Source organism: Janthinobacterium sp. PSPC1-1 (assembly GCF_049897625.1).
Taxonomy (GTDB): Bacteria; Pseudomonadota; Gammaproteobacteria; order Burkholderiales; family Burkholderiaceae_D; genus Janthinobacterium; species Janthinobacterium tructae.
Genome location: NZ_JAFCWP010000001.1, coordinates 169,704 through 226,847, shown reverse-complemented (window position 1 = coordinate 226,847; position 57,144 = coordinate 169,704). Strand labels below are relative to the sequence as shown.

The following is a 57,144-nucleotide window of genomic DNA, read 5'->3' as shown; positions in this document are numbered from 1 at the left end:
CGGCGCCGCCCGTGCTGATGGTGGCCACCACGTGGAACTGGGACAGCGCCTACATGGCCAGCCATTTCGGCTGGAAAGCCGCCATCGCCGTACTGGTCAACGCCACGGGCGTGAGCATATTGCTGCGTAAATATCTGCACAGCAACACCTCCGATATCAAGCCGAAAGCCGGTGAAGTGGAAGCGCCGAAAGTGCCGCTGGCCGTCAGCCTCGTGCACATGATCGTGCTGGCCGGCGTGGTGGCCCTGGCGCACCATCCCGTGCTGTTCTTCGGCCTGTTCCTGTTCTTCCTCGGCTTCGTGCAGGCGTATGAGCGTTATCAAAGCCCGCTGATCCTCAAGGAAGGCTTGCTGGTCGGCTTCTTCCTGGGCGGCCTGGTGGTGCTGGGCGGCATGCAGCAATGGTGGCTGCAACCCATCGTCTCCAGCCTGGAACCGCTGGCCCTGTTCTTCGGCGCCCTGGGCTTGACGGCGATCACCGACAATGCGGCCCTGACTTACCTCGGTTCGCTGATCGTCGGCATGACGGACGAAGCAAAATACATGCTGGTGGCTGGCGCCGTGGCCGGTGGCGGCCTGACCGTCATCGCCAATGCACCGAATCCGGCCGGCGTATCCCTGCTGCGCCGCGGCTTCAAGGATGAATCGATCGGCGCCGTCGGCCTGCTGGCCGGCGCCCTGCTGCCGACGGCCGTGGCGGCCCTGGCCTTCCTGGCTTTGTAATCACCGCAGTGCGGCGGCCACCCTGGCCGCCGCTTTAATCGCCTTCGTACACGAGGAAGTGCAGCCGGTCATAAAACAGGCTGTAGGCATAGTCGAACGTGCCCACGCTGCGAAACCCCTTGTGCAGATACACCTGCAGCGCTTCGCTCTTTTCCCATACCGTCAAGCTGATGCGCGCGCAGCCCTTGCGGCTAGCCAGGTCGCGGATTTCATGGAACATTTGCCTGAATAAGCCCTGGCCCCGGTATTTCTCGTCGATGGCCAGACTGCTGACGAAACAGTCGTCGGCACGCGCATGCGCGAGCACGAAGGCGTCATACGCATCGTCGAGCGCCTTCATGTCGTCGCGGTAATACGAAACGGCGCCGCAGGCCTGGAACTCGTCCATCGTCGCGGCCGTGAAAAAGCCGATGAAGCGCCCATCCTCGTCATGCAAGCCGTGGATGTGCGCCAGATACGGGTCGATGTTTTGCCGCCGCTGCAGCTCGACGAACTGCAGATTGAGTTTATTTCCAAAAGAACAGTATTCGAGGTAGCTGGTGGCAAACAGCAATTTGGCCATGCGGTTCTTCACCTCGTCGCCCAGCAGTTCACCCGCCACCAGCTTGAGCGGCGCATGCGACAGCAAGCCCGCCTGCGCCTCATCACCTGGCGGGGCGGCATCGCCGATGGCCGGCATGCGGCTGCCGTGGCGGCCCACGGTGGGGCGCCAGAAAGCGCCGGCAGCAATATGCTGTGAACGGTGGGCCAGCAGGTAGCGGCAAAAGACGGCATTCACGCGGTCCAGCTGCGGGTCGTTCGACAGCACCGAGTAATAGTGGAAGTGATCGATGTCCGCCCGCAGCTGGGCCGCATACGCCATGCGCGGCACTTCCTCGATGTCGAACACATCGACGATGTCGGGCAGGCGCAAAGGATCGTCGAGTTGCCAGTCGAGTTCATCGAGCCGCGCCACGCAGCGCGCATACGCGCGCCGTTCCTCGTCGCTCAAGGGGATGTGCATCTCGGTAATGATATCGTCCAGCAAACGCATGCCGCGGATGCCGCCCGCCACCGCTTCGCGCACGCCGTCATGCAGCACGCAATAGCGCTGGTAGAACTCGGCATGGCTGAGCAGGGTCACGCCCAGGTTTTTCTTCCATTCGGCATAGAACTGGCCGAACAGCTGCGCTTCGAATTGCGGGCAGGAACGGGGAATTTCCCCATCGATACCCGCATACGCGAGGTTCACATTGCCCTGGATCACACGCAGCGCGGCGTCGTTCTTCTTGGCAATCAACATGCCCGTTTCATCGAGAAACAGATTCATCCAGCTGACATGCCGGCGCTCTTCGCTGTCATCAGCGTTGCGCTGAAAATAATCGGGCACTTCCGGCTTCATCAGGAAAATCGTCGCCGGATTATGCGGGATCGTATCGACATCCATGTACATGCCGCCGTATTCGCACATGATGAGGATGCGGAAATAATCGGACAAGGTGGCGAAGTAGCGCTGCGCATGCAGGGTATCGAGGATATCGAAGCGGGCCGGTGCAAAGTCCAGCGCCAGCGCGCGCAGCGAGTTGATGTGTAGCGTCGTGCCGCCGATGGCATAGCGGCCTATCGTGTAGCGCCCGGCGCCGCCCGTGGGGCTGAAACGTGCGTCATCGCGCAATTGCTGCGCATCCCACACCCACAGGATGGAGACATACGGCGCGCCGCCGCTGTACCGCACTTCTTCCAGCGCCGCGCCCCACTGCCCAATCGCTTCACAGGCGATGGCCGGCAGCGGCCCGCCCATCCAGATGCGGTGCAGGTAGCGCTCGTCGTCGCCCAGCGCGCGCGTGGGGATGCAGCTCAGCGATGAACAGCTTGCCGCATTGAAATACGTAAAATTGCCGGCGACAAAGCTGCGCAGGGCGGCGATGCCCGCCTGGTGCTCTGCGGCCAGTTGCGCCAAATCAATGCCGGCCGGCCGGACATCGGCCAGGGTGATGTAATCGAGTTTCAGCCGGTGGATGCGGAACTCGTATTCCAGGCTGAAAATCTTTGCTTGATCGTGTTTTGAAGCCAGGTCATCTATTTTCATGGGCGCACCATCTTTCGCAGGAGAGTGTCAATCAACGTCGCAGCAGGTAAAACAAGGGCGGGAACATGCGCAGCGTGGCGCCATCAGTGTCGGGCCAGCCGCACCTCGCTTTGCCGGCGCCCCGCCATGCCCCGCGTAAACAGCAGCAGGCAGATGGCGATGAGCACGATGACGGGGATATTCAGTAGCGCATACGTTTCCAGCGCATAGCCGAAGCGCTGGCACAGCACGTTGTACAGCTGCAGCCAGGCGGACAGATAAATGCAATACAGCAAGCTCATGGCGGCCGTCGTCAATGTCATCGATTCCTTGCTGGCCGTGATTGCGCTGCGGAGCAAGGCGCCGTTGAACAGGCCGAAGCCGATGGAATAGACAAACATGCAGGCCGCAAACACATCGACGTGGTGGCGACCCAGCCCCGCGCCCAGCATGCCGGCGGCCGCGATCAGTCCGCCCAGGCGCAGCAGATGGACGAGGGGGAAATCCTGGCGCAGGCGCTGGATGGCGATGCTGCTGAGGACAAAGCCGGACAGAATCACGCATTGCAGCGCGATATACGTGGCATAGGATGCGCCCATTTCCTGCAGCACGAAGAGGGGCGAAAAACCGATCCAGGCCGTCAGGGGCACGGTGGCCAGCCCGGCCGTGAACATGCCGAACATGAAGCGTTTGTTGCTGAAAATGGCGACATAGCTGCGCACGATGGCGCGGCCATCCAGGCGCGGCTGTGTCGCCGCCGTGCGCGGCATGCTCGTGAACAGGCCCAGCAGGGACAGCAGCGCCAGCAGGCCGGAGAGGAAAAACACGTAGCGCCAGTCCAGCCGGCTGATGATGGCGCTGCCGAGGATGGGGCCGGCCAGGGGCGCGAGGATGGTGGTGCTCGACAGAATGCTGCTGAGCTTGACGGCCGCCATGTCGTCGAACAGTTCATGGATCATGGCATAGCCGATGAAGATGAAGCAGCAGCCCATGCCCTGGATGAAACGCAGGGCGAGAAATTGCTCGATGGAAGTAGCAAACGGCACCGCCAAGGTGGCCAGCAAGAACAAGGTATTACCAGTCAGCACCAGCTTGCGCTTGCCGATGGTGTCGGCCAGGGGCCCCAGGAAAATCTGCAGAGAACTGCCGCCCAGCAGATACAGGCTGAGGGACAGGGGGACGAATTTTGCCTCCGCCTGGAACTCGTCGACGATGCCCAGCATGGCCGGCATGATCATGTCGTTCGACAGATAGATATTCAACTCAAAAACGAGGAAAAACGCAAAAAACCACAGCAATTGCCTGGACTGGATGGACATGGCGCATTCCGTAACGTGGGTGGCTGCCGTCAGTGCGTATCTGCCGTCGGGGCATGGGACGGCGAACACGGATTACACTGAAAACGTGTACCAATTGTATACCAGTTAGGGTTTTTATCGCCTATTTTTGTTATTTTTAAATACCGCAGCAATACCACTTAAAAAATCGAGGGCAGCCCGGCATGCGCTGCCGGGGCTGAGGAGGGCAAGGCCGGCGATGGGGGAAGGGAGACGCGATGCGTACCAGTGCCTGCCGCGCCGTTGCGGCGCGCGGCAGGCTCTTAGCGTCGGCGGTGGCTGGCGAAGAAATCGAGCAGCATCTTGCTGGCGTCGGGCTTGGCCTTGTCGTTGAACGGCAGGCTGGCGTCGCCGCCGCTCCACGCGTGTTCAAGGTGCTCGACCTGCGCCACGCGCAGCAGCACCTCCTGGCCCACCTGATAATCGTGCAGTGCATACGCATGGGCCGGATTGCGCCCGCCCGCCGCGCCGCCCGGCAGGCGCTGCGCCGTCACCAAGGTATCGGCTGGCAGGCGGTTCACGCGCACGCTCTGGCGCACCAGCTGCGTCTGGTTAATGGGCCGCACCACCTTGTCGGCCTGTCCTTGCAGCAAGATGGTGGGCAGGCGGGGAAACGCGGGCTGGCGCGCCAGCACTTCATCGATGGCCGCGTCGGCACGGGCGGCAGCGCCATGCTGCATCACGCCCAGCGCGCCGATCAGGTTATGCCCGGCGCCAAACACGGGCCCCGAATGCAGGCCCAGTGCGGCAAACAGATGGGGATGGTTCAGGGCCACGATATGCGCCATGCCGGCGCCGGCGGAAATGCCGCAGATATAGATGCGCGCGCGATCGATCGCATAGCGGGCCGCCACCTGCTCGATGGCGCCGACGATCAGGCGCACGTCGCCGCCCCCCTCCTGCGTCAGCTTGTCATACCACTTCCAGCAGCGGCGCGCATGCGAACGCAGCGATTGCTGCGGATACAGCACGGCATAGCCCTTGCGTTCGGCCAGGCGGTTCATGCGCGTGCCTTCGGCAAACTGTGTGGCGCTCTGCTCGCAGCCATGCAGCATCACCAGCAACGGCCGGCCCCGGCTGCGCATGGCGACGCTGGGCGCCTTCTCGGGCAGGTACAGGAAATACGGCAGGCGCCGGCCCGGCAACTGCCCCAGCTCCGGCAACGGCGCATAGTGGGCCGCCAGCCACTTGCCCGGCGGGGGCGCCGTTCGCTTGCGCACGCGCGGGGGCGACAGGGGCGTGGCAAACGGCGCCAGTGCAGGCACGGCGTCGCTGGCGGGCCTGGCGCGCGGCGTCGGCCTGGGCTTGGCCACGGTCTTGCTGCGGGGTTTGGGTTTGGCCTTGGGCTTGGCCGGCACGGGCCCGAACAGCACCTTGGCCAGTTTGGTCGCCGTGCGCTGTTGCGCCTTGCCGGCGCGCAATAGCCCGCGCAGCCACTTGGTGGCGGGCTTCACCATGGCGAGCGGCGCGCGTGGCTTGGTGGAGCGTAGCGCCAATTCATCCCTCTGCATCGTTGCATCGTCTGCATGTGCGGCCTCCTCCGTAGAACGCATAGAGTACCGCAATTGACTGACAACACCGTGCGTTTGCACACCGACAAAAGTACCGCAGGCACCATTGAGGCAGATCAAACGTAGCTTGGTGCGTATGCTTAATCTGGATGTTCGATCAGCACTTCATAGGAGAAATACCATGAGCTATCTGGACCGCGACATCCTGGGCATGTACCGCAACAACGACGGCCCGGGGCCGGCCCTGATGGGGGCCGACACCCTGCTCGGCGACGATGTCTACAATCACAGCGACGAGGAACTGGGCGACATCAAGGAAATCATGCTCGACATGCGCACGGGCCAGATCGCCTATGCCGTGCTGTCCTTCGGCGGCATCCTGGGCATGGGCGACAAGCTGTTTGCCGTCCCTTGGGAACGCCTGACCCTGGATCCCGTCAACAAGCGCTTCTTGCTCAACGTGGAAAAAAACCAGCTGAAAGACGCACCCGGTTTCGACAAGAACAACTGGCCCGACATGGGCAGCGATGCGTGGAACCAGCAGATGGAAGCGTTCTATGGCAGCGGCACGCGCTACGGCAGCGGTGTCATGGCGGCGGGCCGCATGCAGTCCAGCAGCGACCTGCGCGGCGGTGCCAGCCTGCAATCGGGCAGCGACGGCAGCATGTCCGGCACCTCCATGAGCGGCAGCCGCGCCGGCACGGGCAGCAGCCAGGGCGACCTGGGCTCGCGTTCCTCGCTCAGCGATGATGAGAGGTAGAACCTAGGTCGGGTAGGTCGGGTAGGTCGGATTAGCGGCGCAGCCGCGTAATCCGACACCACCAGCGGCACGGTTAACACCGCCAAACCGCCAAACCGTTAACCCGGCTGACACCACCAGCGACACCGCACCACCGTCGCGCCAACGATGGCGTCGGATTACGCGTGGCTTCGCCCCGCTAATCCGACCTACCGCTGCATCGACTCCCATACTTTTCGCAAGCGCTTGGCAGAAACAGGCATCGGCGTCCTCAACTCCTGCGCAAACAGTCGGGTAAGTCGGGTAGGTCGGATTAGCGGCGCAGCCGCGTAATCCGACACCACCAGCGGCATGATTAACACCGCAAAACCGCCAAACCGTTAACCCGGCTGACACCACTAACACCGCACCGCCGTCGCGCCAACGATGGCGTCGGATTACGCGTGGCTTCGCCCCGCTCATCCGACCTACCGCTGCATCGATTCCCATACTTTCTGCAAACGCTTGGCAGAAACAGGCATCGGCGTGCGCAATTCCTGCGCAAACAGGGACACGCGCAGCTCTTCCAGCATCCAGCGGAACTCGACCAGTTTCGGGTCCGTGTTCTTGCCGGCCTGGCGGTCCTTGGCTTGGCGCAGGTAGGGTGTGGCCGCCGATTGCCATTCGGCCATCAACTTGGTGTCGCGCGCGGGGTCGGCGCGCAGTTTTTCCAGGCGCACATTGATCGCCTTCAAATAGCGGGGGAAGTGCGCCAGCTGCGTGTACTCGTTTTCCGTCAGGAAGCGTTTATGCACGAGTCCCTGCAGCTGCGACTGGATATCGGCCGCCGCCGCTGCCGGGATATTCTGCAGGCGCTTGGGCAAGCCGTGAAATTCCGTCAGCACTTGCGACAGCAGGCGGGCGATTTCATTGACCAGCAGAACCAGGCGCGACTTGCCTTCCGCCTGGCGCTTGGCGAACGAGGCGGCGTCCAGCGGCAGTGGATCTTGCAGGCAAGCGATGTCGAGCGCCTTGTTGATGATTTGCTCGCGCAACTCTTCCTGCGACCCCAGTGCCATGAATTGCATGCCCATCTGTTGCAGGCCAGGGATGCTTTTCTCGACGTATTTGATCTGCTCCTTCATTTGCAGCGCGAACAAGCGGCGCAAACCGATCTTGTGCGTGCGCGCAGCCACGGTCGGGTCGTCAAACACTTCCAGGTCGCAATGCGTGCCCTTGTCGACCAGCGCGGGGAAGCCGATCAGGGTCAGCTTGCCCTGCACGATTTCGAGCAACTCCGGCAATTCGCCAAAGGTCCAGGCCGTCAAGCCCATGTGCTGCGAGACGGTGGCATTGCTTGGCGCCGGCGCGGCAGCGGCGGACGCGCCCTTGCCTGCTGCCACTGTAGCGCTCTGTGCCTGCAGCCGCGACGCCACTTGCGCGCCCGCCACCTTGGCACCGGGCGTGCCCGTGCCCGACACGCCCGACACTTCGGCCAGTTTCTGGAAACTCTGGCGCGCCTGGCCGCCGAATTCCGCCTGCAGAGTGGCCAGGTTGCGGCCCATGTCCAGCTGGCGGCCATGCTCGTCGATCACCTTGAAATTCATGAAGTGATGGGCAGGCAGGGTTTCCGGCTTGAAGTCCGTCGTCAGCACATTGATGGTAATTTGCGTGCGGATATCGAGGATGATGGCGTCGATCAGGTCACCGCGGCCAAACAGGCCCGCTTCATGCACGCGCTCGCAGAATTTCGCCGCATAATCAGGCAGCGGCACGCAGTGGCGGCGCAGCTTTTGCGGCAAGGATTTCAATAGCAGATGCACCTTTTCCTTCAGCATGCCCGGCACCAGCCATTCGCAGCGCTCGCGCGGCAACTGGTTCAGCGCATACAGCGGCACGCTCAACGTCACGCCATCGCGCACGCTGCCCGGCTCGAAGTGGTACGTTAGGCCCATTTCCAGGCCCGTCACGGACATGGTTTTCGGGAACAAATCCGTCGTCACGCCGGCCGCCTCGTGGCGCATCAGCTCTTCGCGGTTCAAATACAGCAGCTTCGGGTTCTCGCGCGTGGCTTCCTTGTGCCATTTTTCGAAACCGGCGCCATTGCACACGTCCGCCGGCAGCAGCTGGTCGTAGAAGGCGGCGATCAATTCATCGTCGACCAGCACGTCCAGGCGGCGCGATTTATGTTCAAGGTTTTCAATGTCCTTGATCAGCTTGTGGTTGTGCGCAAAAAACGGCGCGCGCGTATCGAAGTCGCCGCCGACGAGGGCGTCGCGAATAAAAATTTCTCGCGCTTCCGGCAAGTTGAAATTACCGTAATTGATGCGGCGCTGGCTGTACACCACCAGGCCATACAAGGTCGCGCGTTCCGAAGCCGTCACTTGCGCCGAACGTTTTTCCCAGCGCGGCTCGCCCCACGATTTCTTCAGCAGGTGCTCGCCGACTTTTTCCAGCCACTCGGGCTGGATCTGCGCCACGCAGCGCGCATACAATCGCGTGGTGTCGACCAGTTCGGCCGCCATGATCCACTTGCCCGGCTTTTTCAGCAGCGAGGAACCGGGCCAGATATGGAACTTGATGCCGCGCGCGCCCAGGTAGCCCGCGCCCGGCTCGTCTTCGCCCTTGAAACCGATATTACCCAGCAAGCCGGTCAACAAGGCCATGTGCAGATTGTCGTAGGTGGCCGGTGCCTCATTCAATCGCCAGCCCTGCTCCTTGACGATGGTCAGCAGCTGCGAGTGCACGTCGCGCCATTCGCGCAAGCGCATCTGCGACAGGAAATTCGTGCGGCAATTGTCCTGCAGCTGGCGGTTGGTTTTCTTGTGCTCGATGGCGGACTCGAACCAGCGCCAGATTTTCAGGTAGCTCAAGAATTCCGACTTCTCATCGGCAAACTTCTTGTGCGCCTCGTCGGCCGCCTGCTGGTGCTCCATCGGGCGGTCGCGCGGATCTTGCACGGACAGGGCCGAGGCGACGATCAGCACTTCCGTCAGACACGCGTTATCGAGCGCGGCCAGGATCATGCGGCCCACGCGCGGGTCCAGCGGCAGCTTGGCCAGCTTGTTGCCCAGCGGCGTGAGCTGGTTGACCTCGTCGACGGCGCCCAGTTCCTGCAGCAGCTGGTAGCCGTCGGCCACCGCGCGCGCCAGCGGCGGCTCGATGAAGGGGAAGGTTTCCACGTCCGTCAGGTGCAGGGATTTCATGCGCAGGATGACGGCGGCCAGAGAAGAGCGCAGGATTTCCGGCTCCGTGAATTTGGGCCGCAGCAGATAATCCTGCTCTTCGTACAAACGGATGCAGACGCCATCGGCCACGCGGCCGCAGCGGCCGGCGCGCTGGTTGGCGGCCGACTGGGCGATCGGTTCGACCTGCAGCTGCTCCACCTTATTGCGGTAGCTATAGCGTTTCACCCGCGCCAGGCCCGCGTCGACCACGTAGCGGATGCCGGGCACGGTCAGCGAGGTTTCCGCCACGTTGGTGGCCAGCACGATGCGGCGCGCATTGCTGGTCTTGAAGACCCTTTCCTGCTCCTCGGCCGACAGGCGCGCGAACAGGGGCAAAATCTCCACGTGTGGCGGATGGTGCTTGCGCAGCGCTTCGGCGCAGTCGCGGATTTCGCGCTCGCCGGGCAAGAACACCAGCACGTCGCCCGAGCCGATGCGGCACAGCTCTTCCACGCCATCGACGACGGCATCCATCAGGTCGCGCTTTTCGCGCGCGGCGGCCGTGCGCTGACCGGGCTTGTCGGCGTTCGCGGCACCCGGCATGGCCACCTGCTCGCGCTCCACGGGACGGTAGCGCACTTCCACCTGGTACAGACGGCCCGACACTTCGATCACGGGCGCGGGTTTTCCCGGCGTGCCGAAATGGCGCGAAAAGCGTTCCGCATCGATGGTGGCCGAGGTAATGATGATTTTCAAATCGGGCCGGCGCGGCAGCAGCTGTTTCAGGTAGCCGAGCAGGAAATCGATGTTCAGGCTGCGTTCATGCGCTTCATCGATGATGATGGTGTCGTAATTTTTCAACAACGGGTCGGTCTGCGTCTCGGCCAACAGGATACCGTCCGTCATCAGCTTGACGGAGGCACCACGGCTCAGGGTATCGGTAAAGCGCACCTTGAAACCCACGGTTTCGCCCAGCGGCGTGCCGAGTTCCTGCGCGATGCGCTTGGCCGTCGAGGAAGCGGCGATACGCCGCGGCTGCGTATGGCCGATCATGCCCTTCTGGCCACGTCCCAGTTCCAGGCAAATCTTCGGCAACTGCGTCGTCTTGCCGGAACCCGTCTCGCCCGAGACGATGATCACCTGGTTGTCCATCAGGGCCTTGGCGATTTCGGCGCGCCGGCCCGAGACGGGCAAGTCTTCCGGATACGTAATCGGTGGCAGCGGATTGCGGAAAGCCTTTTCCGCCTCGCGCGCGGCGCGGGCGGCATCACGGCTTTCGCGGCTTTCCTGCCCCTCGCGCGGCGGGCGTGGTGCGCGCTGCTGCTGCTGCTGCTGCCGCTGTTGTACTTTCGGCTGCTCCGCGCCCGGCGGCTGCGGCCTTTGCTGGCTCACGGGCGGGCGCTGGCGGCCCTGCGCGGGCGTGGCGGCAGGCGTGGCAATATCCGCGCTGGCGGGCACATTTGCAACGGTGGAAGGAGGGGAAGACTTATTGCTGGCTGAAGACATTGTTTTTTTACAGGTATTTTAAGCGCGCACATCGCGCAGCGAATTATAATGCGCTTAATGGAAAACCCTACCCAATTCGTCCAATGGCTGCGCTCCGTCGCGCCCTACATCCACGCCTTTCGCGGCAAGACCTTCGTGGTCGCCTTCCCCGGTGAACTCGTCAGCGCCGGGGCGCTGCAGGTGCTGGCCCATGATTTGTCCCTGCTGCATGCGCTGGACATCAATGTCACCGTCGTCTACGGCTCGCGGCCGCAGGTGGCGGAACAACTGGCCTTGCGCAACGTCGAAGGCCGCTTTCACAACGGCGTGCGCATCACGGACATCGCCGCGCTGGAATGCGCGAAGGAAGCGGCCGGCGAGCTGCGCCTCGATATCGAGGCCGCGTTCAGTCAGGGCTTGCCGAATACGCCCATGTCGCATGCGGCCATCCGTATCATTTCCGGCAACTTCATCACGGCGCGCCCGCTGGGCGTGATCGATGGCGTGGACCTGGAACTGACGGGCATCACGCGCAAGGTCGACGCCGAAACCATCCATTCCATCCTCGGTTCGGACGGCCTGGTGCTGCTGTCGCCGCTGGGCTTCTCGCCGACCGGCGAAGCGTTTAATCTGACCATGGAAGACGTGGCCTGCAGCGCCGCCATCGCCCTGCACGCGGACAAACTGATCTTTATTACCGAAACGCCGATGATGGAAGACGCCACGGGCGTGGAAATCCGCGAACTGTCGTCGCACCAGGCCGAAGCCGTGCTGATGGCGGGTTTCTTGCCGGACGCCACGGCGTTCTACCTGAAACATTGCGTCAAGGCCTGCCACAACGGCGTCGAGCGCTCGCACATCGTGCCGTTCTCGATGGATGGCTCGGCCCTGCTGGAATTGTTTACCCACGATGGCGTGGGCACCATGATCAGCCATGAAAACCTGGAAAGCCTGCGCCAGGCCACCATCGAAGACGTGGGCGGCATCATCAAACTGATCGAGCCACTGGAAGCGGACGGCACTTTGGTGAAGCGGGGCCGCGAGCTGATCGAACGCGAAATCGATTATTTCTCCGTCATCGAGCATGATGGCGTGATCTTCGGCTGCGCCGCCCTGTACCCGTTCCCCGCACAAAAGATGGCGGAAATGGCATGCCTGACGGTCAACCCGGAAGTGCAAGCCCAGGGCGATGGCGAGCGCATCCTGAAACACATGGAAAACCGCGCGCGCGCCGCCGGCCTGAACAAACTCTTCGTGCTGACCACTCGCACCTCGCACTGGTTCAAGAAGCGCGGTTTCGTGCCGGCCACCGTCGACGATTTGCCGAAGGACCGCCAGCATATGTATAACTGGCAGCGCAAATCCCAAGTGCTCATCAAGACACTGTAAAACTGAAAAAGCCCGGCATGCCGGGCTTTTTCTTTACTTACACATCATTACTTGATATTCAACGGCGCAAACGATTTGACCAGGTCATCGAGCGCCTTCAATTGCGCCAGGAATGGTTCCAGCTGGTCCAGCGGCAAAGCGCTGGGGCCGTCGCAGCGGGCGTTGTCCGGGTCAGGATGGGCTTCCAGGAACAGGCCGGCGATGCCGACGGCCAGGCCGGCGCGGGCCAGGTCCGCCACCTGCTGGCGGCGGCCGCCCGAAGCGGCGCCACCGGGGTCGCGCTGCTGCAGCGCGTGCGTGACGTCGAAGATGATCGGCAAGTCGTCACAGGTCTTCTTCATGACGCCAAAACCCAGCATGTCGACCACCAGGTTGTCGTAGCCGAGACAGGTGCCACGGTCGCACAGGATCAATTGATCGTTGCCCGCTTCCTTGAATTTTTCGACGATATTGGCCATCTGGCCAGGGCTCAAAAATTGCGGCTTCTTGATGTTGATGACTTTACCCGTTTTCGCCAAGGCCACGACGAGGTCCGTCTGGCGCGCCAGGAAGGCGGGCAATTGCAGCACGTCGACCACTTCGGCCACCTGCTGCGCCTGCCATGGCTCATGCACGTCGGTGATCACGGGCACGCCGAACGCCGCCTTCACATCCTGGAAGATGCGCATGCCCTCTTCCAGGCCAGGGCCACGGTAGGAGTGGATCGATGAACGGTTGGCCTTGTCGAAACTGGCCTTGAACACATAGGGAATGCCCAGTTTTTGCGTCACGCGCACATATTCTTCGCAGGCGCGCATGGCGAGATCGCGCGATTCGAGCACGTTGATGCCGCCAAACAGGACGAAGCTGCCTGCATTGCTGACGTCGATGCCATGGACTTTCACTGAGGTCATAGGGATTCCATATTGGTTAATTGCTACTACTTGCTTGGACGAGGCGCAGCCAGCGGCTGGCGTGATAAGGCATCTTACTAGCTAGGGCGGCACAGATCAAATTTGATCCAGCGCAAGGGTGCGGCAAACGGCGCGTGGCTGGGCCGCGACGGCCCCGCAAGGGCAGGCGCAAAGTACCTTATAATCACGCTTTATCTCTACACTGATTCAGGAGCACAGATGGCCCGCACGATCCACTGCATCAAACTCAACAAGGAAGCCGAAGGACTGGATTTCCCACCGTACCCGGGCGAACTGGGCAAGAAAATTTACGAATCGGTGTCGAAAGAAGCATGGGCCGCCTGGCTCAAGCACCAGACCATGCTGGTCAATGAAAACCGTTTGAACCTGGCCGATGCGCGCGCCCGCAAATACCTGGCCACGCAGATGGAAAAGCATTTCTTCGGCGATGGTGCCGATGCCGCCATGGGCTACGTGCCACCGACGGAATAAGTTTTATCGCTTGCCCGTGACCACGTCACGGGCAGTTTCACCTGCGTTTCACGCCCTGCCTCGCCGTTTCACGGCACCTCCTCCCCGTTTCGTCGCACACCGCTCGCCGCCCACGCCGCCGGCTGGCACAGTACGTCCATCGACAACCTCACACCAAGGCGGACACCATGTTGCAGCACATCTTCAGCCACACCCCCCTCTACGTCTGGGCCATACTGGGCTTTCTCGTGTACCGGGGCGTGCTGGCCAGCCGCGCACGCGAAGTGAGCTTGCGCAAGCTGTGCATCATTCCCCTGGCCATGCTGGCCCTGTCCCTGAGCGGCGTATACGGCAGCTTCGGCCTGGCTGGCAGCGCGCCATTCGCCTGGGGCGCCGGCGCCCTGGCCGGTGCGGCGCTGGCCTGGACGCTGGTCGATCCGCGCAAGATCGTGGCCATTCCCCAACGGGGCAGCGTGCAGCGTCCCGGCAGCTGGCTGCCGTTGATCCTGATGATGAGTATTTTTTGCATGAAATATGCGGTCGCCGTGACCCTGGCCATCGCGCCCGCTTATGCCCATGCGACCGGCTTCAGCGTGCCCGTCTGCCTCGCCTACGGTGGCTTCAGCGGCATCTTCCTCGGGGGCTTGCTGCGCACCGTGGCCGTGTACCGGGCGGTGCAAACGGAAGGCTGGGGTCAGACCCGGCGGGGGAATGCGCCCCAGTGAGGCGCATTCCGATCACGCAGTGTCTGACCCCGGATTTCTGCTGCGTATCAGTACGCCAAAGTCCGCACGCCTTCCGGCATGCCCAGCAGGCAAACATTCGCGCCGCGCACGGCAAACAGGCCGACGGCGATGACGCCAACGATCTGGTTGATCTGCTGTTCCAGCGCCACCGGATCGGCGATCTGCAAGCCCAGCACGTCGATGATTTCGCCACCGTTGTCGGTAATGAAGGCTTCGGTGCTGCCCGCTTTCAGGCGCAAGCGGGGTGTGCCGCCCAGCGCGGCCAGCTGGCGCGAGACGGCGGCGCGGGCCATCGGCACCACTTCCACCGGCAGCGGGAAGGCGCCCAAAGTGCCCACCAGCTTGGAGCCGTCGGCGATACAGACGAATTGTTTCGCTACGGAAGCAACAATCTTTTCACGCGTCAATGCCGCGCCGCCGCCCTTGATCATGGCGCCGCTGGCCGTGATTTCATCGGCGCCGTCGATGTAGACGGCGATCGACTCGACGTCGTTGAGGTCAAAGACGGCAATGCCATGGCCTGCCAGGCGCGCGGCCGTCGCTTCGGACGACGCGACCGTGCCTTTGATGCGGTGCTTGATCTTGGCCAGTTCATCGATGAAAAAATTGGCGGTAGAACCGGTGCCGACACCGATGATTTCACCGTCGACCACATAATCAATGGCGGCGCGGGCTACGGCTTGCTTCAATTCGTCTTGGGTCATGACATTCAGGCTAAAGTGGGGAATGGCGCTATTTTAACGGATTGCCAGCCCGGCTTGCCGGCCATGATGATCGACCATACCATGAGATACAACAGCTAAGCGGGAAAAACTTGCCATAGGGCAATTCCCCATTCAATTACTCTCTATGGCCTTTAAAATATGCGAAAATGGAATGATCGACCGATATGACGTTTCAGGAATAGCACATGAATCACAGTAAACAGGTACTTGTTGTCGATGACAGCCGGGTTTCACGTTTGATGTCGCATCAGTTCATCCTCAGCAAACATGCCGACTGGCAAGTGATTGAGGCGGCGACGGGTGAAGAAGCCCTGGAAAAAGTCAAGACAGTCAACCCTGTCCTGATATTACTGGATGTCAACATGCCCGGCATGGGCGGCGTGGCGGCGGCGGAACAGTTGCGCGTGCTGTGTCCCCAAACGCACATCATTCTCGTCACGGCGAATGTGCAAAACGCCATCCGCAACCGCGCCAGCGAGCTCGGCGTCGGCTTCATGGAAAAACCGATCACGGAAACCCGCATCCATCAGCTGATCGAATCACTGGGACTGTGAGCATGATCAATCTCTCCGAACTCGAAAACGACGCCCTGGTAGAGATATTCAACATCGGGGTGGGCCATGCGGCCGCTTCGATGAGCGAAATCGTCAATGAAGAAGTGACCATGTCGGTGCCGTCGATCACGTTCCTGAACCGTGCAGACGCGGCCGCCCTGCTGGGCAGCAAGAAGGATGGCGAACGCATCTGTGGCGTCAGCCAGCATTACGATGGCGCCTTCGCCACCGAAGCCATCCTGATGTTCCCGGAAGACAAGAGCCTGGAAATCGTGCGCCTGATGGTGGGCGATGCCATGCCGCTGCAGGAACTGACGGAGATGGAACAGGAGGCGATGAGCGAAATCGGCAACATCATCCTGAACTCCTGCGTGGGCACCCTGGCCAACCTGTTCGACAGCGAACTGCATGGTTCGCTACCCCTGTACCACGTGGGCACCAGCGCGGAAATCCTGTCCTCGTTCGGCGGCCGCGATGACGAAGCCGTCGTGCTGATGCTGCATATCGACTTCGTGCTGTCCAAACACCAGATCCACGGCTATGTCGCCTTCGTGCTCGACCTGTCCGCCTTGCACGACCTGAAACAGCAGGTCAGCCACTATCTGGCCAAGGTCCTGGGACAGGCGTGACGATCATGCCGGATGCCTTACACCGACTCGCCCTGCTCGAAAGCATACTCGGTGCCGTCAACCTGGGCGCCATCGTGCTCGACGAGCAGCACCGCATCGTGCTGTGGAACCACTGGATGGCACGTCACTCGGCATGCCGGGCCGACGCCGTGCTGGGGCAGGACTTCTTCGCCGTCTATCCGGAACTGCGGCACAAGCGCATCGATTCGGCCATCACCCAGGCCCTGCGCGACAATTTCCAGTCGCTATTGTCGCAAACGCTGCACAAGGCGCCGTTTGCCCTGTACACGCATGGCGCGGCCGCTGGTGCGGCGGAAGGCCAGGAACGCATGCAGCAGGCGATCGCCGTCACGCCGATCAATCTGCCCGCTTCGCCGCGCCACTGCCTGATCCAGATCAATGATGTCACCATCGCCGTGGGCCGCGAAAAGCTGCTGCGCGAACAGACCATGGTTCTGCGCTCGCAAACGTTTTCCGACGGCTTGACGGGCATCGCCAACCGCCGCCACTTCGACGTGGCGATCGAGAAGGAAATGCGGCGCGCCATGCGCACGGGCAGCCCCCTGTCGCTGCTGATGATCGACATCGACCATTTCAAGGATTACAACGACCATTACGGGCACCAGCAGGGCGACGACTGCCTGATCCGCGTGGCAGCCGAACTGGCCGCCATGCTGCAGCGCCCCACCGACCTGCTGGCGCGCTATGGCGGCGAGGAATTTGCCGCCATCTTGCCCGACACGGACGCCGCGCAGGCGCTGCGCATGGCCGAGGCGCTCCGCGAACGGGTGGCCGAGCTGCGCATTGCGCATGCCAAGACGGGCAATGAGGTCAAGCACATCACGGTCAGCATCGGCATCGCCACGCAGCACCCGCAGCAGCAACTGGCCATCTCCGCCCTGATCGGCGCCGCCGACCGCGCCCTGTACCTGGCCAAGGGCGCCGGGCGCAACCGTGTGATGGTGCAGCCATTGTAGGAAATGCAACGCCCGGCAAAGGATTCCAGTAGACATCCTTACGGCGTGTGCGTAGACTCGTAACTGATTGCAGCAACAACAACAAGAATTTGTCTGTGGTATCTATCCATGCGCATGGCCTGCCCATGCGGGACACGGCCAGGAGCGCTTGTGAATCTCGATCCTTCCTTCAAATCCGGCTTGCCGGGTGCTGGCATGGATACGACCATGGTGAATGGCATGCGTCTGCTGCTGTCGAGCGCTACCTTGCTGACCCTGTTCATCGACCCCGAAAGCGCCGGCAGGCTGAGCAAGATCACCTGGCTGATTTTTTCCGCGTATACCCTGCACAGCCTGCTGCTGTATGTGCTGGCCATCCTGGGCATGAGTTTGCCGGAAGATATTCTGCTCTACTGGCTGGACGTGGCCTGGTATGCACTGATCGTATTCTCCAGCAGCAACCACAACAACCTGTTTTTCCTGTTTTTCTTCTTTGCCATCCTGACCTCATCGTTCCAGCGCGGCTTCGAGGAAGGCGCGCGCATCACCCTGGCTTCGGCCGGCCTGTTCGCCGCCACCGCCCTGTTCGGCGAAACGGATGCGGAACTGTCGCGCCTGCTGCTGCGCGCCACCTTCCTGCTGGCGCTCGGCTACATGATCGCCTACTGGGGCGGCTCGGCCATCACGCAGCGCAGCCACCTGGCGCTGCTGCGCGATGTCAGCCAGCTGTCCAATCCGCGCTTCGGCGTCGACCAGACCATTAGCTCGGTGCTGGAAAAAACCCGCAGTTATTTTAACGGCCGCAGTTGCCTGCTGGTCATGCAGGACAAGGGCACACGCGTCTGGTCGCTGCGCAGCGTACTGCATACGGCAACGGGCGTCGTGCACACCAGCTCGCTCCTCAGCGACGACGCGGCCAGTCCCCTGCTCGCTTTCGCGCACGATAAAATCGCGCTGTACAACCAGCCCGTCAGCCCCTGGCTGCCGTGGACAGGCGGCGCGCGCATGCTCGATCCCCACAGCGGGCGCTGGCCGCGGCATGACGACGCGGCAGGCGCCCGCCTGGCCGAACTGCTCGAAGCGCACGCCTTCATCAGCGCGCCACTGCCCTTGCGCAATGGCAAGGGCCGCATCTTTATCGTCTGCGCCACCAGCATGAGCAGGACCGATGCCCTTTTCCTCAGCCATATCGGCGCGCAGGCGTTTCCCGTCATTGAAAACATCGATCTGCTCGACCGCCTGGCATCGCAGGCGGCCTCGCGCGAGCGCGAAAAGATTGCGCGCGACCTGCATGACACGGCCGTGCAGCCGTATATCGGCTTGCGCCACGGCCTGGCCGCCCTGCGCAATGAAGCCACGCCGGGCAATCCGCTGCTGCCCGAACTGGAAAAACTGATCATCATGTCGGGCCAGGTGATCACCGACCTGCGCAGCTATGCGCGCACCTTCAAGAATGGCCAGGTGCAAAGCGAGCCGGAACTGCTGGTGGCGCTACGGCGTCAGGCGGCACAAATTCACGAATTCTATGGCATCGACATCACCCTGCATATCGAAGGCGACCTGCATATCAACGACCGCCTGGCGGCCGAGGTGTTCCAGATCGTCAACGAGGGCATGAGCAATATTCGCAAGCATACATCGGCGCGCCACGGGGCCGTCAAGCTGACCTGCGTACAGGGCGCGCTGCACATCAGCATCGAGAATGAATGCGCGGTCGCGCACGTGCCCGATTTCCTGCCCGACTCGCTGGCCGAGCGCGCCGCTGCCCTCGGTGGCAGCGCCCGCGTCACCCACAGCCGCCTGGGCCACACTTCCGTGCAGATCGAGATCCCGATATGACCGACATGAATGAACGCCAGCACCTGCCCGACGTCCACACCCACACCAGCATCCGCGTCATGCTGGTCGACGACCACAAGACCATGCTGTGGGGCCTGGAACGGCTGATCGGCGGCGAACACTCGGGCATGCGCGTGGTCGCCACGGCGTCCGACAGCGCAGCAGCGCTGGCACAGGCGCTGGCGCTGGAACCCGATGTCATCGTGCTGGACCTGGACCTGGGCGGCGTCAGTTCGCTGGCCATCCTGCCGGCGCTGGTACGGCAAGGCAACACACGCATACTGGTGCTAACAGCCAGCCACGACCAGGCCACGCTGGACCAGGCCATCCTCAAAGGCGCGCGCGGGATCATCAGCAAGGATGCGCCGGCCGAGATGGTGCTCAAGGCCATCGAAAAGGTCTACCACGGCGAACTGTGGCTGGAGCAAGCCATGCTGGGGCGCATGATGACCCAGCTGACGCAGCCGGGCGGCGCATCGGCGCACGCCATCGCCGTGGCCAGCCTGACCTTGAAGGAAAGAAAGATCATCGCCGCGCTGGTGCACGGCAGCGGCACGCCAGCCAAGCTGCTGGCGGACCAGCTGTTCATCTCGGAACACACTTTGCGCAACCACCTGACGTCGATCTACCGCAAGCTGGGCGTGTACAACCGCCTGGAACTGTACGCCTACGCCAGCAAGCATCAACTGGGCGAATTGCCGCCCGCCAGCTGATTCCCGTTTCCGCAGCCGCCCCCCCTCACAGGGCGCCCGCTTTGCCAGCGTAGCGCCAGGCATGCGTTCGGCCTGCGCCTGCGCGTGCCAAGCCCAGCCATGACAATTGTCCCGAAAAAATCGAGCATATCCTCCCGGCCGGAAAGGGAGGTTCTTCTGATGTAGATCAAGCTGCCCACTTCTATATTGGTGTTACCGGAGTGCAAATCACACGCCACGGTCCACCACGATACGGAGCACGGCATGCGCCTAGCCAAGTTTCTTCCTGCATCACTATCCGCCTATTTGCAGGGCAAGGAAAAGGCCGCCTTCTACCGCTATGCCCTGGTCGCCGCACTGCTGGCCGTGATCTGCATCATCGGGCTGCTGGCACTGGGAGTAAGCCCGTAAGGCAGCGTTTCGCGGAAATACCCCTGCAAGACAGCAATGCCGTTTCATCCACCGTAGTTCCTCAACCACCAGGAGTTGTCATGAACCTCATCAAAAACTTTATCCGCGAAGAAGATGGCGTGACCGCCATTGAATATGGCCTGATCGCCGCCTTGATCGCTGTCGTGATCATTGTTGCCGTCAAGCTCATCGGCACGAACCTGAACATCATCTTCAACAAGGTCGCTACTGCCCTGGTTCCCGCCGCGTAACAGACCACAAGCCGGGCTGGCCCTGTGCGGCCCGGCTGTTGGCAATTGTCCAGTTTCCGAGGTACGCCATGAAACGCCTGTTCTCCTGCCTGCATGAAGATTCAGCCGTCACCGCGATCGAATACGCGCTGCTGGCCAGCCTGCTGGCATTGGCAGTGGTGGCCAGCATCAGCCTGGTCGGCGACCAGGTGCTGCTCATGTACGGCCATATCAAGGACCAGATCATCCTGGCGCTATCATGAACGCCCTCAGCCACCGCCCCCTATGCCTGATCGTACTTGGCTATGCCGCCGCGGTCACATTACTCCTTGGCAGCCTCTCCACGCTGCGCGACAGCGTGCCGATACTTTCGGGCTTTCTCCTCATTTCGCTGCTGTCCGCCGTGTTTGCGCTATGTGGCTACAGCCTGTATGTGATGCTCATGCTGCGCCCAGATCGCCTGTGCCATTACCTGTATCACGTGCTGCGCCGCTACCTGAGCAGGGAACGCCTGCTGCAGGCGCTGCCCGTGTTGCTGCTCATTCCCATCTTTGCCGCCAGCTTCACGGCCTTCAAGGCGGCCATTCCCCGCTTGCATCCCTACACCTGGGACAGCCGCCTGTCCGCCTGGGATATCGCCCTGCACGGCGGCAGCGCGCCATGGGCATGGCTGCAACCGCTGCTGGGCTATCCATGGATGACGGGCCTGCTGAACGTCAGCTACCACCTGTGGTTCTTCCTGTTCTATGCCACGATCTACTGGCTGGCGCAAGACATGCGCCGCCCGCTGCTGCGCATGCAGTTCCTGCTCAGTTTTGTCCTCTCCTGGATCATCCTGGGCAGCATCGCGGCCATGCTGTTTTCCTCCGTCGGCCCCTGCTACTACGGCCACTTGCACGACAGCGACCCCTACGCCCCACTGATGGCCTATCTGCACGAAGCCAACCATCACTTCCCCATCTGGGCCTTGTCGGTGCAAGACACGCTGTGGCAAGACTACCAGAGCAGGGGCGCTTCGAGCGAACTTGGCATCTCGGCCATGCCCAGCATGCATGTCGCCACCGCCGTGCTGATGGCCTTGCTGGGCTGGCGCGTCAGCCGCACCGCCGGCCTCGCCCTCAGCGTTTTCGCCATGCTGATCATGCTCGGTTCCGTGCACCTGGGCTGGCACTACGCGCTCGACGGCTATGCCGGTGCGGCCGGCGCGGCACTGGTCTGGCATGCGGTGGGCCGCATGCTGCGTACCGGCGGCGTCTCCGTCAGCACGCTGGGCGCTGCGGCGCCATGCATGAGCAAGGGAGGACTACTGTCATGAGTTCCGCCCTGACCTCGCTGCTGTGCCTGGCCTTGCTGGCCGGCCTGTTGGGTGCTGCCCTGTGGCATGACCTGCGCACGCGGCGCATCCCGAATCGTTTGGTGCTGTGGGGTACGGTGGGCGGCGTGCTCCTGAACAGCATGCTGCCGGCCGGCGCCGGCCTGTTCCAGCAGCCGTTTGGCGGCCTGGGACTGCTGCAGTCGCTGGCCGGCGCCGCTGCCGGACTGGCACTGCTGCTGCCCATGTATTTACTGCGCGCCCTGGGTGCCGGCGACGTCAAGCTGATGGCCATGTGCGGCGCCTTCCTGGGGCCGCTTGCCGTGCTCGAAGCGGTGCTGCTGACCTTGCTCGCTGGCGGCGTGCTGGCCATCGCCGCCGCCCTGCTGGGACGCCGTTTGCGCCAGGTGCTGAAAAACGCCTATCACATGCTGCTCGGCACGCTGCTGCAAAGTCTCGCAGGCGGCCCCGCTACCGTGGCCGAGCCGCCTGCCGTCACCGGCAAGCTGGCTTACGCGTTTGCCATCACCAGCGGCACGGGCCTGCAAATTTTCCTGACGTACAACCACCTGTGGAGCTTGCGCTGAACAGCGCAAATCCATGACCGCATCCAGAACGGGACGCCATCATGAACGCCATCAGCACCCTGCGCCACTCGCGGCACGCCAGCCTGCTCGGCAACGCCTTCATGGCGGGCATCTGGGCCGTGTTTGCCTATGCCCACGTGCTCGCTTACCTTCACACCAGTGACTGGAGCTATTTGCTGTTCTGCATGACGGAAACCGTCTCGGCCCTGTTTTTCCTGATCCGCACGGCACCGGACAGCGTCTCGACCGACATGCGCGACTGGCTGCTGGCCATCGGCGCCACCTTCGCGCCTTTCTTCTTCAGTCCTTCCGACATGGCGATCTGGGCCGATGCACGCTACCTGCTGCTGCCGGGCAGCGCCTTGCTGCTCACGGGCCTGCTGTCACTGAACCGCAGCTTCGGCCTGGTGGCTGCCCAGCGCACCATCAAGACCCGCGGCGTCTATCGCGTGATACGCCACCCGCTGTACGCCAGCTACCTGATTTCCCTGAGCGGCTACGTGCTGGCCAATACCTCGACAGCGAATCTTCTCATCTACGTCGCGATGATGTCGCTGCTACTGGCGCGCCTGCTGCGCGAAGAGCGCTTCCTGGCTGCCGACGTGCGCTATCGCGCCTACATGCGCCAGGTGAAATACCGCTTGCTGCCTTTCATTTTCTGATCGCCAGCCCAGATCGACACGCAACAAGGAGCCATCATGCCCGATACCTATCCAGAAGAACCCGCCAACGGCAGCATCACGCCGGCAGCGATGCGCGCGCCGCGCAATGTGGCCGAGACCGGCCTGCCCTTTTTGTTCCTGGTGGAACTGCTGGTGAAAGTCATGTTCCTGCGCGGCCAGATCAGCTTGCCGGCCCTGTCGGCGCACGTGAAGCTGGGCGCCAGCGTGCTCGAACCGCTGCTGACCTTCATGCGCGCCGAAAAACTGTGCGAGGTACAGCGCACCGGCTACAGCGGCACCGACGCCGACCAGCAGTATCATCTGGGCGACCAGGGACGCCTGCGCGCCGCCGACTATTTGCGGCGCAATGCCTACAGCGGCCCCGCACCGGTCACGCTGGCCGACTACAGCGCGCAGGTGCTGGCGCAAAGCGTGGCTCGCATGCAAGTCACGCGCGAAACCGTACTACAGCAGTTTCACACCGTGGTGGCCAGCGCTGCCGTACTCGACCAGCTGGGCGCGGCCATGAACTCGGGCCGGGCGCTGCTGCTGCACGGTCCCGCCGGCAGCGGCAAGACCTACCTGGCCGAGCGCCTGCATGGCTTGCTCAGCGGCACCATCGCCCTGCCGCATGCGGTGATGGTCGATGGCGAGGTGCTGCCCTTCCTCGACCCCATGCTGCACACGCTGGCCAGCGACGCCGCGCCGCCGGCCGACCCGCGCTGGGTGCGTGCCCTGCGCCCCACCGTGCTGACCGGCGGCGAACTGACGCTCGACATGCTGGACCTGCAATTCGACCAGGGCGCCCGCCTGTACCAGGCGCCGCTGCACCTGAAAGCCAACAACGGCATCTTCATCATCGACGACCTGGGCCGCCAGCGCTGCTCGCCCGTGGAACTGATGAACCGCTGGATCGTGCCGATGTCGCGCCGCGTCGATTACCTGTCGCTGCACACGGGTTACAAGTTTCCCGTGCCCTTCGACGTCATCGTGGTGTTTTCCTCGAACCTGGCGCCGCAGCAGCTGGCCGACGACTCCTTCCTGCGCCGCATCGGCTACAAGATCCACATCGGCGAACTGACCGGCTACCACTACGAAACCGTGTTCCGCCACACCTGCGAACAATTTGGCATGGCCTTCAACCACGCCAGCTACCACTACCTGCTGCAACTGCATGGCCAGCATGCGCGGCCGCTGCTGGCCTGCTATCCACGCGACATCCTGTCCCAATTGTGCGACGTGGCGTGCTACGAGGGCCGTCCGGCACGCCTGGAAGCCGATGCGCTGCACTGGGCCTGGAACAACTATTTCGGCGCCGCCGACGGCTCCGCCGGCATACAGAACGGATCGGCTTCGGTCCTGCATAAAGGAGTATCAAAATGAGAAACGCACGCGCTCTGACGATGATGGCCTTCGCGGTCATCCTGGCGTTCGTGGCGGTCATCGTGGCCGCGCGCTGGATCAATGCCCAGGCTTCGGGCAATACCAACAAGGTAGCCGTTGCGCTACTCGACATCAGCCTGGGCGCGCGCATCTCGCCTGAAATGGTGCGCATGGTCGACTGGCCCGCCAACGCGCTGCCGCCGGGCGCCTTCAACGATCCGAAACTGCTCGACGCGCGCGTCACGCGCACCAGCATCCAGCACGGCGAACCGATCATGGAGAGCAAGCTGGCGCCCCCCGGCACCCAGGGCGGCCTGTCGGCCGTGGTCGGCGAAGGCAAGCGCGCCATGACCGTGCGCGTCAATGACGTGGTAGGCGTGGCCGGCTTTGCCCTGCCCGGCAACTATGTCGACATTCTCGTCAACACCCAGGACGAGCTGACCAAGAATGCCAGCGGGCGCGACCCCAGCATTTCGAAGATCGTCCTCGAACGCATCCTCGTGCTGGCGATCGCACAGGAATCGAGCCGCGACGACACCAAGCCCAAGGTGGTCAATGCCGTGACCCTGGAATTGACGCCGGACCAGGCGGAAAAGCTCGACCTGGCGCGCAGCGTCGGCACGCTCTCGCTGGTGCTGCGCAACCAGATCGAAGACAAGCCCGTCAACACTGAAGGCGCCACCAAGACCAGCCTGCTCGACACCAAGGTCGCCGCCCAGGTACCGGCGCCAGCACCACGCCCTGTCGTGCGCCACCGCGTGGTGCAAGGACCGGTCGGGCCACAAGTCGATGTCATCAAGGGGCTGGAACGCAGTTCCCAACAATTCTGAACAACGCGGATTCCTACCCGATCCGCACCACGAGGAGCATGCCATGAGCACCATGAGCAAACTGAGCACAGCAAACGGGAGCCGCATCCTGCGCATGGCCCTCGCCATCGCCGCCATCGGCGCCCTGATTCCGGCCGCCTATGGCGAAGTGGCCGCCCCGGCGCCACCAGCGGCCTCGCCCGGCCTGTCGCCGACGCCGCCGGGCGCCAAGCCGCAGATGGCTGGCGCCTCTGCCACAGCCACTGCCGCAGCCATCTCGCCACCGCCAAAAGTGGTGCACCGCGCACCACGCACCAAGGCCATCGCGCCGCAAGCCATGCCGGACACGGCCGGCAGCCACACCGACGTCAGCCGGAGCATGGCCCTGGCCGAAGGCAAGTCGACCTTGATGCACCTGCCGTTTCCCGTCGCCCGCGTTTCGGTGGGAGATCCGCGCATCGCCGATGTGATCCTGCTCAATACCACCGATGTCTATCTGCTGGGAAAATCCGTCGGCACCACCAACCTGATCATCTGGAACCGCAGCAACGAGGCCAGCATCATCGACCTGTCCGTCAGTATCGACAGCAGCTTGCTGCAGGCGCGCCTGAGCGCATTGCTGCCGAACGAGAAAGACTTGCATGTGACGGTCGCGGGCGACACGCTGATCCTGTCGGGCATGGTCAGCGATACCGTCAAGGCCGACCAGGCGATGTCGCTGGCGAACGCGTATGCCCAACGCGGTTCGCGTCCTGCCACCGGCACGGCTGCGGCGGCGGGCGCCGGCGCAGCGCCAGCGCCCGCCGCTGGAGGCCCCGCCGACCCCTCGGGCGGACCAGCTCCCTCGCCACGCGTGATCAACCTGATGTCCATCGCCGCACCGCAGCAAGTGATGCTGGAAGTCAAAGTGGCGGAGGTATCGAAAACCCTGGTCGACCAGCTGGGCGCCAGCCTGGGCATCAACAAGACCATCGGCAGCTGGTCGTATTCGCTGCTGTCCAGCCTGTTGAGCAATAATCCCAGCGGCTTGAGCGGCGCCAGCAAGAACAACTTCTTCAATCTCGACGCGCAAAAACGCGATGGCCTGATCAAGGTGCTGGCCGAACCGAACATCATGGCCATCAGCGGCCAGGAAGCCAGTTTCCTGGCCGGCGGCAAGATTTTCATTCCCGTCAGCCAGACCAATAACGGCGGCACGCCCACGATCACGCTGGAAGAAAAAGAGTTTGGCGTGGCCGTCAAATTTACCCCCACCGTGCTCGAAGGGGGGCGCATCAACCTGAAAGTGTCGCCAGAAGTATCCGACCTGAACAAGGAAGGCATCGGCATCACCGCTACGGGCATCTCGACGACCGCCATTCTGCCATCGTTTACCACGCGGCGCGCCACCACCACGGTGCAACTGTTCGACGGCCAGAGCTTCGCCATCGGCGGCTTGATCAAGAACAATGTCACCAGCAATATCAAGGCCTTGCCGGGCCTGGGTGAAGTGCCCGTACTGGGCGCGCTGTTCCGCAGCACGGATTTCCAGACCGACCGCTCGGAACTGGTCTTTATCATCACGCCGCACCTGGTCAAGCCATTGCCGGCCGACTACAAGCTGCCTACCGACGAGTACATACCGCCGACGCGCGGCGACGTCTTCCTGCAGGGAAAAATGGAAGGCCGGGCGCCCGCACCGCAGCCGCAGCCGATGCTGCAGCCGGCACCGATGCCCATGCCAGCGCCGCTGCCAGCACCCGCTTCCATGCCGCCCCAGGCAGCCATGCCGGCCCCCGTGCCGCCCGCCATGCCGACGCCGCCCAGCGACGATTTGCCGCAATACCGCGCCGTGCCCAAGGCCGATGCGGCCACGCCGTCAGCCAGCATCATCGATGATCTCAAATAGGAGCGCCCCATGAAAACCTTTTCCTTCACACGCACCCTGCCCCGCTGCCTGTTGTGCGCAGCGGCATCGCTGGCTGGCTGTGCCGCCACGACCACTCCTGTGCTCGACAGCCATTTCGGCGAGGCGGTGACCCTGCTCAAGCAACAGCAGATCCTGTATCCCGCTGCGGCCAGCAATACCAATCCCGTGCTGGGCCTCGATGGCAGGAGCGCCATCAGCGGCTACAAGCTGTATCAGAAGTCGTTCAGCGCGCCCGAACCGCTGCCCGACGTACTGACGATCGGCGTCAGCAAACGCTGACACTGCCGCCCCGCCCTTTGATCCCATCCACAGCCGGAGCCCGCCGTGAAAATCTTCATTATCTCCAGTAACGAACAACAACTGGCCGGGATGGCGGCGCTGCTGCGCAAGCGCCATGCCGGCGACGATATCGACAGCGCCGTCGGCAGCCTGGAGCGGCTTGCCGGCACGGCCGAAATGGCGGCGCCCGACGTGCTGCTGCTGGCACAACCCGTCATCGACGATGCCGACCTGGCGCGCATCGAGCGCCTGGCCAGCCGCCAGCAGGGCATGGCCATCATCCTGCAATGCGAGCACCAGGGCAGCGACTTCCTGCTGAAAGCCATGCGCGCCGGCGTGCGCGAAGTGCTGCCGCAAGCCGACAGCAGCGCGGCCCTGAATGCGGCGCTGCAGCGTCTCGAGGACAAGAGCGCGCGGCACGTGCAGCGCAATGGCAAGGTGATCGCCTTTGCCTCGTGCAAGGGCGGCAGCGGCGCCACTTTCATCGCCGCCAACCTGGCCTATGCCCTGTCGCTGGACAATCAGCGTGTGGCACTGTTCGACCTGAACCTGCAGTTCGGCGATGCGGCGCTGTTTGTCTCTGACCAGAAGCCGACAGCGACCCTGTCGCACGTGGCGCAGCAAATCCACCGCCTCGACGCGTCCTTCCTGGCCGCCAGCATGGTGCAGGTGACGCCGAATTTCAGCATCCTGGCCGCGCCCGAAGATCCGGCCCATTCCAGCGACGTGAAACCGGAACACATCGACCAGCTGCTGCACCTGGCGCGCAGCGAGTACGATTTCATCGTGCTGGACCTGGGCCGCGGCCTCGATGCCATCAGCGTGCGCGCGCTGGACCATGCCGACATGATCTGTCCCGTCATGCAGGCAACGCTGCCCTATATCCGCGACGGCAAGCGCCTGCTGCAGGCGTTCCAGTCACTGGAGTATCCGGCAAGCAAGATTCACCTGATCCTGAACCGCTACGCAGGCGACGATGAAATCCGCCTGCGCGACCTGGAGGCGGCGTATGGCCAGCGCATCTTCCATACCATCGCGAATCACTACGCGGCAGCGGCCGCTTCGGTCAACCAGGGCGTGCCGGTGTTGAAGCTGGCGCCGGGCAGCCCGCTGTCCAAGTCGCTGCAGGAGTGTGCCAGCAAGCTGTCGGGCGGGCGCGCGCCCGTCCCGGCAGGCCTGTTTTCGCGCCTGTTCCAGCGTAGCCGGCCCATTCACCTTCGAGGGGAAACAGCATGAGTACCGATATCAATGGCGGCCATCCCAGCCTGCGTGAACGCCTCGGCAGCGCCGCCGCGCCGAATGGCTACGCGCCGTTCGGCGCAACCCGCGCTGGCAGCGCCGACAATCCCGCCTACCATGAACTCAAGCAGCATGTGCACCAGGCCCTGCTCGACAGGATCGACCTGGAGGGCATGCAGCGCCTGTCGCAGGAGCAGATACGCGAGGATCTGAAAACCCTCGTCGGACGCCTGCTCGATGAAGACAATGTCGTCATCAACGACATCGAGCGGCGCACGCTGGTGCGCGACATCCAGGATGAAGTGCTGGGCTTCGGCCCGCTCGAACCGCTGCTGGCCGATCCGGAAATTTCCGACATACTCGTCAATACCTACCGCCAGGTGTATGTCGAGCGGCATGGCCAATTGGAACTTAGCAATATTCGCTTCACCGACGATGCCCACCTGCTGAAAATCATCGACAAGATCGTCTCGCGCGTGGGCCGGCGCATCGACGAATCGAGCCCCATGGTCGATGCGCGCCTGCCCGATGGCTCGCGCGTCAACGCCATCATCCCGCCGCTGGCCATCGATGGCCCGGTGATGTCGATACGGCGCTTCTCGGCCCAGCCGCTGCGCCTGGCCGACCTGGTGGAACGGCACAGCCTGACGACGGAAATGGCGCAGATACTGCAAGGCCTGGGCAAGGCCAAGGTCAATATTCTGATCTCGGGCGGCACTGGCAGCGGCAAGACCACCATGCTCAACGCGATTTCCGGCTTCATCAGCACGAGCGAGCGCATCGTCACCATCGAAGATGCGGCCGAACTGCAGATGCAGCAACCGCACGTGGTACGCCTGGAAACGCGGCCGGCCAATATCGAGGGCAAGGGCGAGGTGACGCAGCGCGCGCTGGTGCGCAATGCGCTGCGCATGCGGCCCGACCGCATCATCCTTGGCGAGGTGCGCGGCGCCGAAGCGCTCGACATGCTGCAGGCGATGAACACGGGCCACGAAGGCTCGATGGCCACCATTCACGCCAATACCCCGCGCGACGCGCTGACGCGGCTGGAAAACATGATCAGCATGGCTGCCTCGATGTTGCCGGGCAAGGCCATGCGCCAGCAGATCAGCGCCGCCATCGGCGTGGTGGTGCAGGTGGCGCGCCTGACCGATGGCAAGCGCAAGGTGGTGGCGATCCAGGAGATCACCGGCATGGAAGGCGAGATCATCACCATGCAGGAAATTTTCACCTTTCGCCAGACCGGCATTGCCCAGGACGGCACCGTCAGCGGACACTTCCAGGCCAGCGGCGTGCGGCCGCAGTTCCTCGACCGCCTGCGCGCCTTCGGCGTCGTCGTGCCGGAAAGCCTGTTCGATCCCAGCCGCCAATACCACTAAGGAGAAGGGCCATGGACTATAGCTATTACGTCTTCGGCGCGCTGATCTTCCTCGCCGTGGTGCTGTTCATTACGGGCCTGTATCACAGCTGGAACAATGCGCGCGGCCCCGAATCGGAGCGGGTGGCGCATCGGCTGCGGGTGCTGTCGGCCGGCGCCCACGCGGGCGAGCAAAACACCACCATGATCAAGCAACGCCTGCTCAGTGAAACGCCGGCACTGCAGAAATTGCTGCTGGAGGTGCCGCGCGTGCATGCCCTGGACCGCCTGCTGGAGCAGTCGGGCCTGAAATGGAGCGTGGCCCAGTGGGCCATGCTGGTGCTGCTGACCTTCCTCGTCGCCCTGGTAGCCATCAGCTTCATCAACCTGCCCTGGCTGCTGCGCCTGCTCGTGGCGGCCGCCTGCGCCCTGCTGCCCCTGTACTACATCGAGCGGGCCAAGGCGCGCCGTTTGCTGCGCATCGGCATGCAGCTGCCCGACGCACTCGACCTGATGAGCCGCGCACTGCGCGCCGGCCATGCCTTTCCCACGGCACTGAAAATGGTCGGCGATGAAATGACCGCGCCGCTGGCCGAGGAATTTCGCATCGCCTTCGACGAAGTCAATTTCGGCATCGCCATGCCGGATGCCCTGATGAACCTGGCCACCCGCGTGCCCAGCACCGACATGCGTTATTTTGTCATTGCCGTACTGATACAGCGCGAGACAGGCGGCAACCTGGCAGAACTGCTTGAGAGCATCAGCCACATTATCCGCGACCGCATGAAACTGCTGGGCCAGGTGCGCGTGCTGTCGGCCGAGGCGCGCCTGTCGGCCTGGATATTGTCGCTGCTGCCATTCGCTGCGGCGGCCGTGATCCACCTGAGCAATCCGACTTTCCTGGCCGTGCTGTACGACGATCCCGGTGGACAAAAAATGCTGGCCTGTGCTGCGATGCTGATGCTGGTCGGCATCCTCATCATGCGCAAGATCATCCACATCCGGGTGTAGTGTCGAGGGAGAAAACATCATGACTACCGTACAAATAGGATTTCTGGGCTTGCTCTTCATCGCCGTCTTCGCCGGCGCCATGTTCGTGCTGCTATTAGCCATACCCGACCCGCTACGCCAGCGCCTCGACAGTGTGGGTACCAGCGAAGCAGGCGGTGCGCGCCAATGGCTGGCGCACTTCGTCAAGTTCAGCGGACCGCTGGCCCGCCTGTCCTTGCCGGAAGACGGCTGGGAAACGTCCAGGATACGCCTGCGCTTCATGCATGCGGGCCTGCGCCATCCGTCGGCGCCCCTGCTGTACTTCGGCGCCAAGACGGGCCTGGCCATCGGCCTGCCCGTGCTGCTGTTCCTCGGGCTGAGCCTGGCCGGGGTACATGACGACGGCATCAATTTGCTGCTGTGCCTGCTGTTGGCGGCCGGTCTCGGCTACTACCTGCCCAATCTCTGGCTGAACCGGCGCATCCGCTTGCGCCAGCGCGAGATCTTTGAAGCGTTTCCCGATGCACTCGACCTGATGACCGTCTGCGTGGAGGCGGGCCTGGCCATGGATGCGGCACTGGCGCGGGTAGCGGCCGAGATCAACCTGAAAAGCGGGGTGCTGGCCGAGGAATTGCATTTGCTGACGCTGGAACTACGCGCCGGCAATTCCAAGGAGCGCGCCTTGCGCAACCTGGGCCTGCGCACGGGCGTCGAGGATGTCGACGCCCTGGTGTCCATGCTGATCCAGGCCGAACGCTTCGGCACCAGCATCGCCTCCTCGCTGCGCGTGCAGTCCGATCAACTGCGCACCAAACGGCGCCAGCTGGCCGAAGAGCAAGCCGCGAAAATCGCCCTGAAGCTGCTGTTTCCCCTGATCTTCTTCATTTTCCCCTCGCTGCTGGTGGTACTAATGGGGCCAGCGTTCCTGCAAATCTACCGCATCCTGCTGCCAGGCATGGCTGGCGGCAATTAAGACGAGCGTTCCCTACGCCTCCCGGCAGCAGCCACTGCCGGGAGCAATGCCTTCCCCCGCCAGCAACGCGTCCCTCCCTGCCCTTTCTCGCAGCCTGCCCCTGCCGCAGCACCGCATGCCTGTCCAGCGCTGCGCTGGCGAGCCCAAACAACATGTCCGGCTTGGCAGTACGGCGCCAACGACGCACGTATGCGTCGCAGGCGCGTGCTTGATGCGGTGAAGGCGCCTGCCGCGATGAACCAAAAAAAAGGCCGGACTGCGTGTCCGGCCCTGTTGCCTGCCTGGCGAGCAACTACATGCTGATGCGCAAGATGGCCGAGGCGAGCTTCTCGAAGCACGGTTTGAGCTCGGTGGCATTGGCCGCGTGGCAATAGATGCCCACCGGCTGCGTCGGCGTGGCGCAACGCGATGGCGCATCGGTCGTGTTGGCCATGCACTTGAGGATACTCTCGCCCGTGTCGCCAGCGACGGGGCCATTGACGGTGGTCAACTGCGTTCCCAGGCCCAGCGTAAATACATACATGCCTTCCGAGCGTGCCTTGGCGGCCATCGCTTCGAGCAGGTTGCGCGAAGCATTGTTGACATTGACCCAGGTCTTGGCATTGGTACTGGTATCGTTGGTCACGGGCCGCAGCGTGGTGCCAGGATAAATGGCGAACTCCTGGTCAGCCAGATTGTGCGCGTTGTACCATTTTGGCAAGGCGGCAGCATCCAGGTTTTTGACGATATCGGTTCCCTGGTAGCACTTTCCCGCAGCCGTCGAACTCTGCATGTTGATCAGCCACAAGCCAGCCGGCGTGCCGGTGGCAGCATCGTTCGTGATCAGCGAGCCGGGCGTGGTGCAATCAGCAGGTTTTTTGAAGGTAAAAACGGAAGAAAAGGTATTCGGCGTGCCGTCGGAAAAAAACACGATGACGCGCAGGCTGGAACGCTGGGCCAGGGGAATGCTGTTGAGCTGGTTGCGCCCATTCCACATGCCTTCGGCGGAATTGGTCAAGCCGTCAAAAACGTATTTGCCGATGTGGGTATTCATGCCCTTGCCGTCCGCCGAGCCGGTCGGCGCATCCGTATCGTTCAGGGCGAAGCCGCGTGTGCTGGTACGTATTGTATTGTCGAGTACCGCGCCATACGAAAAATGAATCAGGGCCATTCGATCGAGGTCCTTGTTAAATTTGGTCAGGAACAATTTCGCACTGCTGATCACGGTCGGCCCCACGGACGCCATCGAACCCGAGGTATCCATCACAAACGCCAGGTCCAGGTCCTTGCGGATGGTTTGCGCCGCCGCGCTGACATTGAGAAAATTGAAGCCCAACACCCGCATCAGGGTCACCGGCACCGATGCCGTGGCCGACGCGTCGACTGTGACCTTGCCCGCGTCAAACGTGATGGTCGGATCGGGAAAGCTGGGCGTGGCACCCAGATAGCCGGTGGGAAAATTGGCGGCAAAGAATTTCCGCGCGGCAGCCTGCGCGCTGGCCCGTTGCGCGGCCTCGCCCACGCCCTGTGTGACGGAACGGGCAGCGGCGATGCTGGCGGCATCGACGGCAGAGTTGAGCTTGGAGCGGACAATGAAACCCAGGCCCGAATCGATGGCCAGGCCCACGGCGCCTATCAGCACGACAAGCGACAATGCCACGACAATCAGAACCTGTCCCTTGGCCTGTTTTCCAGGCGTGTTACGTTTTTTCATGATGCCCTCCAGGTACCGGATGATGGCGTCCGGATGTCAGAAGATGGTTTTGGCGTACAGATTGCCGCTCAGCTGCGGCGTTTTGGCGCCGAAGCCCAGGTTCATGCCTGCAAACAGAATGGTCGAGCGGTACAGCGTTTCCACGACATAAATCACTTCGCCGTCAGCGAGCTGGTTGCTCATGGCGTCATTGATGGCCGAGCCGGCGCTGGGGATGTTGCTGCACTTGCCGCTGCCATCGGTGGCCCAGCTGTTGCAAGTCCATACCCGGCTCGGCTGCTGCGCCCCCTTCGTCCAGCGGTAGTGTTCCAGTATGACGTTCGACTTGCCAGGGCCATTGCCCATGATCTTGCTGATGTACATGCTGCCATTGGTGGCCATGTCCAGCGGCGGCGTCGTCATGGCCAGCGCCGTCATGATGGTCTGGGGGTCTTGCGAGGAGCGCGATGCCAGGTTGGCGCCTTCGCGGCTCAGATTGGTCAGGATCATGTCGCCTTGCACGATGCGCGCCAGGTCGAACACGGGGACGGCCAGCATCAGCAAGAATGGCAGTACGAGAGCGAATTCCACGGCGGCCACACCCTTCTGGCGCCGGATTGGCAGTTTGCGCGCGTTCATCAGAAGGCCTCGTTGCGCATGGTGGCAGCCACGCTGAATGTGTATTGGCTGCGCGAGCCGGCACTGGTCTGGTGGCCGGGGTTGAGCAGCGCCATCAAGCGCCAGGCGGGCGTGACGACAGGCCAGGTGCAGTTCACCTGCAAGACGACGATGTCGCCAGCGGCGCCAAACATATTGTTGTTGTAAGCCGATGGCGTTTGCGACACGCCATTGACGACGATGACGGGACTGACCATGCCATACAGTCCCAGCGAACTATCCTTGATTCTTTGCAATACCGCTTCGTAACGCTGCTTGTTCGCCGTGGCGGGGTCGAGGTTGCTTTGTCCCGTGATGGAATAGCGCGCCCCTTCGCGCACCGCGTATTGCATTGTCAAGTTGACCCAGAACATGACCCCCAGTTCCATGATCATGGCGATGAGGAAAAAGAGGAGTGGGGCGATCATGGCAAACTCCACCAAGGCCGCGCCGCGCGGCATTTTTTTCAGGCACAACTTTCCCCTACAGCTGTTTCTAGTCTGCATGATTTACTCGCTTGGACAGGTTGCTCTCGGTCTCGCGCCGAAGTTGCAATAAAGTCAAATAAATTGTTCTTTGTATAATTTAATTTAGGTAATACTGAGACGAAAGTCAAGGTCTGAATGCGGGTAAATCAGGTGCGCTCGAAAATGAGCAGGGGAGATAAAATTAGCGCGGCAGCAGGCGGCGGTCGGCAGGGTTGAGCAGGAAGCCTTGCAGGATCTCCTGCAGTTGCGGCAGTTGCGCCACGTAGGCGGGAATGCCCAGCTGGCGCGCGCCGAAGTAGTGGGCGATGATGTCGCCCTGCTGCTCCATGTTGAAGTCGGACAGGACGCCGCCGGCCTGCGCATCGTAGCGGTAGGCACGCTGCCCAATGTAGCCACCGCGCAGCGCCAGCAGCACGCCATGCAGCAGCACGCTGTAGCCGAGCTGGTACTGCCACACGTGCACCATCTCGTGGATGAAGAACAGCTTGCCGCCATTGCCTTCGCGGGAAAAATCGTCGCGGTACTGGGCCGGCATGAAGTGCAGGCTGCCGCGCGGCGTCATCGCCGTGTTCTGGTCCTGCAAGCCGAATGGTAAAAACGAGCCGCGCACGACGCGCACACGCGCGTAGTCGATGGCGCCCTGGAAGACGCTGCGGGCCATGGCGGTTTCGCCGATGGTGAGGGGGCGGCGCAAGACTCGCATAAGAAGAAGAGAAGAAAGCGCGGCAGGCATAAAAGCCTGCCGCGCCGGTGCCGCTTACGCCGACCGTAAACCGCTGGCAGCTTTCGCGATTTCCGTGATGCGGTCCCAGTTGCCGGCCGCGATCGCGTCTTTCGGCGTCAGCCACGAGCCGCCTACGCAGGCGACGTTTTTCAGCGCCAAGAACTGCGACGCCGTCTCTTGCGAGATGCCGCCCGTCGGGCAGAAGGTGATGTCCGGCAGCGGGCCGTAGATGGCGTTGAGCATGCCGATGCCGCCCGCCGGCACGGCCGGGAACAGTTTCAGCTGCTGGAAGCCGTTTTCACGTGCCGCCATCACTTCGCCGGGCGTCATCACGCCTGGCAGCAGCGGCAGGCCGCTGCTTTTCGCCGCCGCCACCAGGGCCGACGTCAGGCCTGGCGAGACGCCGAAGACGGCGCCCGCATCGCGCGCCTGGACGAATTCCTCGGGACGCGTGAGCGTGCCGACGCCGACGATGGCGCCCGGTACTTCCGACATGGCGCGGATCGCTTCGAGGCCGTGCTTGGTGCGCAGGGTCACTTCCAGCACGCGGATGCCGCCCGCCACCAGCGCGCGCGCCAGCGGTACGGCGTGTTCAGGATCGTCGATCGCAATCACGGGGATCACGCTCGAAGTGCGCATAATTTCCAGTAGTGTCATGGTCATCTCTTATTTCCTAGCCAAAAAGTCTTCATCGGAACCCGGTACGGTATCACCGACATTGTCGGCGTCGTGCAAGGCGACGGTGGTGGGAATCGGCGACGGCAGGCCGAAGGTGGTAGCACCCTCTTCCGCCGCGCTGACGGTGGAACGGAACATGGAAAACAGCTCGCGGCCCATGCCGACGTGGTTCGGCGACAGGTCGGTCGTGACCAGCGAACGCGCATGCCAGACGTCGGCCGGCACCAGCGCCTCAAGGACGCCGGTAAACGCGTCGAGGCGGATGATGTCGCCGTCGCGCACCAGGCCCAGAGGGCCACCGGCGAGGATTTCAGGCGAGACATGGATGGCGGCCGGCACCTTGCCCGACGCGCCCGACATGCGGCCATCGGTGACCAGCGCCACGTGGCGGCCAGCATCCTGCAGGTTGGCCAGTGCGGGCGTCAGCGCATGCAGTTCCGGCATGCCATTGGCGCGCGGGCCCTGGAAGCGCAGCACGGCGACGAAGTCGCGGTCCAGGGTGCCAGCCTTGTAGGCGTTCATGAACTCTTCCTGCGAATTGAACACCAGGGCAGGCGCTTCGACCGTGCGGTGCTGCGGCTTGACGGCCGAGACCTTCATCACGGCGCGGCCCAGGTTGCCTGCGACGAGGACCATGCCGCCGTCCGGCGCGAACGGGTTCGACGCGGGGCGCAGCACGTTTTCATCGGCGCTGGCGGCCGGTGCGTCTTTCCAGAAGACCTTGCCGTCTTCGCCGAGGAAGGGCTCCATGCAGTGCGCGCGCAAGCCGTGGCCCAGGATGGTGTTGACGTCTTCGTGCAGCAAGCCCGCATCCAGCAGTTCGCGGATCAGGTAACCGGTGCCGCCAGCCGCGTGGAAATGGTTCACGTCGGCGTCGCCGTTCGGGTAGATGCGCGTGAGCATCGGCACGATGGCCGACAGTTCATTGAAATCGTTCCAGTCGATGACGATGCCGGCCGCCTTGGCGATCGCCACCAGGTGCAAGGTGTGGTTGGTCGAGCCGCCCGTGGCCAGCAAGCCCACGACGGCGTTGACGATACATTTCTCGTCGACGATATGGCCGACTGGCAAGTAGCTGGCGCTTTGCGCCGTGATGACAGCGGCGCGCTGGGCGGCGGCGGCGGTCAGTGCATCGCGCAACGGGGTGTTCGGCGTGATGAAGGCGGCGCCCGGCAAGTGCAGGCCCATCACTTCCATCAGCATCTGGTTGCTGTTCGCGGTACCGTAGAAGGTACAGGTGCCGGCGCCATGGTAGGCTTTCGATTCGCCTTCGAGCAAGTCTTCGCGCGTGGCCTTGCCTTGTGCATACAGCTGGCGCACCTTGGCTTTTTCCTGGTTCGACAGGCCCGACGTCATCGGACCGGCCGGCACGAAGACGGCCGGCAAGTGGCCGAAGTGCAGCGCGCCGATCAGCAGGCCCGGCACGATCTTGTCGCACACGCCCAGGTACAGGGCCGCATCGAACATATTGTGCGACAGCGCCACGGCCGTCGACATGGCGATGGTGTCGCGCGAGAACAGCGACAGTTCCATGCCCGGCTGGCCTTGCGTCACGCCATCGCACATGGCGGGCACGCCGCCAGCGAACTGGGCCACGGCGCCCACTTCGCGCACGGCTTGCTTGATAATCTGCGGGAAGCCTTCGAAGGGCTGGTGCGCCGACAGCATGTCGTTGTACGAGGAAACGATGGCCACGGACGGCTTCTTGTATTCTTTCAGCGACAATTTGTCGTTGACGGGAAAGGCGGCAAAGCCGTGCGCCAGGTTGGTGCACGACAGGGCGCCGCGCTGCACGCCCTGAATGCGGGCCGCATCCAGATGCGCCAGGTAGGCGCCGCGCGATGGCCGGCTGCGCGCGATGATGCGCGCTGTTACGGATTCGACTACTGGATGCAGCGCCATATGGATTTCCTTAAAAATGAGTATTTCGTGAAATTTTACTACAAAACGCTGAAGAAGAAGCACTCTTGCATGGGCCAACAACAGAAATAAGCCACAAATTGCGGCATGTCAAAGCCAAACCAGGCAATATCGCGTATCCGTAGCTGCCAACATATCTCTTATATGTGGCTGCTGCAATCGCTAAAAAAAGCACAACAAAACCGGCTTCACGTCACAAACTGTAGTGAAATTACGTTTTTGTGATGTATTATTCTCATACCAACGCCGGATCCGCTGTTCGCCACGACGAACGCACCGCGCTCCTTTCAACCGAGACAAGCACCCAAGCCGACCGCCATGCGCCAGCCAGCACCTACTCCTGCCATCACCGCCACCGCCAGTTTCCAGTCCCTGCAAGCGCACAGCGCCAGCCTGCGCGAAGTACATCTGCGCCAGCTGTTCGCTCTCGACCCCGCGCGTTTCTCGACGATGACGGTCGATGCGGCCGGCTTGCTGCTCGATTACTCGAAGAACCGTGTCGACGCCACCGCCATGGCGCTGCTGATGGACCTGGCCCGCGAGCGCGGCGTCGAAGCGCAGCGCGAAGCCATGTTTACAGGCGAGAAAATCAATCTTACCGAACATCGGGCCGTTCTGCATACCGCCTTGCGCGCGCCACGCGGCACCGCGCTGGTGGTCGATGGCCAGGATATCGATGCCGATGTGCAAGATGTGCTGCAACGCGTCAAGGCGTTTACGGACAAGGTACGCAATGGCAGCTGGCTCGGCCACACGGGCAAGCCGATTTGCGACATCGTCAACATCGGTATCGGCGGCTCGGACCTGGGCCCGAAGATGGCTTGCCTGGCGCTGCGCTCGTATGCCAACCCGGGCCTGGAAATGCACTTTGTGTCCAACGTCGACGGGCACGACATGGAAGCAACCCTGTCCAAGGTCGATCCGGAAACGACCTTGTTCATCGTGGCCTCGAAAACTTTTGTTACCGCTGAAACCATGCTCAACGCCAATACGGCGCGTGCCTGGTTCCTGCTCGAAGGCGAAGAAAAGGACCTGGCCCAACATTTTGTGGCCGTCTCGACCAACACGCAAGCCATCGTCGACTTCGGCATTTCGCCGGACAACATGTTCCCGTTCTGGGACTGGGTCGGTGGCCGCTATTCCGTCTGGTCGTCGATCGGCCTGGCCGTGGCGCTGTCCGTGGGCTTTGAATACTTCAGCGACTTCCTCGCTGGCGCGCATGCGATGGACCAGCACTTCCGCCAAGCCCCGCTGGAACAGAACATGCCCGTGGTGCTGGCCATGGTGGGCTTCTGGAACCGCCAGTTCCTCGATTGCGGCTCCGTCTCCATCGCGCCCTACCACCAAGACCTGAGCCGCTTTGCCGCCTATCTGCAACAACTGGACATGGAAAGCAACGGCAAGCGCGTCACCAAGGATGGCGTGCCCGTCGACGTGCCGACCGGCCCCGTCATCTGGGGCGATTGCGGCACAAATGCGCAGCACGCGTATTTCCAGCTGCTGCACCAGGGCACAGATATCACACCCATCGACTTCATCGCCGCCCTGCGCGCCACGCACGATTTACCCGGCCACCACGACGCCCTGCTGGCCAACTGCTTCGCCCAGTCGGAAGCCTTCATGACGGGCAAGACGGGCGAGGAAGTGCGTCTTGATTTGCAGGCGCAAGGCTTGCCGGAAAGCGAAATCGAGGCGCTGGTGCCGCACAAGACCTTCCCCGGCAACCGCCCCAGCAACACCATTTTGATGGACCAGCTGACCCCGACCACCCTGGGCGCCCTGATCGCGCTGTACGAACACAAGACCTTCGTGCAAGGCGTCTTGTGGAACGTCAACAGTTTCGACCAGTGGGGCGTGGAACTGGGCAAGGTGCTGGCCAAGAAAATCCAGGCCGAACTGACGGGCGAAGCCCGTCCCGACCACCACGACAGCTCGACCAATGGCTTGATTGCCTTGGCGAAAGCCGCCAAGGCGGCGTACTAACTTAATTGAGGTTTATGAATATTTACGAAATCAAAGTAGTGAGCGACAAGCCCATGCAAGTGGGCGAATGCCCGCTATGGCATGGCAAGGAAGCGGCCCTGTACTGGGTCGACATCGATGGCCGCGCCGTGCACCGTTTGCACCCGGCCAGCGGCAAGCATGATCAGTGGAGCATGCCGACGGAACCGTCGGCGCTGGCCATCAATGCGGGCGGCGGCCTGATCGTGGCCTTGCGCAGCGGCTTTGCCCACCTCGACACGAAGACGGGCAGCCTGGCGGAAATCGCCGCGGCACCGTTCGACATGGCCACCACGCGCTTCAACGACGGCAAGGTCGACCCTGCCGGCCGCTTCTGGGTCGGCACGATTTTCGAGCCGCGCAGCGCCGATGCGGCGGAAATGTTCGTGCTGGAAAAGGGACAAGTGCGCAAGGTCTGGTCCGGCGGCATGACCGTGTCGAACGGCCTGGGTTTCAGCCCGGACGGGCGCACCATGTACCACGCCGATACCACCACGCACCGCATCGACCGCTTTGATTTCGACGCAACCACGGGAGCCATTTCCGCGCCGCAACCATTCCAGCGCTTTTCCACGGACAAAAAAGCGGCGGACTACGGCGGACGCCCGGACGGCGCGGCCGTCGACAGCGAAGGCAATTACTGGTCGGCCATGTTTGAAGGCGGCAAGATTTTACGCTTCGCCCCCGATGGCCATTTGCTCGGTGAAATTACCGTGCCCGTGCGCTGCCCCACCATGCTGACGTTTGGCGGCCCCGACCTGCGCACCTTGTACATCACCAGCGCCAGCCACAACCGTTCCGCCGCCGAACTCGCCGACTACCCGCTAACGGGCCACGTGCTGTCCGTGCGCGTGGATGTGGCGGGCCAGCCGGAAACGCCGTACCAGGCGTAACACGGCCAGGCATAAAAAAGCGCCGGCACCCGCGAGGGTCCGGCGCTTTTTTAACGCTCACGTAGGTCGGATTAGCGGGGCAAGGCCCCGCGTAATCCGACAACAGTGTTGGCCATGGTGGCGTCGGATTACCGTGCCAGCACTTTGCGGATGGTGTCAGCCAGTTCCGCTGCCACAAACTTGGCCACATAACCATCGGCGCCCACGCCCTTGACGTGGTCTTCGTTGGTCGAGCCCGTCAGCGACGAATGGATCACCACGGGGATGTTGGCGAAGCGGCCATCGTTCTTGATGTTGCGCGTCAGGGTAAAACCATCCATTTCCGGCATTTCCAGGTCGGTCAGCACCAGCGCGACCTTGTCTTTCGCCGTCTTGCCTTCGGTCGCCGCCTGGGCCGAGATCGCCTGCAGGCGTTCCCACGCTTCCTTGCCCGTCTTGGTCATGATGAAGGGCACGCCCATCGCTTCGAGGCCCTTCTCGATCAGCGAGCGGGCCAGCGAGGAATCGTCGGCCGCGAGGATCACGGCGCCGGCAGGCAAGCGCACTTGCGGGCCGATGCTGTTCTGGTCCACATCCGGGTCGCCCGACGGCAGCACGTTGCGCAGGATTTGCTCCACGTCCAGCACTTGCGCCAGGCGCGTCTTGTCCGTATCGCCATCGAGGCGCGCGATGCTGGTGACGAGGCCGCCACCGACGCTCGATTCGGCCGACAGCACCTGGTTCCATTCCAGACGCACGATTTCATCGACCTCTTCCACGGCAAACGCCTGCGTCGAACGGGCGAATTCCGTCACCATCAGGATCTTCAAGCCGCTGCTCTTGCAACCGACCGCCATCGGCAAGTCGATCACGGGCACAATCTGGCCACGGATATTGACCACGCCCAGCATGTGGGGGTGCGACCCGGCCACCGCCGTAATGGCTGGCATTTCCATGATTTCACGGACTTTGAACACATTGATGCCGAACAGTTCGCGGCTGGTCGAGTGATCACTGGTGCCCAGCTTGAACAGGAACAGTTCGAATTTGTTATTGCCTGTCAGGCTGGTGCGTTCATCGACATCTTGCTGCATTGAATTCATTGTGTCCCCTTAAGCCGTCTTGTAAAGTTAAGTCTGACTACCCGTGATGCTGCGGACAGTGCGTACTGCACGTCGCACGGACCTCGGATGGCGGGTTCGGGGCATGGCCGGCGCTAACGGTGCAGTGTAGTACAACCAATAGTTGCTATCGATTTCAGCTTGAATTATACGGTTTTTTACTTTCTTCAAAGCTACTTTACGCTGCTAACGGCGATCCTGACAGCATTTCTTGATTTGCTTGTTGCTACAGCGCAAATGATGACGGAGGGAACCGAAAATTTCCCTGGCAACCATGGTTGCTTTGAAAAGCCCATTGCCAAGCGTGACGGCGCACCAGCGCCAGCGAACGGCATATAATGGCCCTGCCAGCGCCGCCAGCAAGCATACCGGGCAAAATGGCGACGCCAGTGAATGGAATGTAGTAAAATTTCTTGCAATTGCCTGTTCTACGTAGTAAATTTACACCACAGAATGATAGTAGCGACAGACTGGCACTTCCGGTCGGCCTCCTCCCCGCTCCGGCTCTTTTACTTTTGCGACGACACTCACTTATGGCACTTACCGATTTTGACCTGGTCCTGTTTGGCGGCAGCGGCGATTTAGCAATGCGCAAGTTGCTGCCTGCAATGTATGCGCGCGACGTCGCGAACGATTTGCCGCCGACGGCGCGCATCATCTGTGTGGGCCGCCAGGACAGCGGCCAGGATGCCTTCCTGAAGATGGTAGAGACCAACTCGCGTCCCCACATCAAGGCCAGCACCCTGAATGCCGCCACCTGGAGCAAATTCTGCGCGCGCATCGTGTATGTGTCGCTCAACGCCAGCGATGCAACAACGTACGCGCCGCTGGTCGAAGCGCTGCGCGGCGATGCCGAGCTGACCCGCGTGTACTACCTGGCGACGCCGCCGCACTTGTTTGCCTTGATCTGCGACAACCTGGAAGACAACGGCCTGGTCACGCCGAATTCGCGCGTGGTGCTGGAAAAGCCGCTGGGCCGCGACCTGGCCAGCGCCAAACAGATCAATGCCGAAGTGGGCAAGGTCTTCCAGGAATCGCAAATCTACCGTATCGACCATTACCTGGGCAAGGAAACCGTGCAGAACTTGCTGGCCCTGCGCTTCGGCAATATCCTGTTCGAACCGCTGTGGCGCCGCGAATGGATTTCCGACGTACAGATCACCATCGCGGAAAAGCTGGGCGTGGGCAACCGCATGGGTTACTACGACACCTCGGGCGCGCTGCGCGACATGCTGCAAAACCACTTGCTGCAACTGCTGTGCATCGTCGCCATGGAACCGCCGACCTCGATCGCGCCGGACGCCGTGCGTGATGAAAAGCTGCAAGTGTTGCGCTCGCTGAAAAAATTCACGCCCACCACGCTGGCGCAAAACATCGTGCGCGGCCAGTACCGCGCCGGCCACGTCGATGGCGCCACCGTGCCGAGCTACCGCGACGAGCCGGATGCACCGGAACATTCGCGCACCGAAACCTTCGTCGCGCTGAAGGCGGAAATCGACACCTGGCGCTGGGCCGGCGTGCCGTTCTACCTGCGCACGGGCAAGCGCATGGCCGACAGCCTGGCCGAAATCGTCGTGCGCTTCAAGCAGATCCCGCACTCGATCTTCAACCAGCCCACCTCCAGCTTCCAGCCGAATTGCCTGGTCATCCGTTTGCAGCCGGACGAAGGCTTGCGCATGAACCTGATGGCGAAAACCCCGGGCGACGGCATGCGATTGAAACCGGCGGAACTGGAACTCGATTTCCGCGAATCGTTCAAGACGCCGCGCATGGACGCCTACGAGCGATTGCTGCTCGACGTGCTGCGCGGCCAGCTGACCCTGTTCATGCGCGGCGACGAACTGGAAGCGGCCTGGGAATGGGTCGAGCCGATACTCGACAACTGGGAACAGAACGACAGCGCGCCGATTCCCTACACGGCTGGCACCTGGGGCCCGGCCGCGGCCAGCGCCCTGATCGGCCGCGATGGCTTGCAGTGGCGTGAAGAAGCCTTACCTGAGGATTAACAGGCAAGACAAGGGCCTGCCCGCAGATGGGCAGGCCTTTTACCTATTATCCCCACACTCCTGAACACCTACCAGAAGACTACCCTGATGCTGCTTGATTCCATCCGCACCCAGCTCGATTCGCTCTCCAAGTCGGAGAAGAAGGTCGCGCTGGCCGTGCTTGACCAGCCGAACCAGACGGTCAGCCAGAACATCACGGCGCTGGCGAAAAGCGCGCAGGTGTCGGAACCGACCGTGGTGCGCTTTTGCCGCACCCTGGGCTATGACGGCTGGCATGAATTCAAGCTGAAACTGGCGCAGGGCCTGGCCCTGGCCATGCCGGGCGCGAACGAGCAGCCGGCGCAGGACGACCTGGCGGCCGACCTGGTCAACAAGATTTGCAGCCGCTCGATCAACACCCTGCTTGACCTGCGCAACAACCTGAACCCGGAAGCGATCCAGCGCGCGCTCGACATCCTGTCGCGCGCCAGCAAGATCGAATTCTATGGCCAGGGCACGTCCGGCATCGTGGCGGCCGATGCGCAGCACAAGTTCTTCCGCTCGGGCGTGCCGACGGTGGCCTACAGCGATCCGAACATCCACAGCATCGCGGCAGCCCTGCTGCGCGGCGGCGACTGCCTGGTGGCCATCTCGCAGCGAGGCAACAGTCCCGCCCTGGTGCGCTCCGTAAAACTGGCGCGCCGCGGCGGCGCCGACGTCATCGTGCTGGCCCCATCGGGCACGCCGCTGGCCGACCTGGCGACGGTGCTGATCCCGATCGACCTAATCTTCAACACCGACCCCTACACCCCGATTTCCGCGCGCCTGGCTTACCTGGTGGTGATCGACGTGCTGGCCGTGGGCCTGGCCCTGCAGCGTGGGCCTGAGTTCCGCAAGAAGATGCAGAATGCACAGAAGGCCTTGCAGGAATTCGACATGCAGTTCGATTCTTTTATTGGCTAGGCAGCAGAAATCCGGGGTCAGACCCGCCGGGTCTGACCCCAGCTCTCGATTTTGGCTTCCTGCCACTGCATTTCTTCCGCACCAAAAGGACTGAACCGCGCCCCGGATTATGTACAATAGTCCGGCAAGCCCATTCACTCTTTCCCGTGCAGCCATGAACCAACTCGAACAACTGAAGCAATTTACTACCGTGGTGGCCGACACCGGCGACTTCCAATCGATCCAGGCCTACACGCCGCGCGACGCGACGACGAATCCGTCGCTGATCCTGAAGGCCGTGCAGAAGGATGAATACAAGCCGCTGCTGGAAAAGGCCGTGCGCGACCATCCGCACGCCTCCAACGCCGAAATCATCGACCGCCTGCTGATCGCGTTTGGCGAGGAAATCCTGCAAATCATCCCCGGCCGCGTCTCGACCGAAGTCGATGCGCGCCTGTCGTTCGACACGGATGGCACGGTGGCCAAGGGCCGCGACCTGATCGCCCTGTATTCGAACGCCGGCATTCCACGCGAGCGCGTGCTGATCAAGATCGCCTCCACCTGGGAAGGCATCCGCGCCGCCGCCATCCTGGAAAAGGAAGGCATCCGCTGCAACATGACCCTGCTGTTCTCGCTGGCGCAGGCCATCGCCTGCGCCGAAGCGGGCGCGCAGCTGATTTCGCCCTTCGTCGGCCGCATCTACGACTGGTACAAGAAATCGACGGGCATCGATTACATGGGCGCGGAAGACCCGGGCGTGCAGTCGGTCCGGCGCATCTACAATTACTACCGCAAGTTCGGCTACAAGACCGAGGTGATGGGTGCGAGCTTCCGCAACACCTCGCAAATCCTCGAACTGGCCGGCTGCGACCTGCTCACCATCAGCCCCGACCTGCTGCAAAAGCTGGCCGACAGCGATGCACCCGTGGAGCGCAAGCTGAGCGCCGAAGCGGCGCCATCGACCAACATCGTGCACATGTCGCTCAACGAAGAAGCCTTCCGTTTCATGATGAATGAAGACGCGATGGCGACGGAGAAGCTGGCCGAAGGCATCCGCGCCTTCTGCGTCGATTCCGGCAAGCTGAAACAGATGATCGCGGCGCTGCGTTAATCGCCTATGCCCCCCAAAAAGCGGCGTCCGTGCACTGCACGGCGCCGCTTTTTTTTCGTCTCGCCCTCGCCCGCCTTCGTGAAAGCGAGCGCCAGGCGGGCGATCTGCAGCACGGGCGTGGCTGCAACAGTGAGCAAAAACAAGCCATTTTTTTCGTTTACCTGTTGGTCACTTATCAGTGCATACTATGTCGCACAGGCAATTAAATCCCCTCTGCGACAGGAGTTACGACCATGCACGCTCTCTCCCACCTTCGTATCGGCACCCGCCTGGCCGCAGGCTTCGCGCTGGTGCTGCTGCTGTCCGTGATTTCCACTTCGTACGCGCTGTACAGTGCCCGCGTGAATGCCGAAGCGACCCGGGAAATGATGGAAAAACCGCTGGCCAAGGAACGTCTGGTATCAGACTGGTATGTGCTGATTTACTCGGCCATCGCGCGCACCTCGATGATTGCCCGGAGCACGGATGAAACCCTGTCGGGCGTGTTTGCCGAGACCATCGCCGACAGCACCAAACAGGGCGGCGAGCTGCTGAAGAAAATCGAACCCCTGCTCGTCAGTGAGGAAGAAAAGGCCATCTTCAAGGCCTCCATCGCGGAACGCGTCAAATACCAGGATGCCAAGACCCAGGTGATGAACGCGCGCAAGGGCGGCAACGCGGCCCTGGCGGAAAGTACATACCGCGACAGCTTCGCGCCCGCCGCCACCAAATACCAGAACAACGTCAAGGCCCTGCTGGCGCAGCAGCGCCAGGCCATCGACGCGACGGCGCACGCGATCGAGGCAGCCAATGGGCGCAGCTTCACCCTGCTATTGCTGCTGTGCGCGCTGGTGGTAACCCTGGGCAGCATCTGCGCCTGGCTGATCACGCGCTCGATCACCGCGCCCCTGCAGGCGGCCGTGAAGGTGGCCGAGACGGTCGCTGCGGGCGACTTGCGCACGCATTTCGGCACGGCGGCCAGCGATGAAATCGGCGACCTGATGCGCGCGCTGCACGGCATGAACGAGGCACTGCGCAAGGTGGTGTCGGAAGTGCAGACGGGTACCAACGCGATTGCCACGGCATCGGGCGAAATCGCCGCCGGCAACCAGGATCTGTCGGCGCGCACGGAGCAGCAAGCCAGTTCGCTGGAAGAGACGGCGTCGTCGATGGAAGAATTGACCAGCACCGTGAAGCAGAATGCGGACAATGCGCGCCAGGCCAACCAGATGGCGGTCGCCGCGTCCAGCGTGGCCGAACGGGGCGGCAGCATCGTCAGCCAGGTGGTCGACACCATGGGTGCCATCGACACGGCGTCGACGAAAATCGTCGATATCATCGGCGTCATCGACGGCATCGCCTTCCAGACGAATATCCTGGCCCTGAACGCGGCCGTCGAAGCGGCGCGCGCCGGCGAACAGGGGCGCGGCTTTGCCGTCGTGGCCACGGAAGTGCGCAGCCTGGCGCAGCGCTCGGCGGCAGCGGCGCGCGAAATCAAGACCCTGATCGGCGACTCGGTGGAACAGGTCAACAACGGCACGCGGCTGGTGCAGCAGGCCGGCAGCACCATGAGCGAAGTGGTCGACAGCGTGCGCAGGGTCACCGACATCATGGCCGAGATCACCGCCGCCAGCGCCGAACAAAGCATGGGCATCGACCAGGTCAACCAGGCCATCGCGCAGATGGACCAGGTAACGCAGCAAAATGCGGCCCTGGTGGAGGAAGCCGCGGCGGCGGCCGAGAGCATGCAGGATCAGGCGGCGCGCCTGGCGCAGGTGGCGGCCGGCTTCCAGCTCGAACACGTGACACCGGCAGTGGCGCCGGTACGCGCCGCGCGGCCGGCCAGGACCGCCACCGCCGCCACGCCGCGGCTGGCAACGCAGCGCCAGTCCCAGGCGACGGCCAGCAAGCCGGCCGCACCCAGGGCTGCCGGTGCTGCGGCGCGCAAAACGCCATCGCACGTCGCCGGCGAGCAGGACTGGGAAGAGTTTTAAGCCTGCGGTGTTAAACCCTGCCTCAAGCGCCGTGCAGGCGGCAAGGCGCTTGAAACTATTTGACAGCGGCGCCAGGCGCGCCGATACTGGTTTCAGGTGGGACTGGCGCGCCACCGCGACATGAGACAGCCGGCGCCTCCAGGGAGAGACCATGCGTCCCTATCTTGTTTGCACCGCTTGCGTCGTGCGCCTGCTTGCCGTCCTCCTCTGCGCCACGCTGGCCGCCTGCGCCGCCGCACCGCCCGCCAGCTTGCCGCCCATCTTCAACGATAACGATTTTGCGCCGGCCCGCGCCGTCGATACCGGCCAGGTCTTCGCCCTCAGCGACGCCATGCGCCTATATGTGCAGACGCAAGTGCGGCACGCGGCGCGCAACGGCAATCCCCGCGTGGCGCTGTACGAAGCGCTGTACGACAAATCCAGGCTGAAGCTCGAGTACGATGCGGCCATGACCCGCAATGCGCGCGAAACGTTTGAGGCGCGCAGCGGCAACTGCCTGTCGCTGGTGATCATGACGGCAGCGCTGGCGCATGAATTGGGCTTGCAGGTGCGCTACCAGGAGGTACTGGGCGAAGCAAGCTGGAGCCGCAGCGGCGACATGTACTTTGTCGCCGGCCACGTCAACCTGGTGCTGGGCCAGCGCCTGGGCGAGAGCCCGAATAACTACGACACCAAGGGCATGATGGTGATCGACTTCCTGCCGTCCGGCGACGTGGCGGGCTACCGCACGCGCGAAATCAGTGAAGCGACCGTGCTGGCCATGTACCTGAACAACCGCGCCGCCGAAACCATGAGCGAGGGCCAGCTGGACCAGGCGTACTGGTGGGCCAGGGCGGCCCTCCTGCAGGATCCCTCGTTCAGCGGCGCCTACAACACTCTGGGCGTGATCCAGTTCCGCCATGGCGACCTGGCGCAAGCGCGGCGCACGCTGGCCCATGCGCTGATGCGCGCGCCGGACAATACGCTGCTGCTGTCGAACCTGGCGCAAGTTCTGGAAGCGTCCGGCCTGCCCGATGAAGCGCTGCCGCTGCGCCGGCGCCTGCTGGCGCTGCAGCCGCAGCCGCCCTTCCACTACTTCAACCTGGGCAAGGCGGCCATGCAGCAAAACGATTACGTCCAGGCGATCCGCCTGTTTTCACGCGAAATCGCGCGCGACCCGTACTACCACGAATTCCACTTCTGGCTGGCGCAGGCGTATGCCCGCCTGGGCCAACTCGCGCAGGCGGACCGGCAGCTGGAACTGGCGATGGACAACAGCACCACGCGCAGCGAGCACGGGCTGTATGCGGCCAAGCTGCAGCGCCTGCGCGCCACCACCGCGCATTAATCTTCCAGGAACATCTGCTGCAGGTCATTCAGGAAGCACAATCCCAGCTCCGTCGGGCGGATGACCTGGTGGTCGCGGTACAGCAAGCCTTTCGCTTCGGCCGCATTCAGCGGCTGCTCGATGGCGTTGAGGGCCAGGCCCGTGCGTTCGGCGAACAGGTTCGGCGAAAAACCCTGCGTCAGGCGCAGGGTATTGAGCATGAATTCAAAACCCATCTCCTCGCGCGCCAGCTCGCGCTCTTCCTGCACCGGCACGCCGGCCAGTACCGCGTCCATGTAGGCGCGCGGCTGCTTGTAGCGGGCCTGGCGCAGCACGCGATGCGGGAACGAAATCTTCGAGTGGGCGCCCGCGCCGATGCCCAGGTAGTCGCCGAATTCCCAGTAATTGCGGTTGTGTTTAGCCTGGCGGCCCGGCTGCGCATACGCCGACACTTCGTAGCGGCCATAACCGGCCTGCGCCGCACGCGCGGCCACCATGTCGGCGATGTCGGCGCTCTCGTCGTCGTCCGGCAGCACCGGAGGATACTTGGCGAACAGGGTGTTCGGTTCCAGCGTCAGGTGGTACAGCGACAAATGCGGCGGCGCGAACGACAGCGCCGTTTCCAGGTCCTGCTGCGCCTCGGCCAGGGTTTGCGTGGGCAGCGCGTACATCAGGTCGAGATTGAAATTGTCGAAATTGGCGTGCGCGATGTCCACCGCGCGGCGCGCCTCGTTGTCGTCATGGATGCGCCCCAGCGCCTGCAAATGGCGGCCATTGAAGCTCTGGATGCCGATCGACAGGCGGTTGATGCCGCTGGCCCGGTAAGACTTGAATTTTTCCGCTTCGAAGGTGCCCGGATTGGCTTCCATGGTGATTTCGCAATCGGGTTCCAGTGGCAGCAGGGTGCGCACGTCCGACATCAGCCGGTCCAGCCCCGCCGCCGACATCAGGCTGGGCGTGCCGCCACCGATGAAAATGGTGTGGATCTTGCGGCCCCAGATCAGCGGCAGCGCCATTTCCAGGTCCAGCCGCAGGGCCGCCAGGTACTCCGCTTCCGGCAAGTCACCGCGCACCTCGTGCGAATTGAAATCGCAATACGGGCATTTTTTCACGCACCACGGGAAATGGATGTACAGCGACAGCGGCGGCAGGGCCGTCAGGTTCAGCGCGCCCGGCTGCAGGTACTTCAGGGCCGCTCCGGCCGCGCCGGAAATGCCTTCCTGCGGCGCGGGCGAGGCTCCGGGCCTGGCTGCCGACTTGGCAACGGCGCCCACCAGTTTGATCGGAATCATCGCAGGGTCCGCAGCTTGTCGACCAGCGCGCGCAGGGCCTGGCCACGGTGCGACAGCGCGTTCTTTTCATCGGACGTCAGTTCGGCCGCGCACTTGCCCAGCGCGGGAATGAAGAAATGCGGATCGTAGCCAAAGCCGCCGTTGCCGCGCGCAATGGCGATCATTTCACCATTCCAGCGGCCGTCGGCGATCACCGGTTGCGGGTCGTCCGCATGGCGCACGTACACCAGCACGCAGTAGTAATACGCGGACTTGTCGGCATGCGCCTCCAGGTCGGCGATCAGCTTGGCGCTGTTGGCGGCATCCGATTTCGGCTCGCCCGCATAGCGGGCCGAGTACACGCCCGGCGCGCCGCCGAGCGCATTGACGCACACGCCGGAATCGTCGGCCAGCGCCGGCAAGCCCGTCAGGCGCGACGCGTGGCGCGCCTTTTGCAGGGCGTTTTCAACGAAGGTGTGGAATGGTTCGTCGCTTTCCGGCACGGCATACTCGCCCTGGGCGTGGACGGAAAAACCGATGGTCGAGAGCAGCTCGTTGAATTCCTTGAGCTTGCCGGCGTTGTTGGAGGCGAGGATGAGGCGTTGGGTCATGTCAGTAGTCCGGTTGAAGTGCCGACATTGTAAACCCTTTGCGCTCCCCTCACCGCGCCCCGCCGCCGCGCTCAACGGCGGCGAGTGTGGGCTTTTTGCCCGGCGCGGCGGGCAACGACATGTAAATCTATGTAAAGATTACATGCCGAGAGATTGCTTTTGCAGGGCGATCAGGTCGGCGATGCCGCCCTGCGCCAGGTCCAGCAAGCGGTTCATGCCGGCGCGGTCGAACGCGGCGCCTTCGGCCGTGCCCTGCACTTCGATGAAGTGGCCCGCTTCCGTCATCACGACGTTCATGTCCGTGTCGCAGCCCGAGTCTTCCACATAGTCCAGGTCCAGCACCGGCATGCCCTGGTAGACGCCCACCGAGATGGCGGCGACAAAGCTTTTCACGGGGATGGCGGCAATCGCGCCGCGCGCCTGCAACTGGGAAAACGCGTCATACGCGGCCACCATGGCGCCCGTGATCGAGGCCGTGCGCGTGCCGCCATCGGCCTGGATGACGTCGCAATCGAGGTGCAAGGTGCGTTCGCCGAACGCCTGCAGATCAAAGGCGGCGCGCAGCGAGCGGCCGATCAGGCGCTGGATTTCCTGCGTACGGCCGGACTGCTTGCCGCGCGCCGCTTCGCGGTCCATGCGCGTGTGCGTCGAGCGCGGCAGCATGCCGTACTCGGCCGTCATCCAACCCTGGCCCTTGCCCTTCAGGAAACCCGGCACCTTGTCTTCGATGCTGGCAGTGCAGATGACCTTGGTATCGCCACACTCGATCAGCACCGAGCCTTCGGCATGCTTGGTGTACTGGCGGGTGATGCGGATGGCGCGCAGCGCGTCGACGGCGCGGCCGCTCGGGCGGGATTCAAATGTCATGGGGTGTCCTGTGTGATTGGGGTTGCGGCCGCGATTTTACCACCGCGGCGCCATGACACGGCGCAGGGCGGGTCCGCGCACAAGATCCCTACAATCCTGCCCCGCCAAACACAATTTTCTTTACAATGCCGTAAAACGCACACTATCCAGCAATTTTCAGGCCATCGAGCACTTCGGTCCTGTTTTGCAGCGCGGGCGGTATTGCCTGCGCTGGCTGATTAAGTGTATAAGTGACTGTATATAAGACCAAATCGGGGAATCCTTTGAGCATTTCAAGCATGACAGGCTACGCGGTTGCCACCAGCGAAGGTGCTGCAGGCACACTGACAATTGAAATCAAGAGCGTCAACTCGCGCTTTCTCGACCTGCAATTCCGTATCAACGACGATCTGCGGGCGCTGGAGCCTGACTTGCGCGCCGCCGTCATGTCCGCCATCACGCGCGGCAAAGTCGAGGTACGCCTGAGCTTTGGCCGCAAGGCCGCCACCGCCGGCACGCAGGCGCTGAACCTGCCCCTGCTGGCCGAACTGGCGCGCCTGCAAAACGAAGTGGGCCAGCATTTTGTCTCCGCCCCCGTCATGACGGTGGCCGAACTGCTGCGCTGGCCGGGCATCATCGAAGAAGCGCAAGTGGGACAAGAGTCCTTGCAGGCGGACGTGGGCGCGCTGACCAAACGCACGGTGGCGGCCTTCGTCGACAGCCGCAAGCGCGAAGGCGCGGCGCTCGAAGCGGTGCTGGTGTCGCGCATCGAAGCGATGGAAGCCATCGTCAAGCGCATCACGCCCTTGATTCCGCAGGTGGTGGCGGCCTTCCAGCAAAAGGCCATCGAGCGCATGCAGGATGCGCTGGGCCTGGCCAGCCAGGGCTCGAATTCAGCCCTGTCGCGCCAGGACGCCATGGAGCGCATCCGCCAGGAAGTCATTTTGTACGGCATCCGCATCGATGTGTCGGAAGAACTGGCGCGCCTGTCGGCCCACCTGGGCGAAACGCGCCACATCCTCACCAAGGGCGGGCAAGTGGGCAAGCGCCTCGACTTCATGATGCAGGAACTCAATCGCGAAGCCAATACGCTGGGCGCCAAGGCTTCCGTCAAGGAACTGGCCGACGCCTCGATGGACTTGAAGCTGCTGATCGAGCAGATGCGCGAACAGGTGCAGAACCTGGAGTAAGGGCCAGCCTTGCCAGGCACTATCCATGCTGGCCTCGTTGGGACTGGCTCACAGCCTTGCCTCTTGGTAAAATACCGGATTGGGCGCCGCTTGCGCGAGCATCGGCGCCAACAACACGATTATTGAAAGATCCGCATGAGCCACCCTACCGCCTTCTCCGGCAGCCTGTTCGTGGTCGCCGCGCCATCGGGCGCCGGCAAATCGACACTGGTCAATGCATTGCTGGCGCAAGAGCCCGGCATCAAATTGTCGATTTCGACCACCACGCGCGCACCCCGTCCGGGCGAGCAGCACGGCCGCGAATACTACTTCACGACGGCGGAAGACTTTGTCGCGCGCGCCGACCAGGGCGAGTTCCTGGAATGGGCGGAAGTGCATGGCAATTACTATGGCACTTCGCGCATCATGGTGGAACAGCAAATGCTGGCCGGCACCGACATCCTGCTGGAAATCGACTGGCAAGGCGCGCGCCAGGTGCGCAAGCAATTCCCCCGCGCAGCCGGTATTTTCATCCTGCCGCCATCGATCGATGCGCTCGAAGAGCGCCTGAACAAGCGCGGCCAGGACGAGCAGCACGTGATCACGCGCCGCCTGCTGGCGGCCGGCGGCGAAATCGCACACGCTCCCGAGTTCGAGTATGTTATTATCAATGAAGAGTTTACGGTCGCTTTGTCCGAACTGAGCGCGATCGTGAGAGCGGCCCGTTGCCGGTTTGCGCAACAAGCGGCCCGCAACGCATCGCTATTCGCCCAGCTTGGCCTGCACGCAGAGTAATTCGTCTGCACGCCAGTTCACACAGCGCCACGCACCACGCATAAAATTTAGGAGTTACTATGGCCCGTATCACAATCGAAGATTGCCTGAAGCAGATCCCTAACCGTTTCCAGCTGACCCTGGCTGCAACCTACCGCGCACGTCAGTTGTTGCAAGGCCACACCCCAAAGGTGGAAGCCAAGGACAAGCCTACCGTTGTCGCACTGCGTGAAATCGCTGCCGGTAAAGTCGGCATCGAAATGCTGAAAAAAGTCCCGATGTAATTGGGAAGCCGCGTGCCGGAACAGTGCTGACCCCTGGTTCTACCGTATCCTTTATTCACACTGTAAAGCAACGCGACGTTTTATGAGTCCGACTCCAGCCGACACGACTTCTGCAGCACTGCCGCCCCTGGCCCCGCGCCAGGCGGCAAAATTACAAGGCGCTTCCGCGTCCGGCGCTGGTACGTCCACCGGGACCACCTCCGCCACACCGCCAGCACCCGCCTTGGGCGTGGCCTCCGTTAGCCACCTGGCCGACAAGCTGGCCGAATACCTGTCCCCCGCCGACCTGAAAAAAGTCAAGGAAGCCTACCGCTTCTCCGACGAAATGCACCTGGGCCAGATGCGCCGCTCGGGCGAGCCGTATATCTCGCATCCGATCGCCGTCGCCGAAATCTGCGCCGACTGGAAACTCGACGCGCAAGCCATCATGGCCGCCCTGCTGCATGACGTCATGGAAGACCAGGACGTCAAGAAGGAAGAATTGATCGAGCGCTTCGGTGCGCCCGTAGCGCACCTGGTCGATGGCCTGTCGAAGCTGGAAAAGATCGAATTCCAGAGCCAGATCGAAGCGCAGGCGGAAAACTTCCGCAAAATGCTGCTGGCCATGGCGTCCGACGTGCGCGTGATCCTGATCAAACTGGCCGACCGCCTGCACAATATGCGCACGCTCGATTTCATGACGGCGGCAAAAAAACGCCGCATCGCCAGCGAGACCATGGAAGTGTACGTGCCGATCGCGCACCGCCTCGGCCTGAACAATATTTACCACGAGTTGCAGGACCTGTCTTTCTCGCACCTGTATCCGATGCGCTACCGCACCCTGGCGAAAGCCGTCAAGGCGGCGCGCGGCAACCGGCGCGAAGTGGTCAACAAGATCATGGAAGCGGTGAAAAGCACCTTGTCCATGGCCGAACTCGAGGCCGACGTCACGGGCCGCGAAAAGACCCTGTACGACATCTATAAAAAGATGCGCAGCAAGCATTTGTCGTTTTCGCAAGTGCTGGACGTGTACGGCTTCCGCGTGGTGGTGGGCAGTTTTGCCGACTGTTACGTGACCCTGGGCACCCTGCACAGCCTGTACAAGCCGATGCCGGGCAAGTTCAAGGATTACATCGCGATCCGCAAGCTGAACGGCTACCAGTCGCTGCACACGACCGTCATCGGCCCCTACGGCACCCCCGTCGAATTCCAGATCCGCACGCAGGAAATGCACCGCACGGCCGAATCGGGCGTGGCGGCGCACTGGCTGTACAAGAGCGGCGAATCGAACCCGTCCGACCTGCAGCAGCGCACGCACGCGTGGCTGCAATCGCTGCTCGACATCCAGCAGCAGACGGGCGACTCGGCCGAATTCCTCGAACACGTCAAGGTCGACCTGTTCCCCGATTCCGTCTACGTGTTTACGCCGAAATCGAAGATCATCGCCCTGCCGCGCGGCGCCACGGCCATCGACTTCGCCTATTCGATCCATACGGGTATCGGCGACCAGACCGTGGCCGTGAAAATCAACAACGAAACCTCGCCGCTGCGCACCGAGCTGCACAATGGCGACATCGTCGAGATCATCACCGATTCCTCGTCGCGCCCCAGCCCCACCTGGCTGTCGTTCGTGCGCACCGGCAAGGCCCGTTCGGCCATCCGCCACCATTTGCGCACGATCAACCTGCCCGAATCGATCGCCCTGGGCCAGCAATTGCTGTCGCAGGCACTGCACACCCTGAACATCGACGCCGACCTGCCGGCGCCCTTGGTCGAACGCCTGCTCAACGAATCGAGCGCCAATTCCATGGACGAGCTGTACGCGGACATCGGCATCGGCAAGCGCATGGCTACTCTGGTGGCACGCCACATTTTTGGCCTGATCGGCGGCGAAGCGGCCAGCATGCCGGTGGAGCACAACAGCGGCAACGAACTCGACCCCGTCACCATCTGCGGCAGCGAAGGCGTCTCGGTGCAGCTGGCGCCATGCTGTTTGCCGATTCCGGGCGACCAGATCATCGGCCAGCTGCGCCGCGACCAGGGTTTGCTCGTGCACACGAGCGACTGCTCGCAAGCGAAGCGCCAGCGCGCCAAGGAACCGGACCGCTGGATCGCCGTGCGCTGGGGCACCGAACTGAACCGCCGCTTCGACTGCCGCATCAAGGTACTGATCAACAGCGAACGGGGCATCCTGGCCAGAGTCGCCGCCGAAATCGGCGAGTCCGACGCCAACATCATCTATGTGGGCATGGATGAAGACAAGGACAACGTCCTCGACCAACTGCGCTTCACCGTGCAAGTGAAAGACCGCGTCCACCTGGCCGCCCTGCTGCGTAATGTGCGCAGGGTCGCAGGCGTCAACCGCATCCTGCGCGAGCGTAATTAGACCCCAAGGCAAATACTGGGGTCGGACCCGCCGGGGGAATACGTCCCAGTGGGACGTATTCCGATCGCGGAGCGACCGACCCCGGATCCCCGCTGCGGACTACCGGCGCATTTCCGCGACTCGCCGTAAAAACGCCTGATCGCCTACCGCAAATTCAGCATCGGCAGCGTCCCGCAGCTCACCGATGCAGCATGCGGTCAATTCTTCGTTAAACAGGGATTGATACGTCTTTGTCCGTTCAGACGCGTCACGTCCAAGCATCAAATACAAGGAATGCGGAGACAGCAGATCATCTTGTACGCCCTGCGCATTGCTCCGATAGCTGGACCAACAATATTGCCCAGGTAATGCC

General features: G+C 62.8%; 52 protein-coding genes and 1 pseudogene (1 of these 53 cut by a window edge). 36 read left to right on the top strand and 17 right to left on the bottom strand.

Features of this window, described 5'->3' with window-relative positions; translation table 11 throughout:
* Positions 1-722: the 3' portion of a putative Na+/H+ antiporter gene (locus ACP7EG_RS01080; RefSeq protein WP_426086072.1), read on the top strand. The gene continues 544 nt to the left of window position 1, outside the view; 722 of the gene's 1,266 nt are visible here — the last part of the coding sequence; its start codon lies beyond the left edge, outside the window; the stop codon is at positions 720-722.
* A gap of 34 nt (positions 723-756) precedes the next feature.
* Here ACP7EG_RS01080 and ACP7EG_RS01075 read toward each other — a convergent pair whose 3' ends face one another.
* From ACP7EG_RS01075 to ACP7EG_RS01065, 3 genes are all read right to left on the bottom strand, one after another.
* The gene (locus ACP7EG_RS01075; protein ID WP_426086071.1) at positions 757-2,790 is read right to left on the bottom strand and encodes a GNAT family N-acetyltransferase; all 2,034 of its coding nucleotides are present in this window, start codon (positions 2,788-2,790) and stop codon (positions 757-759) included.
* Between the two features lie 83 nt (positions 2,791-2,873).
* On the bottom strand, positions 2,874-4,088 hold the full coding sequence (locus tag ACP7EG_RS01070; RefSeq protein ID WP_426086070.1) for an MFS transporter: 1,215 nt from the start codon (positions 4,086-4,088) through the stop codon (positions 2,874-2,876).
* 281 nt (positions 4,089-4,369) lie between these two features.
* A complete protein-coding gene (locus tag ACP7EG_RS01065; protein WP_426086069.1) occupies positions 4,370-5,617 on the bottom strand; it encodes an extracellular catalytic domain type 1 short-chain-length polyhydroxyalkanoate depolymerase in 1,248 nt (415 codons plus the stop codon).
* A 181-nt stretch (positions 5,618-5,798) separates the two neighbouring features.
* On the opposite strand from ACP7EG_RS01065, the gene ACP7EG_RS01060 reads away from it, so the two are divergent.
* Complete coding sequence (locus tag ACP7EG_RS01060) at positions 5,799-6,377, top strand: PRC-barrel domain-containing protein (protein ID WP_426086068.1); 579 nt, start codon at positions 5,799-5,801, stop codon at positions 6,375-6,377.
* Positions 6,378-6,565: 188 nt separating this feature from the next.
* Here ACP7EG_RS01060 and ACP7EG_RS01055 read toward each other — a convergent pair.
* Positions 6,566-6,646 (bottom strand): annotated as a pseudogene (locus tag ACP7EG_RS01055) (DUF3418 domain-containing protein); the annotation flags it as partial.
* Positions 6,647-6,823: 177 nt separating this feature from the next.
* A complete protein-coding gene (gene hrpA / locus ACP7EG_RS01050; protein ID WP_426086067.1) occupies positions 6,824-11,008 on the bottom strand; it encodes an ATP-dependent RNA helicase HrpA in 4,185 nt (1,394 codons plus the stop codon).
* Between the two features lie 57 nt (positions 11,009-11,065).
* Here hrpA and argA point away from each other — a divergent pair, with 57 nt between their 5' ends.
* The gene (argA, locus tag ACP7EG_RS01045) at positions 11,066-12,376 is read left to right on the top strand and encodes an amino-acid N-acetyltransferase (RefSeq protein ID WP_046685875.1); all 1,311 of its coding nucleotides are present in this window, start codon (positions 11,066-11,068) and stop codon (positions 12,374-12,376) included.
* Positions 12,377-12,423: 47 nt separating this feature from the next.
* On the opposite strand, the gene kdsA is transcribed toward argA, so the two are convergent.
* Complete coding sequence (gene kdsA, locus ACP7EG_RS01040) at positions 12,424-13,269, bottom strand: 3-deoxy-8-phosphooctulonate synthase (protein WP_096237364.1); 846 nt, start codon at positions 13,267-13,269, stop codon at positions 12,424-12,426.
* Between the two features lie 219 nt (positions 13,270-13,488).
* Between kdsA and ACP7EG_RS01035 the strand changes: the two genes are divergently transcribed.
* Together ACP7EG_RS01035 and ACP7EG_RS01030 are read left to right on the top strand one after the other, a co-directional pair.
* On the top strand, positions 13,489-13,761 hold the full coding sequence (locus ACP7EG_RS01035) for an oxidative damage protection protein (protein ID WP_034750797.1): 273 nt from the start codon (positions 13,489-13,491) through the stop codon (positions 13,759-13,761).
* Between the two features lie 41 nt (positions 13,762-13,802).
* Entirely contained in the window at positions 13,803-14,465 is a 663-nt protein-coding gene (locus tag ACP7EG_RS01030) for a DUF6622 family protein (protein WP_426087115.1), read from the top strand.
* 47 nt (positions 14,466-14,512) lie between these two features.
* On the opposite strand, the gene rpiA is transcribed toward ACP7EG_RS01030, so the two are convergent.
* Positions 14,513-15,190, bottom strand: a complete 678-nt coding sequence (gene rpiA / locus ACP7EG_RS01025) for a ribose-5-phosphate isomerase RpiA (protein ID WP_096237366.1) — start codon at positions 15,188-15,190, stop codon at positions 14,513-14,515.
* Between the two features lie 206 nt (positions 15,191-15,396).
* Between rpiA and ACP7EG_RS01020 the strand changes: the two genes are divergently transcribed.
* The 19 genes from ACP7EG_RS01020 to ACP7EG_RS00930 all read left to right on the top strand — a co-directional run bounded on the left by ACP7EG_RS01020 (position 15,397) and on the right by ACP7EG_RS00930 (position 32,022).
* Positions 15,397-15,765, top strand: a complete 369-nt coding sequence (locus tag ACP7EG_RS01020; protein WP_219136057.1) for a response regulator — start codon at positions 15,397-15,399, stop codon at positions 15,763-15,765.
* Between the two features lie 2 nt (positions 15,766-15,767).
* Positions 15,768-16,394, top strand: coding sequence for a chemotaxis protein CheC (locus tag ACP7EG_RS01015; RefSeq protein ID WP_099762691.1), 627 nt, complete (start codon positions 15,768-15,770; stop codon positions 16,392-16,394).
* A 5-nt stretch (positions 16,395-16,399) separates the two neighbouring features.
* Positions 16,400-17,371, top strand: a complete 972-nt coding sequence (locus ACP7EG_RS01010) for a diguanylate cyclase (RefSeq protein ID WP_426086066.1) — start codon at positions 16,400-16,402, stop codon at positions 17,369-17,371.
* A 150-nt stretch (positions 17,372-17,521) separates the two neighbouring features.
* Positions 17,522-19,189: a sensor histidine kinase gene (locus ACP7EG_RS01005; RefSeq protein ID WP_426086065.1), complete on the top strand. Its 1,668-nt coding sequence runs from the start codon at positions 17,522-17,524 to the stop codon at positions 19,187-19,189.
* On the top strand, positions 19,186-19,902 hold the full coding sequence (locus ACP7EG_RS01000) for a response regulator (RefSeq protein WP_426086064.1): 717 nt from the start codon (positions 19,186-19,188) through the stop codon (positions 19,900-19,902). The genes ACP7EG_RS01005 and ACP7EG_RS01000 overlap by 4 nt, the downstream gene beginning before the upstream one ends.
* A gap of 243 nt (positions 19,903-20,145) precedes the next feature.
* Complete coding sequence (locus ACP7EG_RS00995; RefSeq protein ID WP_157751248.1) at positions 20,146-20,292, top strand: hypothetical protein; 147 nt, start codon at positions 20,146-20,148, stop codon at positions 20,290-20,292.
* 80 nt (positions 20,293-20,372) lie between these two features.
* Positions 20,373-20,543 (top strand): Flp family type IVb pilin, encoded by a 171-nt coding sequence (locus ACP7EG_RS00990; protein ID WP_096237373.1) that lies wholly within the window; start codon positions 20,373-20,375, stop codon positions 20,541-20,543.
* Positions 20,544-20,611: 68 nt separating this feature from the next.
* Positions 20,612-20,785 carry a Flp family type IVb pilin gene (locus ACP7EG_RS00985; protein ID WP_426086063.1) on the top strand — a complete coding sequence of 58 codons (174 nt, stop codon included), beginning with the start codon at positions 20,612-20,614 and terminating at the stop codon, positions 20,783-20,785.
* Positions 20,782-21,837: a phosphatase PAP2 family protein gene (locus ACP7EG_RS00980; RefSeq protein WP_426086062.1), complete on the top strand. Its 1,056-nt coding sequence runs from the start codon at positions 20,782-20,784 to the stop codon at positions 21,835-21,837. Before ACP7EG_RS00985 ends, ACP7EG_RS00980 begins: the two co-directional genes overlap by 4 nt.
* The gene (locus tag ACP7EG_RS00975; protein WP_426086061.1) at positions 21,834-22,421 is read left to right on the top strand and encodes an A24 family peptidase; all 588 of its coding nucleotides are present in this window, start codon (positions 21,834-21,836) and stop codon (positions 22,419-22,421) included. The genes ACP7EG_RS00980 and ACP7EG_RS00975 overlap by 4 nt, the downstream gene beginning before the upstream one ends.
* Before the next feature lie 41 nt (positions 22,422-22,462).
* The gene (locus tag ACP7EG_RS00970) at positions 22,463-23,083 is read left to right on the top strand and encodes a methyltransferase (RefSeq protein ID WP_426086060.1); all 621 of its coding nucleotides are present in this window, start codon (positions 22,463-22,465) and stop codon (positions 23,081-23,083) included.
* 36 nt (positions 23,084-23,119) lie between these two features.
* Complete coding sequence (locus tag ACP7EG_RS00965; RefSeq protein WP_426086058.1) at positions 23,120-24,466, top strand: ATP-binding protein; 1,347 nt, start codon at positions 23,120-23,122, stop codon at positions 24,464-24,466.
* Complete coding sequence (cpaB, locus tag ACP7EG_RS00960; protein WP_426086057.1) at positions 24,463-25,296, top strand: Flp pilus assembly protein CpaB; 834 nt, start codon at positions 24,463-24,465, stop codon at positions 25,294-25,296. Before ACP7EG_RS00965 ends, cpaB begins: the two co-directional genes overlap by 4 nt.
* Before the next feature lie 43 nt (positions 25,297-25,339).
* Positions 25,340-27,163, top strand: a complete 1,824-nt coding sequence (locus tag ACP7EG_RS00955; RefSeq protein ID WP_426086056.1) for a type II and III secretion system protein family protein — start codon at positions 25,340-25,342, stop codon at positions 27,161-27,163.
* Positions 27,164-27,172: 9 nt separating this feature from the next.
* Entirely contained in the window at positions 27,173-27,463 is a 291-nt protein-coding gene (locus ACP7EG_RS00950) for a pilus assembly protein (protein ID WP_426086055.1), read from the top strand.
* A 45-nt stretch (positions 27,464-27,508) separates the two neighbouring features.
* A complete protein-coding gene (locus ACP7EG_RS00945) occupies positions 27,509-28,699 on the top strand; it encodes an AAA family ATPase (protein WP_426086054.1) in 1,191 nt (396 codons plus the stop codon).
* Positions 28,696-30,081: a CpaF family protein gene (locus tag ACP7EG_RS00940; protein WP_426086053.1), complete on the top strand. Its 1,386-nt coding sequence runs from the start codon at positions 28,696-28,698 to the stop codon at positions 30,079-30,081. The genes ACP7EG_RS00945 and ACP7EG_RS00940 overlap by 4 nt, the downstream gene beginning before the upstream one ends.
* Before the next feature lie 11 nt (positions 30,082-30,092).
* Complete coding sequence (locus ACP7EG_RS00935) at positions 30,093-31,070, top strand: type II secretion system F family protein (RefSeq protein WP_426086052.1); 978 nt, start codon at positions 30,093-30,095, stop codon at positions 31,068-31,070.
* A gap of 19 nt (positions 31,071-31,089) precedes the next feature.
* Positions 31,090-32,022: a type II secretion system F family protein gene (locus ACP7EG_RS00930; RefSeq protein WP_426086051.1), complete on the top strand. Its 933-nt coding sequence runs from the start codon at positions 31,090-31,092 to the stop codon at positions 32,020-32,022.
* 292 nt (positions 32,023-32,314) lie between these two features.
* Here ACP7EG_RS00930 and ACP7EG_RS00925 read toward each other — a convergent pair whose 3' ends face one another.
* The 6 genes from ACP7EG_RS00925 to edd all read right to left on the bottom strand — a co-directional run bounded on the left by ACP7EG_RS00925 (position 32,315) and on the right by edd (position 38,143).
* Positions 32,315-33,715: a vWA domain-containing protein gene (locus ACP7EG_RS00925; protein ID WP_426086050.1), complete on the bottom strand. Its 1,401-nt coding sequence runs from the start codon at positions 33,713-33,715 to the stop codon at positions 32,315-32,317.
* A 36-nt stretch (positions 33,716-33,751) separates the two neighbouring features.
* On the bottom strand, positions 33,752-34,333 hold the full coding sequence (locus ACP7EG_RS00920; protein ID WP_426086049.1) for a TadE/TadG family type IV pilus assembly protein: 582 nt from the start codon (positions 34,331-34,333) through the stop codon (positions 33,752-33,754).
* Complete coding sequence (locus ACP7EG_RS00915; protein WP_426086048.1) at positions 34,333-34,779, bottom strand: TadE/TadG family type IV pilus assembly protein; 447 nt, start codon at positions 34,777-34,779, stop codon at positions 34,333-34,335. Before ACP7EG_RS00915 ends, ACP7EG_RS00920 begins: the two co-directional genes overlap by 1 nt.
* A gap of 241 nt (positions 34,780-35,020) precedes the next feature.
* On the bottom strand, positions 35,021-35,533 hold the full coding sequence (locus tag ACP7EG_RS00910) for a Rhs element Vgr protein (protein ID WP_426086047.1): 513 nt from the start codon (positions 35,531-35,533) through the stop codon (positions 35,021-35,023).
* A gap of 63 nt (positions 35,534-35,596) precedes the next feature.
* A complete protein-coding gene (locus ACP7EG_RS00905; RefSeq protein ID WP_426086045.1) occupies positions 35,597-36,226 on the bottom strand; it encodes a bifunctional 4-hydroxy-2-oxoglutarate aldolase/2-dehydro-3-deoxy-phosphogluconate aldolase in 630 nt (209 codons plus the stop codon).
* Positions 36,227-36,229: 3 nt separating this feature from the next.
* Positions 36,230-38,143 (bottom strand): phosphogluconate dehydratase, encoded by a 1,914-nt coding sequence (gene edd, locus ACP7EG_RS00900; protein ID WP_426086044.1) that lies wholly within the window; start codon positions 38,141-38,143, stop codon positions 36,230-36,232.
* A gap of 336 nt (positions 38,144-38,479) precedes the next feature.
* On the opposite strand from edd, the gene pgi reads away from it, so the two are divergent.
* Together pgi and ACP7EG_RS00890 are read left to right on the top strand one after the other, a co-directional pair.
* Positions 38,480-40,144, top strand: coding sequence for a glucose-6-phosphate isomerase (pgi, locus tag ACP7EG_RS00895; RefSeq protein WP_426086043.1), 1,665 nt, complete (start codon positions 38,480-38,482; stop codon positions 40,142-40,144).
* Positions 40,145-40,158: 14 nt separating this feature from the next.
* A complete protein-coding gene (locus ACP7EG_RS00890; RefSeq protein ID WP_426086042.1) occupies positions 40,159-41,055 on the top strand; it encodes an SMP-30/gluconolactonase/LRE family protein in 897 nt (298 codons plus the stop codon).
* A 128-nt stretch (positions 41,056-41,183) separates the two neighbouring features.
* On the opposite strand, the gene ACP7EG_RS00885 is transcribed toward ACP7EG_RS00890, so the two are convergent.
* Positions 41,184-42,137, bottom strand: coding sequence for a chemotaxis protein (locus tag ACP7EG_RS00885; RefSeq protein ID WP_282406805.1), 954 nt, complete (start codon positions 42,135-42,137; stop codon positions 41,184-41,186).
* A gap of 159 nt (positions 42,138-42,296) precedes the next feature.
* Here ACP7EG_RS00885 and ACP7EG_RS00880 point away from each other — a divergent pair, with 159 nt between their 5' ends.
* From ACP7EG_RS00880 to ACP7EG_RS00855, 6 genes are all read left to right on the top strand, one after another.
* On the top strand, positions 42,297-42,494 hold the full coding sequence (locus ACP7EG_RS00880) for a hypothetical protein (RefSeq protein ID WP_426086040.1): 198 nt from the start codon (positions 42,297-42,299) through the stop codon (positions 42,492-42,494).
* 194 nt (positions 42,495-42,688) lie between these two features.
* Positions 42,689-44,161, top strand: a complete 1,473-nt coding sequence (gene zwf / locus ACP7EG_RS00875; RefSeq protein ID WP_071075886.1) for a glucose-6-phosphate dehydrogenase — start codon at positions 42,689-42,691, stop codon at positions 44,159-44,161.
* Positions 44,162-44,248: 87 nt separating this feature from the next.
* Positions 44,249-45,103 (top strand): SIS domain-containing protein, encoded by an 855-nt coding sequence (locus ACP7EG_RS00870; RefSeq protein WP_426086039.1) that lies wholly within the window; start codon positions 44,249-44,251, stop codon positions 45,101-45,103.
* A gap of 154 nt (positions 45,104-45,257) precedes the next feature.
* Positions 45,258-46,193 (top strand): transaldolase, encoded by a 936-nt coding sequence (tal, locus tag ACP7EG_RS00865; RefSeq protein ID WP_141170403.1) that lies wholly within the window; start codon positions 45,258-45,260, stop codon positions 46,191-46,193.
* A gap of 233 nt (positions 46,194-46,426) precedes the next feature.
* Entirely contained in the window at positions 46,427-48,166 is a 1,740-nt protein-coding gene (locus ACP7EG_RS00860) for a methyl-accepting chemotaxis protein (protein ID WP_426086038.1), read from the top strand.
* 151 nt (positions 48,167-48,317) lie between these two features.
* The gene (locus ACP7EG_RS00855; protein ID WP_426086037.1) at positions 48,318-49,493 is read left to right on the top strand and encodes a tetratricopeptide repeat protein; all 1,176 of its coding nucleotides are present in this window, start codon (positions 48,318-48,320) and stop codon (positions 49,491-49,493) included.
* On the opposite strand, the gene hemW is transcribed toward ACP7EG_RS00855, so the two are convergent.
* From hemW to rph, 3 genes are all read right to left on the bottom strand, one after another.
* Positions 49,490-50,764, bottom strand: a complete 1,275-nt coding sequence (gene hemW / locus ACP7EG_RS00850; RefSeq protein ID WP_426086036.1) for a radical SAM family heme chaperone HemW — start codon at positions 50,762-50,764, stop codon at positions 49,490-49,492. The genes ACP7EG_RS00855 and hemW overlap by 4 nt on opposite strands.
* A complete protein-coding gene (gene rdgB, locus ACP7EG_RS00845; protein WP_426086035.1) occupies positions 50,761-51,354 on the bottom strand; it encodes an RdgB/HAM1 family non-canonical purine NTP pyrophosphatase in 594 nt (197 codons plus the stop codon). Before rdgB ends, hemW begins: the two co-directional genes overlap by 4 nt.
* A 138-nt stretch (positions 51,355-51,492) precedes the next feature.
* Positions 51,493-52,221: a ribonuclease PH gene (gene rph, locus ACP7EG_RS00840; RefSeq protein ID WP_071075880.1), complete on the bottom strand. Its 729-nt coding sequence runs from the start codon at positions 52,219-52,221 to the stop codon at positions 51,493-51,495.
* A 278-nt stretch (positions 52,222-52,499) separates the two neighbouring features.
* Between rph and ACP7EG_RS00835 the strand changes: the two genes are divergently transcribed.
* From ACP7EG_RS00835 to ACP7EG_RS00820, 4 genes are all read left to right on the top strand, one after another.
* Positions 52,500-53,390: a YicC/YloC family endoribonuclease gene (locus ACP7EG_RS00835; RefSeq protein WP_034787070.1), complete on the top strand. Its 891-nt coding sequence runs from the start codon at positions 52,500-52,502 to the stop codon at positions 53,388-53,390.
* A 135-nt stretch (positions 53,391-53,525) separates the two neighbouring features.
* Positions 53,526-54,164, top strand: coding sequence for a guanylate kinase (gene gmk, locus ACP7EG_RS00830; protein ID WP_099762610.1), 639 nt, complete (start codon positions 53,526-53,528; stop codon positions 54,162-54,164).
* Positions 54,165-54,223: 59 nt separating this feature from the next.
* Positions 54,224-54,427 (top strand): DNA-directed RNA polymerase subunit omega, encoded by a 204-nt coding sequence (gene rpoZ, locus ACP7EG_RS00825; RefSeq protein WP_010400723.1) that lies wholly within the window; start codon positions 54,224-54,226, stop codon positions 54,425-54,427.
* 82 nt (positions 54,428-54,509) lie between these two features.
* Positions 54,510-56,792 carry a RelA/SpoT family protein gene (locus tag ACP7EG_RS00820; protein ID WP_426086034.1) on the top strand — a complete coding sequence of 761 codons (2,283 nt, stop codon included), beginning with the start codon at positions 54,510-54,512 and terminating at the stop codon, positions 56,790-56,792.
* Positions 56,793-57,144 lie beyond the last annotated feature (352 nt).

Bases quoted from the DNA above. Each gene is read 5' to 3' on its own strand.
- ACP7EG_RS01075 (WP_426086071.1), bottom strand. From the start codon at position 2,790: ATGAAAATAGATGACCTGGCTTCAAAACACGATCAAGCAAAGATTTTC.
- ACP7EG_RS01070 (WP_426086070.1), bottom strand. From the start codon at position 4,088: ATGTCCATCCAGTCCAGGCAATTGCTGTGGTTTTTTGCGTTTTTCCTC.
- ACP7EG_RS01065 (WP_426086069.1), bottom strand. From the start codon at position 5,617: ATGCAGAGGGATGAATTGGCGCTACGCTCCACCAAGCCACGCGCGCCG.
- ACP7EG_RS01060 (WP_426086068.1), top strand. From the start codon at position 5,799: ATGAGCTATCTGGACCGCGACATCCTGGGCATGTACCGCAACAACGAC.
- hrpA (WP_426086067.1), bottom strand. From the start codon at position 11,008: ATGTCTTCAGCCAGCAATAAGTCTTCCCCTCCTTCCACCGTTGCAAAT.
- argA (WP_046685875.1), top strand. From the start codon at position 11,066: ATGGAAAACCCTACCCAATTCGTCCAATGGCTGCGCTCCGTCGCGCCC.
- kdsA (WP_096237364.1), bottom strand. From the start codon at position 13,269: ATGACCTCAGTGAAAGTCCATGGCATCGACGTCAGCAATGCAGGCAGC.
- ACP7EG_RS01035 (WP_034750797.1), top strand. From the start codon at position 13,489: ATGGCCCGCACGATCCACTGCATCAAACTCAACAAGGAAGCCGAAGGA.
- rpiA (WP_096237366.1), bottom strand. From the start codon at position 15,190: ATGACCCAAGACGAATTGAAGCAAGCCGTAGCCCGCGCCGCCATTGAT.
- ACP7EG_RS01020 (WP_219136057.1), top strand. From the start codon at position 15,397: ATGAATCACAGTAAACAGGTACTTGTTGTCGATGACAGCCGGGTTTCA.
- ACP7EG_RS01015 (WP_099762691.1), top strand. From the start codon at position 15,768: ATGATCAATCTCTCCGAACTCGAAAACGACGCCCTGGTAGAGATATTC.
- ACP7EG_RS01010 (WP_426086066.1), top strand. From the start codon at position 16,400: ATGCCGGATGCCTTACACCGACTCGCCCTGCTCGAAAGCATACTCGGT.
- ACP7EG_RS01000 (WP_426086064.1), top strand. From the start codon at position 19,186: ATGACCGACATGAATGAACGCCAGCACCTGCCCGACGTCCACACCCAC.
- ACP7EG_RS00995 (WP_157751248.1), top strand. From the start codon at position 20,146: ATGCGCCTAGCCAAGTTTCTTCCTGCATCACTATCCGCCTATTTGCAG.
- ACP7EG_RS00990 (WP_096237373.1), top strand. From the start codon at position 20,373: ATGAACCTCATCAAAAACTTTATCCGCGAAGAAGATGGCGTGACCGCC.
- ACP7EG_RS00985 (WP_426086063.1), top strand. From the start codon at position 20,612: ATGAAACGCCTGTTCTCCTGCCTGCATGAAGATTCAGCCGTCACCGCG.
- ACP7EG_RS00980 (WP_426086062.1), top strand. From the start codon at position 20,782: ATGAACGCCCTCAGCCACCGCCCCCTATGCCTGATCGTACTTGGCTAT.
- ACP7EG_RS00975 (WP_426086061.1), top strand. From the start codon at position 21,834: ATGAGTTCCGCCCTGACCTCGCTGCTGTGCCTGGCCTTGCTGGCCGGC.
- ACP7EG_RS00970 (WP_426086060.1), top strand. From the start codon at position 22,463: ATGAACGCCATCAGCACCCTGCGCCACTCGCGGCACGCCAGCCTGCTC.
- ACP7EG_RS00965 (WP_426086058.1), top strand. From the start codon at position 23,120: ATGCCCGATACCTATCCAGAAGAACCCGCCAACGGCAGCATCACGCCG.
- cpaB (WP_426086057.1), top strand. From the start codon at position 24,463: ATGAGAAACGCACGCGCTCTGACGATGATGGCCTTCGCGGTCATCCTG.
- ACP7EG_RS00955 (WP_426086056.1), top strand. From the start codon at position 25,340: ATGAGCACCATGAGCAAACTGAGCACAGCAAACGGGAGCCGCATCCTG.
- ACP7EG_RS00950 (WP_426086055.1), top strand. From the start codon at position 27,173: ATGAAAACCTTTTCCTTCACACGCACCCTGCCCCGCTGCCTGTTGTGC.
- ACP7EG_RS00940 (WP_426086053.1), top strand. From the start codon at position 28,696: ATGAGTACCGATATCAATGGCGGCCATCCCAGCCTGCGTGAACGCCTC.
- ACP7EG_RS00935 (WP_426086052.1), top strand. From the start codon at position 30,093: ATGGACTATAGCTATTACGTCTTCGGCGCGCTGATCTTCCTCGCCGTG.
- ACP7EG_RS00930 (WP_426086051.1), top strand. From the start codon at position 31,090: ATGACTACCGTACAAATAGGATTTCTGGGCTTGCTCTTCATCGCCGTC.
- ACP7EG_RS00925 (WP_426086050.1), bottom strand. From the start codon at position 33,715: ATGAAAAAACGTAACACGCCTGGAAAACAGGCCAAGGGACAGGTTCTG.
- ACP7EG_RS00920 (WP_426086049.1), bottom strand. From the start codon at position 34,333: ATGAACGCGCGCAAACTGCCAATCCGGCGCCAGAAGGGTGTGGCCGCC.
- ACP7EG_RS00915 (WP_426086048.1), bottom strand. From the start codon at position 34,779: ATGATCGCCCCACTCCTCTTTTTCCTCATCGCCATGATCATGGAACTG.
- ACP7EG_RS00905 (WP_426086045.1), bottom strand. From the start codon at position 36,226: ATGACCATGACACTACTGGAAATTATGCGCACTTCGAGCGTGATCCCC.
- edd (WP_426086044.1), bottom strand. From the start codon at position 38,143: ATGGCGCTGCATCCAGTAGTCGAATCCGTAACAGCGCGCATCATCGCG.
- pgi (WP_426086043.1), top strand. From the start codon at position 38,480: ATGCGCCAGCCAGCACCTACTCCTGCCATCACCGCCACCGCCAGTTTC.
- ACP7EG_RS00890 (WP_426086042.1), top strand. From the start codon at position 40,159: ATGAATATTTACGAAATCAAAGTAGTGAGCGACAAGCCCATGCAAGTG.
- ACP7EG_RS00885 (WP_282406805.1), bottom strand. From the start codon at position 42,137: ATGAATTCAATGCAGCAAGATGTCGATGAACGCACCAGCCTGACAGGC.
- zwf (WP_071075886.1), top strand. From the start codon at position 42,689: ATGGCACTTACCGATTTTGACCTGGTCCTGTTTGGCGGCAGCGGCGAT.
- ACP7EG_RS00870 (WP_426086039.1), top strand. From the start codon at position 44,249: ATGCTGCTTGATTCCATCCGCACCCAGCTCGATTCGCTCTCCAAGTCG.
- tal (WP_141170403.1), top strand. From the start codon at position 45,258: ATGAACCAACTCGAACAACTGAAGCAATTTACTACCGTGGTGGCCGAC.
- ACP7EG_RS00860 (WP_426086038.1), top strand. From the start codon at position 46,427: ATGCACGCTCTCTCCCACCTTCGTATCGGCACCCGCCTGGCCGCAGGC.
- ACP7EG_RS00855 (WP_426086037.1), top strand. From the start codon at position 48,318: ATGCGTCCCTATCTTGTTTGCACCGCTTGCGTCGTGCGCCTGCTTGCC.
- hemW (WP_426086036.1), bottom strand. From the start codon at position 50,764: ATGATTCCGATCAAACTGGTGGGCGCCGTTGCCAAGTCGGCAGCCAGG.
- rdgB (WP_426086035.1), bottom strand. From the start codon at position 51,354: ATGACCCAACGCCTCATCCTCGCCTCCAACAACGCCGGCAAGCTCAAG.
- rph (WP_071075880.1), bottom strand. From the start codon at position 52,221: ATGACATTTGAATCCCGCCCGAGCGGCCGCGCCGTCGACGCGCTGCGC.
- ACP7EG_RS00835 (WP_034787070.1), top strand. From the start codon at position 52,500: ATGACAGGCTACGCGGTTGCCACCAGCGAAGGTGCTGCAGGCACACTG.
- gmk (WP_099762610.1), top strand. From the start codon at position 53,526: ATGAGCCACCCTACCGCCTTCTCCGGCAGCCTGTTCGTGGTCGCCGCG.
- rpoZ (WP_010400723.1), top strand. From the start codon at position 54,224: ATGGCCCGTATCACAATCGAAGATTGCCTGAAGCAGATCCCTAACCGT.
- ACP7EG_RS00820 (WP_426086034.1), top strand. From the start codon at position 54,510: ATGAGTCCGACTCCAGCCGACACGACTTCTGCAGCACTGCCGCCCCTG.